Source organism: Georgenia halophila, assembly GCF_039541595.1.
Genome location: NZ_BAABGN010000002.1, coordinates 573051 through 630229 on the forward strand (window position 1 = coordinate 573051; position 57179 = coordinate 630229).

Annotated in this window: 51 protein-coding genes (2 of these 51 cut by a window edge); 15 read left to right on the forward strand and 36 right to left on the reverse strand. The window is 71.9% G+C overall.

Annotated features, from left to right (window positions below; genetic code table 11):
- From ABD907_RS04125 to ABD907_RS04140, 4 genes are all read left to right on the forward strand, one after another.
- A protein-coding gene (locus tag ABD907_RS04125; RefSeq protein WP_345215433.1) for a glycerol-3-phosphate dehydrogenase/oxidase crosses the window boundary here: on the forward strand, positions 1–1347 show its 3' portion. It extends 351 nt beyond the left edge of the window; only the last 1347 of its 1698 coding nucleotides appear in the window; its start codon lies off the left edge, out of view; the stop codon is at positions 1345–1347.
- A gap of 186 nt (positions 1348–1533) precedes the next feature.
- Positions 1534–2289 carry an MIP/aquaporin family protein gene (locus ABD907_RS04130; RefSeq protein WP_345215203.1) on the forward strand — a complete coding sequence of 252 codons (756 nt, stop codon included), beginning with the start codon at positions 1534–1536 and terminating at the stop codon, positions 2287–2289.
- A gap of 72 nt (positions 2290–2361) precedes the next feature.
- Positions 2362–3882 (forward strand): glycerol kinase GlpK, encoded by a 1521-nt coding sequence (gene glpK / locus ABD907_RS04135; RefSeq protein ID WP_345215204.1) that lies wholly within the window; start codon positions 2362–2364, stop codon positions 3880–3882.
- Positions 3883–4084: 202 nt separating this feature from the next.
- Entirely contained in the window at positions 4085–4939 is an 855-nt protein-coding gene (locus tag ABD907_RS04140) for an SMP-30/gluconolactonase/LRE family protein (protein ID WP_345215205.1), read from the forward strand.
- Between the two features lie 28 nt (positions 4940–4967).
- On the opposite strand, the gene ABD907_RS04145 is transcribed toward ABD907_RS04140, so the two are convergent.
- Together ABD907_RS04145 and ABD907_RS04150 are read right to left on the reverse strand one after the other, a co-directional pair.
- On the reverse strand, positions 4968–6380 hold the full coding sequence (locus ABD907_RS04145; protein WP_345215206.1) for an alpha-hydroxy acid oxidase: 1413 nt from the start codon (positions 6378–6380) through the stop codon (positions 4968–4970).
- A 26-nt stretch (positions 6381–6406) separates the two neighbouring features.
- Positions 6407–7135, reverse strand: a complete 729-nt coding sequence (locus ABD907_RS04150; RefSeq protein WP_345215207.1) for a FadR/GntR family transcriptional regulator — start codon at positions 7133–7135, stop codon at positions 6407–6409.
- A 144-nt stretch (positions 7136–7279) separates the two neighbouring features.
- Here ABD907_RS04150 and ABD907_RS04155 point away from each other — a divergent pair, with 144 nt between their 5' ends.
- Together ABD907_RS04155 and ABD907_RS04160 are read left to right on the forward strand one after the other, a co-directional pair.
- Positions 7280–7939, forward strand: coding sequence for an ATP-binding protein (locus ABD907_RS04155; protein ID WP_345215208.1), 660 nt, complete (start codon positions 7280–7282; stop codon positions 7937–7939).
- 79 nt (positions 7940–8018) lie between these two features.
- Positions 8019–8909: a DUF4349 domain-containing protein gene (locus ABD907_RS04160; RefSeq protein WP_345215209.1), complete on the forward strand. Its 891-nt coding sequence runs from the start codon at positions 8019–8021 to the stop codon at positions 8907–8909.
- On the opposite strand, the gene lysS is transcribed toward ABD907_RS04160, so the two are convergent.
- The 15 genes from lysS to dacB form a co-directional block, all read right to left on the reverse strand.
- A complete protein-coding gene (gene lysS, locus ABD907_RS04165; RefSeq protein WP_425555680.1) occupies positions 8896–10443 on the reverse strand; it encodes a lysine--tRNA ligase in 1548 nt (515 codons plus the stop codon). The two genes, ABD907_RS04160 and lysS, sit on opposite strands and share 14 nt — an antisense overlap.
- An 89-nt stretch (positions 10444–10532) precedes the next feature.
- Positions 10533–11963, reverse strand: coding sequence for an alpha-L-fucosidase (locus ABD907_RS04170; RefSeq protein ID WP_345215210.1), 1431 nt, complete (start codon positions 11961–11963; stop codon positions 10533–10535).
- Between the two features lie 35 nt (positions 11964–11998).
- The gene (gene panD / locus ABD907_RS04175; RefSeq protein WP_345215435.1) at positions 11999–12436 is read right to left on the reverse strand and encodes an aspartate 1-decarboxylase; all 438 of its coding nucleotides are present in this window, start codon (positions 12434–12436) and stop codon (positions 11999–12001) included.
- Positions 12437–12465: 29 nt separating this feature from the next.
- Positions 12466–14304 (reverse strand): pantoate--beta-alanine ligase, encoded by a 1839-nt coding sequence (gene panC, locus ABD907_RS21070; protein WP_425555681.1) that lies wholly within the window; start codon positions 14302–14304, stop codon positions 12466–12468.
- Positions 14301–15872 carry a PH domain-containing protein gene (locus ABD907_RS04190; RefSeq protein ID WP_345215211.1) on the reverse strand — a complete coding sequence of 524 codons (1572 nt, stop codon included), beginning with the start codon at positions 15870–15872 and terminating at the stop codon, positions 14301–14303. Before ABD907_RS04190 ends, panC begins: the two co-directional genes overlap by 4 nt.
- A 59-nt stretch (positions 15873–15931) precedes the next feature.
- Positions 15932–16435, reverse strand: coding sequence for a PH domain-containing protein (locus ABD907_RS04195; RefSeq protein ID WP_345215212.1), 504 nt, complete (start codon positions 16433–16435; stop codon positions 15932–15934).
- A 17-nt stretch (positions 16436–16452) separates the two neighbouring features.
- Positions 16453–16938 (reverse strand): DUF3180 domain-containing protein, encoded by a 486-nt coding sequence (locus ABD907_RS04200; protein ID WP_345215213.1) that lies wholly within the window; start codon positions 16936–16938, stop codon positions 16453–16455.
- Positions 16935–17867 carry a 2-amino-4-hydroxy-6-hydroxymethyldihydropteridine diphosphokinase gene (gene folK, locus ABD907_RS04205; protein WP_345215214.1) on the reverse strand — a complete coding sequence of 311 codons (933 nt, stop codon included), beginning with the start codon at positions 17865–17867 and terminating at the stop codon, positions 16935–16937. The genes ABD907_RS04200 and folK overlap by 4 nt, the downstream gene beginning before the upstream one ends.
- Before the next feature lie 8 nt (positions 17868–17875).
- Positions 17876–18733 (reverse strand): dihydropteroate synthase, encoded by an 858-nt coding sequence (gene folP / locus ABD907_RS04210; RefSeq protein ID WP_345215215.1) that lies wholly within the window; start codon positions 18731–18733, stop codon positions 17876–17878.
- Between the two features lie 31 nt (positions 18734–18764).
- On the reverse strand, positions 18765–19355 hold the full coding sequence (gene folE / locus ABD907_RS04215) for a GTP cyclohydrolase I FolE (protein WP_345215437.1): 591 nt from the start codon (positions 19353–19355) through the stop codon (positions 18765–18767).
- A gap of 89 nt (positions 19356–19444) precedes the next feature.
- The gene (gene ftsH / locus ABD907_RS04220) at positions 19445–21499 is read right to left on the reverse strand and encodes an ATP-dependent zinc metalloprotease FtsH (protein WP_345215216.1); all 2055 of its coding nucleotides are present in this window, start codon (positions 21497–21499) and stop codon (positions 19445–19447) included.
- Positions 21500–21685: 186 nt separating this feature from the next.
- Complete coding sequence (gene hpt / locus ABD907_RS04225; protein ID WP_345215217.1) at positions 21686–22240, reverse strand: hypoxanthine phosphoribosyltransferase; 555 nt, start codon at positions 22238–22240, stop codon at positions 21686–21688.
- Between the two features lie 50 nt (positions 22241–22290).
- Positions 22291–23340, reverse strand: coding sequence for a tRNA lysidine(34) synthetase TilS (gene tilS, locus ABD907_RS04230; protein WP_345215218.1), 1050 nt, complete (start codon positions 23338–23340; stop codon positions 22291–22293).
- Positions 23341–23358: 18 nt separating this feature from the next.
- Positions 23359–24417, reverse strand: coding sequence for a zinc-dependent metalloprotease (locus tag ABD907_RS04235; protein ID WP_345215219.1), 1059 nt, complete (start codon positions 24415–24417; stop codon positions 23359–23361).
- 17 nt (positions 24418–24434) lie between these two features.
- Positions 24435–25880: a D-alanyl-D-alanine carboxypeptidase/D-alanyl-D-alanine endopeptidase gene (gene dacB / locus ABD907_RS04240; RefSeq protein WP_345215220.1), complete on the reverse strand. Its 1446-nt coding sequence runs from the start codon at positions 25878–25880 to the stop codon at positions 24435–24437.
- A gap of 153 nt (positions 25881–26033) precedes the next feature.
- Between dacB and ABD907_RS04245 the strand changes: the two genes are divergently transcribed.
- Positions 26034–26522 carry an inorganic diphosphatase gene (locus tag ABD907_RS04245; protein ID WP_345215221.1) on the forward strand — a complete coding sequence of 163 codons (489 nt, stop codon included), beginning with the start codon at positions 26034–26036 and terminating at the stop codon, positions 26520–26522.
- Positions 26523–26772: 250 nt separating this feature from the next.
- Here the strand turns inward: ABD907_RS04245 and ABD907_RS04250 are convergent, their stop codons facing one another.
- A complete protein-coding gene (locus tag ABD907_RS04250) occupies positions 26773–28233 on the reverse strand; it encodes a C40 family peptidase (protein WP_345215222.1) in 1461 nt (486 codons plus the stop codon).
- A gap of 589 nt (positions 28234–28822) precedes the next feature.
- Between ABD907_RS04250 and ABD907_RS04255 the strand changes: the two genes are divergently transcribed.
- Genes ABD907_RS04255 through ABD907_RS04265 form a run of 3 tightly spaced genes read left to right on the forward strand, consistent with a single transcriptional unit; the run spans position 28823 to position 32547 of the window.
- Positions 28823–30163: a bifunctional o-acetylhomoserine/o-acetylserine sulfhydrylase gene (locus tag ABD907_RS04255; RefSeq protein ID WP_345215223.1), complete on the forward strand. Its 1341-nt coding sequence runs from the start codon at positions 28823–28825 to the stop codon at positions 30161–30163.
- Positions 30160–31392, forward strand: coding sequence for a homoserine O-acetyltransferase MetX (gene metX, locus ABD907_RS04260; RefSeq protein WP_345215224.1), 1233 nt, complete (start codon positions 30160–30162; stop codon positions 31390–31392). Before ABD907_RS04255 ends, metX begins: the two co-directional genes overlap by 4 nt.
- A 39-nt stretch (positions 31393–31431) precedes the next feature.
- Positions 31432–32547, forward strand: a complete 1116-nt coding sequence (locus ABD907_RS04265) for an alpha/beta hydrolase (RefSeq protein WP_345215225.1) — start codon at positions 31432–31434, stop codon at positions 32545–32547.
- Positions 32548–32553: 6 nt separating this feature from the next.
- On the opposite strand, the gene ABD907_RS04270 is transcribed toward ABD907_RS04265, so the two are convergent.
- The 7 genes from ABD907_RS04270 to ABD907_RS04300 form a co-directional block, all read right to left on the reverse strand.
- Positions 32554–35403, reverse strand: a complete 2850-nt coding sequence (locus tag ABD907_RS04270) for an FAD-binding and (Fe-S)-binding domain-containing protein (RefSeq protein WP_345215226.1) — start codon at positions 35401–35403, stop codon at positions 32554–32556.
- 77 nt (positions 35404–35480) lie between these two features.
- On the reverse strand, positions 35481–38201 hold the full coding sequence (gene ppdK / locus ABD907_RS04275) for a pyruvate, phosphate dikinase (RefSeq protein WP_345215227.1): 2721 nt from the start codon (positions 38199–38201) through the stop codon (positions 35481–35483).
- A gap of 155 nt (positions 38202–38356) precedes the next feature.
- Positions 38357–38803, reverse strand: coding sequence for a hypothetical protein (locus tag ABD907_RS04280; RefSeq protein ID WP_345215228.1), 447 nt, complete (start codon positions 38801–38803; stop codon positions 38357–38359).
- 73 nt (positions 38804–38876) lie between these two features.
- On the reverse strand, positions 38877–39488 hold the full coding sequence (locus ABD907_RS04285) for a response regulator (RefSeq protein WP_486334047.1): 612 nt from the start codon (positions 39486–39488) through the stop codon (positions 38877–38879).
- Positions 39485–40597, reverse strand: coding sequence for a sensor histidine kinase (locus tag ABD907_RS04290; RefSeq protein WP_345215230.1), 1113 nt, complete (start codon positions 40595–40597; stop codon positions 39485–39487). The genes ABD907_RS04285 and ABD907_RS04290 overlap by 4 nt, the downstream gene beginning before the upstream one ends.
- Before the next feature lie 7 nt (positions 40598–40604).
- Positions 40605–41366, reverse strand: coding sequence for an ABC transporter permease (locus ABD907_RS04295; protein WP_345215231.1), 762 nt, complete (start codon positions 41364–41366; stop codon positions 40605–40607).
- A complete protein-coding gene (locus tag ABD907_RS04300; protein ID WP_345215232.1) occupies positions 41363–42289 on the reverse strand; it encodes an ABC transporter ATP-binding protein in 927 nt (308 codons plus the stop codon). Before ABD907_RS04300 ends, ABD907_RS04295 begins: the two co-directional genes overlap by 4 nt.
- A 169-nt stretch (positions 42290–42458) precedes the next feature.
- Here ABD907_RS04300 and ABD907_RS04305 point away from each other — a divergent pair, with 169 nt between their 5' ends.
- Both ABD907_RS04305 and ABD907_RS04310 read left to right on the forward strand, forming a co-directional pair.
- On the forward strand, positions 42459–43529 hold the full coding sequence (locus tag ABD907_RS04305) for an arabinan endo-1,5-alpha-L-arabinosidase (RefSeq protein ID WP_345215233.1): 1071 nt from the start codon (positions 42459–42461) through the stop codon (positions 43527–43529).
- Positions 43526–43789, forward strand: a complete 264-nt coding sequence (locus ABD907_RS04310) for a hypothetical protein (protein WP_345215234.1) — start codon at positions 43526–43528, stop codon at positions 43787–43789. Before ABD907_RS04305 ends, ABD907_RS04310 begins: the two co-directional genes overlap by 4 nt.
- An 18-nt stretch (positions 43790–43807) precedes the next feature.
- On the opposite strand, the gene ABD907_RS04315 is transcribed toward ABD907_RS04310, so the two are convergent.
- From ABD907_RS04315 to ABD907_RS04330, 4 genes are read right to left on the reverse strand one after another with little or no spacing between them, the layout of a single operon-like run.
- Entirely contained in the window at positions 43808–45256 is a 1449-nt protein-coding gene (locus ABD907_RS04315) for an OmpA family protein (protein ID WP_345215235.1), read from the reverse strand.
- A gap of 34 nt (positions 45257–45290) precedes the next feature.
- A complete protein-coding gene (locus ABD907_RS04320) occupies positions 45291–46403 on the reverse strand; it encodes a bifunctional 2-methylcitrate synthase/citrate synthase (RefSeq protein ID WP_345215236.1) in 1113 nt (370 codons plus the stop codon).
- A 27-nt stretch (positions 46404–46430) separates the two neighbouring features.
- Complete coding sequence (gene prpB / locus ABD907_RS04325; protein WP_345215237.1) at positions 46431–47324, reverse strand: methylisocitrate lyase; 894 nt, start codon at positions 47322–47324, stop codon at positions 46431–46433.
- Positions 47324–48868, reverse strand: a complete 1545-nt coding sequence (locus ABD907_RS04330; RefSeq protein ID WP_345215238.1) for an MmgE/PrpD family protein — start codon at positions 48866–48868, stop codon at positions 47324–47326. Before ABD907_RS04330 ends, prpB begins: the two co-directional genes overlap by 1 nt.
- A 114-nt stretch (positions 48869–48982) precedes the next feature.
- On the opposite strand from ABD907_RS04330, the gene ABD907_RS04335 reads away from it, so the two are divergent.
- A complete protein-coding gene (locus ABD907_RS04335; RefSeq protein WP_345215239.1) occupies positions 48983–49759 on the forward strand; it encodes a glutamine amidotransferase in 777 nt (258 codons plus the stop codon).
- A 156-nt stretch (positions 49760–49915) separates the two neighbouring features.
- On the opposite strand, the gene ABD907_RS04340 is transcribed toward ABD907_RS04335, so the two are convergent.
- On the reverse strand, positions 49916–52495 hold the full coding sequence (locus ABD907_RS04340; protein ID WP_345215240.1) for an ATP-dependent Clp protease ATP-binding subunit: 2580 nt from the start codon (positions 52493–52495) through the stop codon (positions 49916–49918).
- 253 nt (positions 52496–52748) lie between these two features.
- Here ABD907_RS04340 and ABD907_RS04345 point away from each other — a divergent pair, with 253 nt between their 5' ends.
- Positions 52749–53198 carry a hypothetical protein gene (locus ABD907_RS04345; RefSeq protein WP_345215241.1) on the forward strand — a complete coding sequence of 150 codons (450 nt, stop codon included), beginning with the start codon at positions 52749–52751 and terminating at the stop codon, positions 53196–53198.
- Positions 53198–53416, forward strand: a complete 219-nt coding sequence (locus ABD907_RS04350) for a helix-turn-helix transcriptional regulator (protein WP_345215242.1) — start codon at positions 53198–53200, stop codon at positions 53414–53416. The genes ABD907_RS04345 and ABD907_RS04350 overlap by 1 nt, the downstream gene beginning before the upstream one ends.
- Here ABD907_RS04350 and ABD907_RS04355 read toward each other — a convergent pair.
- The 6 genes from ABD907_RS04355 to ABD907_RS04380 all read right to left on the reverse strand — a co-directional run.
- A complete protein-coding gene (locus tag ABD907_RS04355) occupies positions 53397–53918 on the reverse strand; it encodes an O-acetyl-ADP-ribose deacetylase (RefSeq protein WP_345215243.1) in 522 nt (173 codons plus the stop codon). The genes ABD907_RS04350 and ABD907_RS04355 overlap by 20 nt on opposite strands.
- Positions 53919–53989: 71 nt before the next feature.
- Positions 53990–54415, reverse strand: a complete 426-nt coding sequence (gene dtd / locus ABD907_RS04360; protein ID WP_345215244.1) for a D-aminoacyl-tRNA deacylase — start codon at positions 54413–54415, stop codon at positions 53990–53992.
- The gene (locus tag ABD907_RS04365; protein ID WP_345215245.1) at positions 54412–54744 is read right to left on the reverse strand and encodes a DUF2516 family protein; all 333 of its coding nucleotides are present in this window, start codon (positions 54742–54744) and stop codon (positions 54412–54414) included. Before ABD907_RS04365 ends, dtd begins: the two co-directional genes overlap by 4 nt.
- Positions 54745–54777: 33 nt before the next feature.
- Positions 54778–55881 carry an FUSC family protein gene (locus ABD907_RS04370; RefSeq protein ID WP_345215246.1) on the reverse strand — a complete coding sequence of 368 codons (1104 nt, stop codon included), beginning with the start codon at positions 55879–55881 and terminating at the stop codon, positions 54778–54780.
- Between the two features lie 13 nt (positions 55882–55894).
- Complete coding sequence (ygfZ, locus tag ABD907_RS04375) at positions 55895–57037, reverse strand: CAF17-like 4Fe-4S cluster assembly/insertion protein YgfZ (protein ID WP_345215247.1); 1143 nt, start codon at positions 57035–57037, stop codon at positions 55895–55897.
- 1 nt (position 57038) lies between these two features.
- Positions 57039–57179: the 3' portion of a heme-binding beta-barrel domain-containing protein gene (locus ABD907_RS04380; RefSeq protein ID WP_345215248.1), read on the reverse strand. 483 nt of this gene lie beyond the right edge of the window; 141 of the gene's 624 nt are visible here — the last part of the coding sequence; its start codon lies beyond the right edge, outside the window — the gene reads right to left on this strand; the stop codon is at positions 57039–57041.

Here is a 57179-nt window from a genome sequence, read left to right on the forward strand (position 1 = left end):
CTCGGCGCCCGGGGACTGTCCGTCCCGGTGCAGAAGCACTACAGCAAGGCGGCAGCGCTGCGGCTCTTCCCCCAGATGAGGCACGACAGCCTCGCCGGGGCCATCCGTTTCTACGACGCCCGCGTCGACGATGCGCGCCTGGTGCTCGCCCTGGTGCGCACCGCCGTCGGGCACGGCGCGCTCGCGGCGTCCCGGACGCAGGTCGTCGACCTCACCAAGGACCCCACCGGACGGGTCACCGGGGCCGTCGTGGCCGACCTCGAGACCGGCGAGGAACGCACGATCCGGGCCCGGCAGGTCATCAACGCCACCGGTGTGTGGACCGAGCAGACGGAGGCGCTGGGCGGAGCGCAGGACGGGCTCGAGGTCCTCGCCTCCAAGGGCGTGCACATCGTGGTCCCGAAGGACCGTGTCCGGGGCGAGACCGGCCTGTTCCTGCGCACCGAGAAGTCCGTGCTCTTCGTCATCCCCTGGCAGCGGTACTGGATCATCGGCACCACCGACACACCGTGGACCGAGTCCCGCCAGCACCCGGTCGCCACGGCGGAGGACGTCGACTACATCCTCGAGCAGGCCAACGCCGTCCTCGACCCCGCGCTGACCCGCGAGGACATCATCGGTGTCTACGCCGGCCTGCGCCCGCTCCTGCAGCCGGGCACCAAGGGCGACGACGGCGGGCAGAGCTCCACGAAGGTCTCCCGCGAGCACACGGTCGCCGAGGTCACCCCCGGCCTGACAGTGATCGCCGGCGGCAAGCTCACCACCTACCGCAAGATGGCCGAGGACGCCGTGGACTTCGCGCTCGGTCCGCGCGCGAGGTCCCTGCCGTCGGTGACCGCCACCACCCCGCTGGTCGGGGCCGCCGGGTTCGCCGCGACCAAGCGGCGCGCCGCCCGGATCGCCGGCTCGCACGGCTGGACCGCCGAGCGGGTGGAGCACCTGCTGCACCGCTACGGCTCCGAGATCTCCACGATCCTCGAGATGATCGACTCCGACCCCGAGCTGGGCCGGCCGCTGCCGAGCGCGGACGCCTACCTCGGCGCCGAGGTGGCGTTCGCCGTCACGCACGAGGGCGCCCTGCACCTGGAGGACATCCTGCTGCACCGGGTGCGACTCAGCTACGAGACCCGGGACCGCGGCGTCTCCGCCCTCGAGGAGATCGCCGCGATCGCGGCACCGCTGCTCGGCTGGGACTCCGCCCGGACCTCGGCGGAGGTCGAGACCTATCGGCGGCAGGCGGACGCGGAGGCGGCGGCCGAGCGGCAGGCCACCGACGCCGCGGCCGAGGACGCCCGCCTCACCGCCGGCGACGTCGTGCCCGTGCGCGACCTGCCGTGGGACACCTGAGCCAGCGGCAGCCGAGGACAAGCACACCGGGAGGAACTCCTGCACCCAAAAACCGCCTGAGTGCACGCCGACGAGGACGTCGTCCTCCCAACTCGCGTACGGACATGACATATCGGTGGCGCCGACCGGCGCCCGGCACAGATCACATCGACGTGACCGGAAAGTGAGTTCGCAGTGGAACTGTCAATGTTCAGCATCTTCCTGTCGGAGGTGATGGGCACCGGCATGCTGACCCTCCTGGGTTGCGGTGTCGTCGCCAACGTCATCCTCCCCAAGACCAAGGGCTTCGACGCCGGCTGGGTCCTGATCACCTTCGGCTGGGGCCTCGCGGTCTTCGCGGGCGTGTACACGGCGTTCAAGACCGGCGCCCACATCAACCCGGCCGTCACCCTCGGGCTCGCCGCGAGCGGCGGCGACCTCTTCGCGGGCAACGAGGACCTCGGCATCGCCGCGATCCCCACCACCTTCACCAACGTGCTCGTCTACCTCGCCGGCGAGATGGTGGGCGCGTTCCTCGGCGCCGTCGTCGTGTACCTGGCGTACAAGCGCCACTTCGACCAGGACGCTCCGGGCGCCATCAAGCTGGCGGTCTTCTCCACCGGCCCCGAGGTGCGCAGCTACGTCTGGAACTTCATCACCGAGGTCATCGGCACCTTCGTCCTCGTCTTCGTCATCCTGATGTTCGGCCCGACGCCGAGCGGGCTCGGTCCGCTGGCCGTCGCATTCCTCGTCGTCAGCATCGGCATGAGCCTCGGCGGGCCCACGGGGTACGCCATCAACCCGGCACGTGACCTCGGACCCCGCATCGCGCACGCCGTCCTGCCCATCAGGGGCAAGGGCCCCAGCGACTGGGCCTACTCCTGGGTGCCCGTGCTCGGTCCGATCGTCGGCGGCGTGCTCGCCGGCGTGGTGGGCAGCGCCTACGGCGGCGACTTCCTCTGACCCCGCACCCGACCTTCACACAGATCGACCGGGCAGCGAACTCCGGTGCCCGGACCATCGGAAAGGAACACCATGGCTGACGCCAACTATGTCCTCGCCATCGACCAGGGCACCACGAGCACCCGGGCTATCGTCTTCGACCACTCCGGGCAGATCGTCGAGTCCGGGCAGATCGAGCACGAGCAGATCCTCCCGAAGGCAGGATGGGTCGAGCACGACGCGGCCGAGATCTGGCGGAACACCCGCGAGGTCGTCGGCCTCGCGCTGACCCGTGCCAACCTGACCCACGAGGACATCGCCGCGGTCGGGATCACCAACCAGCGCGAGACCACCGTCGTGTGGGACAAGAACACCGGCGAACCGGTCTTCAACGCGATCGTCTGGCAGGACACCCGCACGCAGGCGATCGTCGAGGAGCTGGGCGGCTCGGAGGGTCCCGAGAAGTACAAGGCCAAGGTCGGCCTGCCGCTGGCGACGTACTTCTCCGGCCCGAAGATCAAGTGGATCCTGGACAACGTCGACGGCGTCCGCGAGCGCGCCGAGGCCGGCGACCTGCTGTTCGGCAACACCGACTCGTGGCTGGTGTGGAACATGACCGGCGGCACCAACGGCGGCCGGCACGTCACCGACGTCACGAATGCCTCGCGCACCATGCTGATGAACCTCGACTCGCTGACGTGGAACGAGGACATCGCCGCCGACATGGGCATCCCGGTCTCGATGCTGCCCGAGATCCGCTCCTCCTCCGAGGTCTACGGCGAGGGCCGCCGCGGCGGGATGGTCCCGGGCGTGCCGATCGCCGGCATCCTCGGTGACCAGCAGGCGGCCACCTTCGGTCAGGCCTGCTTCGAGGTCGGCATGGCCAAGAACACCTACGGCACCGGCAACTTCATGCTCATCAACACCGGCACGGAGGCCGTGCCCTCGGAGAACGGCCTGCTGACCACGGTGGCGTACAAGATCGGCGACGACGCTCCGATCTACGCCCTCGAGGGCTCCATCGCCGTGACCGGCTCCCTGGTGCAGTGGTTCCGCGACAACCTGGGCATCATCAAGTCGGCCCCGGAGATCGAGGACCTGGCCAAGACGGTCGAGGACAACGGCGGCGCGTACTTCGTGCCGGCGTTCTCCGGCCTGTTCGCGCCGTACTGGAAGGCCGACGCCCGCGGCGCCCTGGTCGGACTGACCCGGTACGTCAACAAGGGGCACCTGGCCCGGGCGGTGCTCGAGGCGACCGGTTTCCAGACCCGCGAGGTCGACGACGCGATGCGGGCCGACTCCGGCGTCGAGCTCAAGGAGCTCAAGGTCGACGGCGGCATGGTCCAGAACGAGACGCTCATGCAGTTCCAGGCCGACATCCTCGGTGTCCCGGTGGTCCGGCCGAAGGTCGCCGAGACGACGGCGCTCGGTGCGGCGTACGCGGCGGGAATCGCCGTCGGGTACTGGAACGGCGAGCAGGACGTCATCGACAACTGGGTCGAGGACAAGCGCTGGGAGCCCCAGATGGAGGAGGAGGAGCGCGAGCGCATCTACCGGCTCTGGAAGAAGGCCGTCACCAAGACGTTCGAGTGGGTCGACGACGACGTGCGGTGACCGCGCCGACGGGCTCGCGAAAATGCCCCGGACCGGGCGGCTGAGTCGATAGCATCAAGGCGTTCAGCAGACGCACATCGCACCGGGGTGTGCGGGACGGTTCCCCAGGCCGTCTTGGACGAGTGCGGACCGGGACGACGGGCCCTTCCACCGAACGCGGTGGGAGGGCCCGTCGGCGTCCGGGCTGTCACACTGGTGCCCCATGAGCACCAGTACTCCCCAGCAGATCACCGACCCGCTCTGCTACCACGGCGAGGGACCGGTGTGGTCCCCCGTCTGGGGCGGGCTGCGGTGGGTCGACATGCTCGCCGGCGACCTGCTGACGCTGCGTGACGACGAGGCCGTGGACCGGCTCCACGTCGGCAGCCGGGTGGCCGCGTTCGTGCGGCCGCGGACGGGCGGCGGCTACGTCGTCGGGCTGGAGCGCGGCCTGGGCCTAGCGGACGACCCGCACGCGGCTCCGACGGCGCTGGACCCGATGTGGACCGACGAGAACCTGCGGATGAACGAGGGCGGCTGTGACCCGGCCGGGAACCTCTACTGCGGCAACATGGCCTACGACCGCACACCCGAGATCGCGAACCTGTACCGGGTCACGGCCGACGGCGACGTCTCTGTCGCGCTCGAGGGCGTCACCACCTCGAACGGCATCGACTTCTCCCCCGACGGCAGCCGTGCCTACTACAACGACACGCACACCGGCGGCACCGACGTCTTCGACGTCGACGAGTCCGGCGAGCTGACGAACCGCCGCCGGTTCCACTCCGCCGACGACGGCCGTGCGGACGGGCTCTGCGTGGACTCTGCCGGCAACGTGTGGGTGGCTCTCAACCGCGTCGGCCGGGTGCGGCTCTACTCCCCCGGCGCCGAGGTCCTCACCGAGATCTCCCTGCCGGTGCGGCTGACGACCGCCTGCACGCTCGGCGGCGAGGATGGTCGAGACCTGTACGTGACGACCTCGCGGGAGAAGCTCGAGGACCCCGAGCCGGAGGCGGGCGCCGTCTTCCGGGTGCGGGTCGACACGCCCGGCAAGGCCGTCCTGCCCTACGCCGGCTGAGCGCGGTGCCCGCGGGCTGAGCCCGCCGTCACCGGTCGCCGCCTCCGGCGGATTCCTCGACGGCCTCGACCGGCGCGGCACCCCGGGTGGACGCCGACGTCGCGGCCCGGCTCTTCGGGCGGGATCTCGTCGCCCTCGTGGTGCCCTTCGCTTCGCCCTCGCGGGGCAGCTCGGGTCGAGGCGCCGTCTCCGCGGCCTCCTCGGCGGACTCCGGGACCGGGACGAGGCGGGCGAGCTGAGTGACATGACGCGGCTCGAGCTCACCGAGGCTCTGCACGCCCAACAGCTTCATCGTGCGAACGATCTCTCCGCGCAGGATCTCGATCATGCGGTCGACACCCGCACGGCCACCGGCCATGAGCCCGTACAGGTACGCGCGACCCACCAGGGCGAAGTCGGCGCCGAGCGCGACCGACGCCACGATGTCGGCGCCGTTCATGATGCCGGTGTCCACCATGATCGCCGTGTCGTCGCCGACCTCCCGGACCACCTTCGGCAGCAGGTGGAACGGGACCGGGGCGCGGTCGAGCTGACGCCCGCCGTGGTTGGACAGCAGGATCCCGTCCACCCCCAGGTCGACGAGCCGCACCGCGTCCGGCACGTTCTGCACGCCCTTGATGACAATCTTGCCCGGCCAGAGCTCGCGGATCACCGCGAGGTCGTCGTAGCTGATCGTCGGGTCCATCGCGGCGTCGAGCAGCTCGCCCACGGTGCCTCCGGTCGACGTCAGCGAGGCGAACTCCAGCTTCGGTGTGGTCAGGAAGTCGAACCACCACCACGGGCGCGGGATCGCGTTGGCGATGGTCTTCAGGCTGATCTGCGGCGGGATCGAGAAGCCGTTTCGCCGGTCGCGGAGCCGCGCGCCCGCCACGGGCGTGTCCACGGTGAAGAAGAGCGTGTCGAAGCCGGCGTCGGCGGCGCGCCGGGTGAGTTCGTACGAGATCTCACGATCGCGCATGACATAGAGCTGGAACCAGTTCCGCCCCGTGGGGTTGGCCGACCGCACGTCTTCGATCGAGGCGGTGCCGAGCGTCGAGAGGGTGAACGGGATGCCAGCCGTCCCGGCGGCGGTCGCCCCCGCGATCTCGCCCTCGGTCTGCATGAGCCGGGTGAAGCCCGTCGGCGCGATGCCGAACGGGAGCGCGCTCGACCCGTCGAGGATCTGCGTCGACGTGTCGACGACCTCGGCGGGGCGCAGCACGTCCGGATGGAACTCCACGTCCTCGAACGCCTGGCGCGCGCGTCGTAGCGAGAGCTCACCCTCGGCGGCACCGTCGGTGTAGTCGAAGGCCGCGGCCGGCGTGCGGCGCCTGGCGATCGTGCGCAGGTCATCGATCGTCAGGGCGGCGGACAATCGCCGCCTCCTGCTGTTCAGGTCGGGCTTCCTGAGCTTCATCAGCTCGAAGACCTCGGCGGGCCTGGGTAACTGGCGCGTGACCATACGACTCCTTCATCGGCGAGTGGTTATCAGTCGTGCACCGGGCGCGTGCGCGCGTAGTAGCCGGTGATGTGGTCCTCGATGCGACGGCGGGCCGACCTCGCGTCGGCGCGGCGAATCGCCTCGAGGATCCCCGCGTGCTCGGCGCGCAGCTGCGCCGCCATCGTCGTCCAGTCCTCGACCGCTGCGGCTCCCTGCTGCACGTACGACTCGATCGCCGTACGCAGACCCGCCATGACGGCGGCGACGACGGTGTTGCCGGAGGCCTCGGCGAGCGTCAGATGGAACTGCGCGTCGAGCGCGAGGAACTCCGGGGGCGTCAGATCCTGCTGCTTCATGGCTTCCAGGAGCTCCTCCGCCTGGCCGAGGTCGGGGGGCGCCGAAGCGAGCGCGCCGACCACGGACGTCTCGAGGAGGACGCGCGTGGCGACGATGTCCTCGAACGGGAGCCCGCGCGCCGCCAGCTGCAGCCGAAGCAGGGTGGACATGCCTCCGCGCGGCGTGGCGATGATCATCGCCCCCGACGTCGGACCCGATCCGGAAGCGGTGCGGACGAGCCCCATGGCCTCGAGCACGCGCAGCGCCTCGCGCACGCTGGACCGGCCCACCCCGAGGTGCGCGGCGAGCTCGCGTTCCCCCGGCAGGCGGTCGCCCGGACCGAGCGTGCCGTCGATGAGGTCCGACTCGATGCGCTCGAGCACGCTCCGCCATGCTCGGCGGGGGGTCGCGGAGGTCGCCGGCACGACGTCGTTCGCCATGGTGTCTCCGCTCCATCCGTGGTCTGACCACGCTACCGCCGCGTGGTCAGACCACGCAACACCGGTCCGGCCCGCCTGGACCGCTCCACCACGGCACACCTAACGTGCCCCCATGCAACACGCGACGCGGTCACCGGACCGGCGGTGACGGCGGATCACCCGGACGACGGTCAGGGCCAGCTCTTCGAGCTAGCGCCCGGGTCGCGGAAGGCCGTCGCGCGGGTCGTGCTGCTCACCGGGCCGTCCGGGTCGGGGAAGACCTCCATGACGCGGCGTCTCGGCCTGCCGGTGGTCTCGCTCGACGACTTCTACCTCGACGGTGACCACCCGGACCTGCCGCACCGCTACGGCATCGTGGACTGGGACGACCCGGCCTCCTGGGACGCCGACGCAGCGGTGGCGGCGCTCGTCGAGCTGGCCACCACCGGCGAGGCCCAGCTGCCGGTCTACGACATCCCCACCAACGCCCGCACCGGCACCACCCGGCTCACCCTCGACGGCTTCCCCGTCTTCGTGGCCGAGGGCATCTTCGCGGCCGAGATCGTGGGCGCCTGCCGCGAGGAAGACATCCTCGGTGACGCCCTGTGCCTGGTGCGCCCGCGAGCGCAGACGTTCTGGTACCGGCTCCTGCGTGACCTCGGCGAGTCCCGCAAGCCGCCGCTGACCCTGGTGCGGCGCGGTCTCGGGCACGCTCGCCGCGAACCGGCGCTCGTCGCGAGCATCGTGGCCAAGGGATGCCGCGCCGTCGACGTCGACGAGGCCGAACGGGCGGTCCGCGCCCTGCTCGCCGGACCGGGCCGCTGAGGTCACACTTTCGGCTCGATCCGGTCTCGATCGGGCCACGACGACCGAACGAGTGCCACCGCGGCCTAGCGTTCGAGCCATGGGTGCACGATTCGCACGGCTCCTGGTGGGCCTGTTCGCCGTCGCGCTGCTCCTCGTGGGTTGCACCGGCGGCGGCGCCGGCGACGACGGTGCCGGCGGCGGCGGGAACGTCGAGGACCCGGGCGCAGGCGGCTTCGCCGCCGAGGAGGCCGCGGCCCAGCAGGAGGAGCAGGGCGACCGCCAGGTGATCACGACGGCGAACGCGACGCTCGTCGTCGGGCAGCCGACCGCCGCGGCGGACGAGATCGTCGGCCTCGCGGAGGCGGCCGGCGGGCACGTCGAGCACCGCACCGAGCACAGGGGTGACGAGGAGCGGTCGACGTCGGCATCGGTGTCGGTGCGGGTCCCGGCGGCGGAGCTGACCGGGCTGCTCGAGGACCTCGAAGACATCGGCGAGGTCACGGACCTGAGCCAGGACGTCCAGGACGTCACGAGGGCCGTGCGCGACCTCGACGCGCGCATCGTCGCGCTGGAGACCTCGGTGGAGCGCCTGCTGGAGATCATGGCCGAGGCCGAGAACGCCTCGGCGCTCATCGAGGCGGAGACGCCCCTCAGCGAGCGGCAGGCCGAGCTGGAGTCGTTGCGGTCCGAGCGGGACTACCTCGCCGACCAGGTGGCGATGTCCACCCTGCGGGTCGAGCTGAGGGCCGACGACGCCCCGACCGTCGAGGCCGACGGCTTCCTCGGTGGGCTGAGCAGCGGGTGGAACGCACTCGTCGCCGCCTTCAGCGGGCTGCTGGTCCTCGTCGGCGTGCTGCTGCCCTGGCTGCTGGTGCTCGGCGTGCCGCTGGTCGCCGTCGTCTGGTTCGTCCGGCGGCGTCGCAGGAGCAGGGCCGCCGGGCCCACCGCGGCGCCGACCGCGCCCGACGCCGAGGTCAGCGCGACTTGACCAGCGGGAACGTGATGGTCTCTCGGATGCCGCGCCCGGTGAGCGCCATCAGCAGCCGGTCGATGCCCATCCCGATCCCGCCGGCGGGCGGCATCCCCTGCTCCATGGCCTCCAGGAAGTCCTCGTCGAGCGTCATGGCCTCCGGGTCGCCGGCCGCCGCCACGAGGGCCTGGGCCTCGAAGCGCTCGCGCTGCACGACGGGGTCGACGAGCTCGGAGTAGCCGGTGGCGAGCTCGACGCCGCGCACGTACAGGTCCCACTTCTCCACGACGCCCGGCACCGACCGGTGCGCCCGCACCAGCGGGGAGGTGTCCACCGGGAAGTCCCGTACGAACGTCGGCGCGTGCAGGGTGCCCGCGACGAGGTGCTCCCACACCTCCTCCACGATCTTCCCGGGCGTGTAGTGCGGGGCGAGCTCGACGCCGACCCGCTCGGCGTGCGCGCGCAGCGTCTCCACCGGTGTCTCGGGCGTGACCTCGGAGCCCAGTGCCTCGGAGAGCGAGGGGTAGAGGCTGATGGCCGTCCACTCGCCGCCGAGGTCGTACTCGGTGCCGTCGTCGAGCGGGACGGTGGTGGAGCCGAAGGCGTCCCGGGCCGCCTGCTGGACGAGGTGCTGGGTCAGCTCGGCCATGGTGTCGTAGGAGCCGTAGGCCTCGTACGCCTCGAGCATCGCGAACTCCGGGCTGTGCGAGGAGTCCGCGCCCTCGTTGCGGAAGTTGCGGTTGATCTCGAAGACCTTCTCCACGCCGCCGACGACGGCGCGCTTGAGGAACAGCTCGGGGGCGATCCGCAGGAACAGGTCGACGTCGTAGGCGTTCATGTGCGTCACGAACGGTCTGGCGGTCGCCCCGCCGGGCTGGACCTGCAGCATGGGCGTCTCGATCTCGAGGAAGTCCCGCTCGTCCAGCGTCCGGCGCAGCGACTTCACGACGGCGGCCCGGGTACGCACCATCTCACGCGCGGCCGGACGCATGATGAGGTCGAGGTGCCGGCGGCGCACCCGCCCCTCCTCGGAGAGGGCGACCTGCTCGCCGCCGGCGGTCTCGTAGGTCTTCGGCAGCGGGCGCAGCGCCTTGGCGGCGAGCCGGTACGAGTCGGCGAAGACGCTCAGCTCGCCGCGCCGCGAGGCGATGACCCGGCCGCGGACGAACAGGTGGTCGCCCAGGTCGACGTCGGTCTTGAACGCGGCGAGCTCGTCCTCGCCGACCTCGGCGCGGGAGAGCATGGCCTGCAGCTGGTTCCCCGCGCCGTCCTGCAGGGTGACGAAGCACAGCTTGCCGGTGTTGCGCAGGTACATCACGCGGCCGGCGACCCCGACCACCGTGTCGGTCTCCTCCCCGGCGGCCAGGTGGCCGAACTGCTCGCGCACCGCCGCGATCGTCGTCGTGATCGGGAGCGTCGTCGGGTACGGGTCGACGCCGGAGGCCAGCAGGCGGCTGCGCTTCTCGGCCCGCACCCGAACCTGTTCGGGGGCGCCGGTGTCCTCGGCGTCGTGGCTGGCGGTCTCGGTCGTCTCAGTGCTCTGCTCGGTCACCGATCAAGGGTAGCCACCGCCGCGCCGCCGGCTCTCGCCGTCCCACCGGACGTGACCAACACCGCCCGCGCAACGGGTCGGCGGAGGTGTCAGCCCTTGTCGGGCGAGGCCGCCAGCGGGACGACGGCGGCGAGGGTCGGCGCGAGCCGGGACCGGACGACCTCCACCCGCAGCCGCTCGGCCGCCACCGGGTGGAACCGCACGATGCGCTGGTAGCCGACCGTGCCGGTGGTGGCGACGTGGTGCCAGGCGTCGCCGTCGCCGATCAAGATCCGCACCTCCTCGATGCGCTGGCCGACGGTGATCTGCTCCTTGAGCACGACGCCGTCGAGCGTCTGCCGGCCGAACGTGAGCTCGACCCACGGGCGGGTGTCGCCGTCGGCGGGCCGCCAGTGACCGACGTCGTTGTCGAGGGTGGTGAGCACCGCTCGGGGAGCCGGCCGGGACGAGAAGGTGACGTGGTCGATCCGGGTGAGCGCCGAGGCACGCAGCCCGTCGACGAGCCGGCCCAGGCCGGCGAGCGCCTCGCGGTCGCCGTCGGCGATCCGGCCGGTGCGGGTGGGCGGGACGTTGAGCAGCAGGGTGGCGTTGCCGCCGACGCTGTGCTGGTAGATGTCGAAGAGCTCCTCGGCGGCGCGGGGCTGCTCGTCCGGGTGGTGGAACCAGCCGGGCCGGATCGAGGTGTTGACCTCGGCGGGGTACCAGACGAGGTCGCCGGCCCGCGCCGGCAGGGCCGCCAGGGCGGTGCGGCTGCCGAGGTCGCGGTCGTCGGAGCGGACGGTCCGGGAGAAGGCGCCGTCGTCGACCTGCTGGGACCGTTCGGCGATCCGTTCGACGTCCTGGAGGGCGTGGGGTACGACGGACCACTCGTCCGGCCGGGTCTGTCCCGCCTCGTTGCCGCACCAGCGCACGTCCGGGCCGCACACGCTGATGACGGCGTCGGGCTGCAGCGCGCGGATGGTGCGGTAGTACCGCTCCCAGTCGTAGACCTGACGCTTGCCGTTCGGGCCCTCGCCGTTCGCGCCGTCGAGCCAGACCGTGAAGATGTCGCCGTAACCGGTGAGGAGCTCGACGAGCTGGCCGACGTAGACGTCGTCGTAGGCGGTGCCGGATCCGTAGGTCGGCTCAGCCCGGTCCCATGGCGAGAGGTAGAGGCCGAACCGCAGCCCGTGCCGCGCGCACGCGTCCGCGACCTCGCCGACGACGTCGCCGCGGCCGTCCCGCCACGGGCTCGCTGCGACCGTGTGCTCGCTGTGGCGGCTCGGCCAGAGACAGAAGCCGTCGTGGTGCTTGGCCGTGAGGATGAGGCCCCGTATGCCTGCGGAGCGCAGCGTCGCGGCCCACTGGTCGGCGTCCAGGTCGACCGGGTCGAAGAGGTCCGCGTCCTCCTCGCCGGTCCCCCACTGCCGGCCCGTCATGGTGTTCATCCCGAAGTGGACGAAGCCGTACAGCTCCAGCTTCTGCCACTCGTACTGGCGGTGGCTGGGACGGACGTTGGCGAGGTGGTCGAGGTCGATCATGCGTCGATCATGGTGGGCGGGACAGTGGCGTGAGGTCAGCGGCCGGCGCGGTAGTCCGCCGTCGGGATGCCGCTGGTGCCGATGCCACCGATCGCCGCCGCGGGCATGTCGGGGATCTGGCCGGGCTCCTCGCCGACGTCGGCGATCCGGTTGTCGGCGTCGACGAAGACCACGTGCGGGGAGTACGTACGGGCGTCCTCGTCGGACAGCTGGCCGTAGGCGATGACGATGACGAGGTCACCGGCGTGCACGAGGTGGGCCGCCGCGCCGTTGACACATACGATGCCGCTCCCCCGCTCGCCCGGGATGACGTAGGTGGTCAGCCGGGCGCCGTTGGCGACGTCGACGACGTCGACCTGCTGCCCGGGCAGGAGGTCGGCGGCGTCGAGCAGGTCGGCGTCGATCGTGATGGAGCCGACGTAGTGCAGGTCCGCGGCGGTGACGGTCGCCCGGTGGATCTTGGAGATCATCATCGGGCGCAGCAGCGAACGAGGGGGCGTGCTCACGGCGAGTCCTTGGGTCTCTGGCGGGGCGGGTGGTCGGGACCGAGCTCGACGGTCATGTTGTCGATCAGCCGGGTGGTGCCGACGCCTGCGGCGACGGCCAGGAGGCCCGGGCCGCGGGCATTGTCCGGCAGGGGCAGGAACGTCTCAGGATCAACAAGGACAAGATAGTCCTTGTCTATTCCCCCCGCGTGGGTCAGCACCTCGTCCGTGACGCGAAGCACAGTGGCCGCGTCCGCCCCGCCGTCCGCGGCCTCGACCCCGGTGCGCAGGGCCCGCGAGATCGCGAGCGCCTGGATCCGCTGGGGCGCGGTGAGGTAGGCGTTGCGGCTGGACAACGCCAGCCCGTCGTCCTCCCGGCGGGTGGGGACCCCGACGATCTCGACGCCCAGGTCCAGATCGCGCACCAGGGTGCGCACGAGTGCGAGCTGCTGGGCGTCCTTCTGCCCGAAGACGGCGACGTCCGGGCGGACCAGGTTCAGGATCTTGGTGACCACCTGCAGGACGCCGGCGAAGTGGCCGGGGCGCGCCGCGCCCTCGAGGACGTCGGCCACCGGACCGGGGTCGATGCGTACCAGCGGCTCCGCGGGGTACATCTCGGCGTCGTCAGGCGCGAACACGACGTCCACCCCCTCACCGGTGAGCAGCGCGACGTCGGCGTCCAGGTCGCGCGGGTAGTTCTCGAGGTCCTCGCCCGGGCCGAACTGGAGCGGGTTGACGTAGATCGACACGACGACGTGGTCGGCGCGTGCCCGCACCTCGCGCACGTTGACCAGGTGGCCTTCGTGGAGGGCGCCCATGGTCATGAGGAGCCCGCGCCGGCCCGGCAGCGAGGACAGGGCAGCCCGCAGCTCGGTGCGGGTGCGAACCACGAGTGGCTCCAGCGGTGTCGGGTCCCGGTCGTCGGCGCCGGGGACGACGGCGGTGGGCGCGGGCTCCGTGGCGGCGTCGCCGAGGACGTCGAGGAGCCGTGCCGCGGCCAGCTCGGTCAGCCGGCCCGAGGCCAGGGCGCGGCGGGTCGTGACGCGGGCGAGGTGCCGGTAGGTCTCTGTGACGTCGGCCAGCTCCGGACCCAGCCCGGCCAGGGCGACGAGGTGGTTCTCGACCGTGCCGGCGTCGCCGCGGACGACGGGCCCGGTCAGGCTCTGCTCGCTGCCGCGCAGCGCCCCGTCGAGGGCTGCGGTGAGCAGCGGCGCCAGGTAGCCGCCCGGGTCCGGCAGACCGGCGGCGGCGAGCGTGCGCTGGGCCTGGCCGACGAGCGTGACCAGGTGGTTGGCACCGTGCGCCAGGGCGGCGTGGTAAGCGGGCCGGTCTACCTCGGCCAGCGCGACCGGCTCCCCGCCGAGCTCGACGACCAGCGCCTGCGCGATGGGGAGCACGGGCGAGGCGGCGGTGACGGCGAACGGGCAGCCGGTGATCCGGGACAGGTCGAGACTCGTGCCGGTGAACGTCATCGCCGGGTGGATCGCCAGCGGGATGGCGCCGCGCTCCGCGGCGGGCGCAAGGACCTCGGTGCCGTACCTGCCGGAGGTGTGCACGACCAGCTGCCCGGGCTGCCAACGCCCCAGGTCCGCCAGGCCGCGGACGAGCCCGGCGAGCGCGTCGTCCGGGACGGTCAGCAGCACGAGCTCGGACCGCTCGACGACGTCCTCGACGCTGAGGACCGGGACCTCGGGCAGCATCGCGTCGGCCCGGTCCCGACTCTCGGCCGAGACCGCCGTGACCCCGACGACGGCATGCCCGACAGACCGCAGTGCGCTGGCCAGGACGGTGCCGACGCGGCCGGCGCCGACCACGCCGACGCCGAGGCGTCCCGGCCTGGTGGCCGACTCGCTCACGGCGCCGCCGTCCCTCCGGGAGAGGGCTGCTGCGGCCCGTCCGCGGCCGGCGGGTGGACGGCACCGGCCGCCTCCACCCGGCGCATCCACTCCTCCGGCCCCTCGGCCGCTCGCGCGGTCCGCGCCCGCGCGGCCTGCTCGACGAGCACGTGCCGCGCGAGCATCTCGTCCAGGTGGAACACGACGGGCGTGACCGGGCCGGAGACCGAGTGCGCGTGCAGGTTGGCGATCCGGCACCGCCGCTCGAGCGGCCCCTGCTCCAGCGCCAGCGACTGCGTGCGCTCGTGGGGCACCACCACGAGGTTGCGGGTCCACCGTCCGCTACGGATGAGCAGCGCCGTGCCGGTGATGAACAGCGCGTTGCGTCGCCACGTCAGCGGGTCGAGCCACCGGGCGCGGCGCGGGCTGGTGCGGAACCCGCCGGCCTCCCCGCTGCCGTCGAGGGCGGCGTCCAGGACGGCCCGGGGGTCGGCCACCCCGAGGTCGGGCAGGACGAGCCATAGGGCGGTCAGCGCGTCCCCGCGCGGCCCCACCGGGAGCAGCACGGTCTCGACGTTGCCGCCCGATCCCTCGGCGGCGCCGTACCCCGCGACGTTGATGCGCACCCGCCACCAGCCGGCCGGCCGCCACAGCAGCGGCTGGGTCAGCTGGACGGCCTGGACCCGGCCGGGGGGGAGCGTCTGCGAGCGGGACTCGAGGAGCCCGTGCCGGAGCCGGATCCCGTCGGGCGAGATGGCGACGCGGAAGTGGAACTCGCCGGCGAACCGACCCCACAGGGCGGCCACCCAGCCGAGAAGCGCGGGGAGCGTACCGAAGATCGGCGCCGCGCTCCCGGCGAAGTAGGCGGCAACGCCGAGACCGACGATGAAGAGGATGAAGAAGATGAGCACGGGCGAGAGGACGAGGGAACCGACCAGCCGACCCGCGGGGACGTGCAGCATCTGCCGCTCCGGTGCGGCCACGAAGAGCGGTGACGAGGCCGAGGCGTCGTCGGGTGCACCCGCCTCGGCGTGCGCCTGACCCCCGGACGGCTGACCGCCGGGCGCCTGACCGGCCGGCGGGCCGGCGACGCCCGCGGCGCGGGCCATGACCTCGTTCCGCAGTGCCTGCGCCTCGGCCTCCTTCAGATAGCCGATGATCACGTTGGACTCGTTGCCGCCTGCGGTCTCGACCTTGACCTGACCGAGCCCGAAGATCCGCCCCAGCAGGGGCTGGACCACGTCGACCGCCTGGACCCGGACCAGTCGTGCGTGGCGCTGCCGGCGGAACAGGATGCCGCTGTGCAGGTCGACCGACTCGCTCGTCACGGCGAACTTCATGCGACGCCAGGCCAGCCACGAGTAGATGCCGGCGACGACCGCCACGACGAGGACGATCCCCAGGATGATGAGCAGCGCCGTCGTCCGATACCGCTCGAACCGCTCCCAGACCTCCGGGATGTTCTGCAGCTCGTCGCCCAGCTGCCACACCGTGGCGACGACGACCGCGACGACGACCTTCCACGCGTTCAGGATCGGCGTGATCTTGTGGACCGAGCGCCAGACGGGCTGGGCTGGGTCCGGCGGCACGGGACCTCGTGGCACGGGCTCACCGCCCGGTGGGACCGGTCCGGGCACGGCGGGCGTGCTCACAGACCCGCCAGCCTCGCCTCACCGCGTGCGGTCAGGCGGTCGCGCAATCGTGACGCCTCCTCGGGTCGAAGGCCCGGGATCGTGGCATCGGTCTGCGACGCAGCGGTGTGCAGCCTCACCTGGGCGACTCCGCACGCACGGTCCAGCGGTCCGGCGTTGACGTCGACGAACTGCATGCGCCCGTACGGCACGACCGTCAACGACCGGAAGAGGATTCCCCGGCGGACCAGGAGATCGTCCGCCGCCTCCGCGTACCCCAGCGCACGGACCTGACGGGGGATGAGCCACAGGAGCCAGACCAGCAGGACGAGGACGAGAGCCGGACAGACCCACACCCAACCACCGAAGACCACACCGAGGACGACGGTGCCGATCAGCGGCAGCGCGAGCCAGATGAAGACCGAGATCAGCCGTACCTTGATCAACGACGGGGAGACCGGGGTGAAGGAGACCCCGGGTGGGTCGAAGACGCCGCCGCTGGCGGGAGGTAGGGCATTCACGGCACCACCCTTTCAGATCAGGCAGAAGACGCGCTGTGGTTGACACCGCCGGGGGAATCGTCGTCGTCCTCCGGGGGGACGCGGCACCACGTCTCGACCCGGATCGCCACCGCTACGAGGGCCACACATGTGAGCAGCGCCACACCGGACGCCAGGGCCCGCTGCTCGGGCAGCGGCGCGGAGAGGTTGTCGAGCGCGACGAGCACCTGCGCGGCGAAGTACCCCACCAGGGCGGAGCCCACCAGGGCCGCCGCCTTGGCGAGCACCACCACGCGGGAAGCACCGATCGGCGTCATCGAGGTCGGCTCCTGGCGGACGAGCCTGCGGACGCTGCGGCCCATCGAGAGCAGCACGATGGCGAGCAGGGCGGGCCCTGCCGCGCTGAGGTAGGACACGGGGACGCCGAGGCCGCCGCGGACCTCGATGTTCTCGAGCACGAAGAACGCGATCAGCCCGGAAAACACGGTGATGAGCACGAGCGTTTGCCAGGACGTGCGGTTCACGTGGCGCCTCCCCCACCGCGGCTGTCGTCCGGTGACTCGCCGTCGAGCCGCTCGTCGAGCCACTCGAGCTCGTCGCGGTCGCCGGCCCGCTCGGCCAGCTCGGTCACCCGGCCTCCGTGAGGGCCGGGAAGGACCGCCCCGGGGGCGAGCCGTGCCCAGGGCGCGAGGACGAACGCACGCTCGTGAGCGCGCGGGTGCGGAAGGGTCAGCTCCGGGTCGTCGCTGACCGTGGCGCCGACCGTGATGACGTCGACGTCGAGGGTGCGCGGGCCCCACCGTTCGTCGCGGGTGCGCCCGTGGGCGTCCTCGACGGTCTGGGCGAGCGCCAGCAGTCGTGCCGGCGTCAAGGTGGTGGTGCCGGTGACCACGGCGTTGAGGTAGTCGGGCTGCGGCTCCTGGCCGGGAGCGAGCACAGGTGCGGTGCGGGCAACCGGCGACACCCCGCTGAGGTGCACGCCGGCGGCGTGCCGCAGGTCGGTGACGGCCGCCCGGAGGGTCTCCAGCGGGTCACCGAGGTTGGCGCCGATCGCCAGCACGAGCTCGGCCGGCTCCGCGGCCGGTGCGTCGGTGCGGGGCGCGGCGCGGTAAATGCTGATCTCGACGTCGTCGAACTCCACCGGGATCGGGGCCTGCGGCTTGTGCACGGTGACGTCGACGGCCCGGACGCCCGGCCGGGCCAGCACGGCGGCGGCGATCCGGTCGGCCAAGGTCTCGACGAGGTCCACCGGATCACCGTCGAGCACGCCGACGACGTCCTCGGCCACCTCGGAGTAGCTCACGGTGGCGGCCAGGTCGTCGCTGCGAGCGGCCGCCCCGGTGTCCAGGTGCAGCACGACGTCGGCGAGGAACACCTGGCCCGTCTCCCGCTCGGTCGCCAGGACCCCGTGGCGTCCGACGGCCCGCAGCCCCGTCAGCCGTATGCGGTCCATCGGGCCGGTCACCGCTCGGCCGTCCAGGCTGCCGCCACGCGTGCGGCGTCCACGTTGGCCGTGACCTCGTGGACCCGGACCGCCCAGACACCGGCGGCGGCCGCGAGCGCGGTCACGGCGGCCGAGGCCGCGTCCCGGGCCAGAGGCTGGTCCGCGAGGTGGGCGGGTACGACGTCGGCGAGGAACCGTTTGCGAGAGGCTCCGACGAGCAACGGGCGCCCCAGGCGCGCGAGCTCGTCCAGGTGGGCGAGAAGCGTCCAGTTGTGCCGGGCCTCCTTGGCGAACCCGAGGCCGGGATCGAGCACGACCTGCTGCTCGGGGATACCGGCGGCGACGGCCGCCTCGAGGCGCTCGGCCAGCTCGGCACGGACCTCGGCGACGACGTCGTCGTAGACGGCCAGGGAGTTCATGGTGTCCGGCGTGCCGCGCCGGTGCTGGAGGACGTAGACGGCGCCGGTCGCGGCCACGGTGGCCAGCATCTCCGGGTCGGCGGTGCCGCCGGAGACGTCGTTGACGATGTGGGCGCCGGCCGCCACGGCGGCCTCCGCCGTCGTGGCGTGCACGGTGTCGACGCTGACGACGGCCTCGGCATCCACCAGCGCCTCGACGACGGGCAGCACCCGCCGGGTCTCCTCCGTCGGCGGGACGGGGACGGCGCCGGGCCGGCTCGACTCGCCTCCGACGTCGACGATGTCCGCGCCCTGCGTGACCAGGTGCCTCGCGTGCGCCACGGCGACGTCGCGGTCGAACCACTGCCCGCCGTCGGAGAAGGAGTCCGGGGTGACGTTGACGACGCCCATGACCAGGGTCCGGCTCGCGGCGCGGAGCGCTTCCGGGAGGGGGGCCACCACCGCGTGCTCGCTCACCGGTCCAGGCTATCCGTGACTCTCGGCCGGCTCAGCCGCGGGCCATGAGCAGGCTCATCGCCTCGGCGCGGGTGGCGGCGCGGCGCATCGAGCCGCGCACCCCGGAGGTGATGGTCCGCGAGCCGGGCTTGCGCACGCCACGCATGGACATGCACAGGTGCTCGGCCTCGACGATGACGATGACACCGCGGGGCTGCAGGCGTTCGACCAGGGCGTCGGCGATCTGCGAGGTCAGCCGTTCCTGCACCTGCGGACGCCGCGCGTAACCCTCGACGAGGCGGGCGAGCTTGCTCAGCCCGGTGACGCGGCCGTTCTCGGCCGGGATGTACCCGACGTGGGCGATGCCGTGGAAGGGCAGCAGGTGGTGCTCGCACATCGAGTACAGCGGGATGTCGCGGGCCAGGACCATCTCCTCGTGGCCGATGTCGAAGACGGAGTCGAGGTGGTCGGCGGGGTCCTCCGCCATGCCGGCGAAGATCTCCGCGTAGGCGCGCGCGACCCGGGCCGGCGTGCCGGCCAGGCCCTCGCGGTCCGGGTCCTCCCCGACGGCGACGAGCAGGTCCCGCACCGCCGTGCGCACGCCCTCGGCGTCGTACGGTCCGGCGATGTGGTCGTCGCGCAGCGGCGCCGAGTCGGTGGCGCCGGTCTCGGCCGGCGACTCGGGGATGCCTCTCAGCTCGACAGGCCTGGCCACGTCCCGGTCGTCCGACATCACACGCCCTCGGTCGGTTCGCCGACCCTGCCGCCCTGGGGAATCTCGCCGATCCCATCCAACGGGGTCTCCCCCGCCGCGGCGATCTGGTCCTCCGGAGTCATCTGCTCGTGGCGGGCGCGCTCGGTGGCGGTGAGCACGGGGGGACGGTCGCTGACGGTGCGCTCCATGGACGACAGCCACACGGGGCGCGGGTCCCGCTTGCGCACCGGTGAGAAGACGCGGCCCAGCTCGGCCTCGTTGAGTGTCTCGCGCTCGAGCAGCTCCAGGACGAGGTGGTCGAGAACGTCCCGGTACGTGTGGAGAATCTCCCACGCCTCGTCGTGCGCGGCCTCGATGAGTGCGCGGACCTCCTCGTCGACGATGCGGGCGAGGTCGTCGGAGTAGTCCCGCTCGTGACCGATGTCGCGGCCGACGAACGGCTCGCCCTGGGACTGTCCGAGCTTGATGGCGCCGATCCGGGCGCTCATGCCGTACTCGACCACCATCTTGCGGGCGATCGAGGTGGCCTTCTCGATGTCGTTGGACGCCCCGGTGGTCGGGTCGTGGAACACGATCTCCTCGGCGACGCGGCCACCCATGGCGTACGCGAGCTGGTCGAGCAGCTCATTCCGCGACGTCGAGTGCCTGTCCTCGCTGGGCATGACCATCGTGTAGCCGAGGGCCCGGCCGCGCGGAAGGATGGTCACCTTGGTGACCGGGTCGGTGTAGCGCAGGGCCGCCGCCGCCAGGGCGTGTCCGCCCTCGTGGTACGCGGTGACCTTGAGCTCCTTCTCATTCATCACGCGGGTGCGCTTCTGCGGTCCCGCGAGGACGCGGTCGATGGCCTCGTCGAGCGCGCGGTCGTCGATCAGCTGGGCGTTGGAGCGGGCGGTCAGCAGGGCCGCCTCGTTGAGGACGTTCGCCAGGTCGGCACCGGTGAACCCGGGGGTGCGCTTCGCGACCATGCCGAGGTCGACGCCGGGCGCCATCGGCTTGCCCTTGGCGTGCACCTCGAGGATGGCGTTACGGCCGTGCATGTCCGGCGCCTCGACGGCGACCTGGCGGTCGAAGCGACCGGGCCGCAGCAGCGCCGGGTCGAGCACGTCGGGACGGTTGGTGGCGGCGATGAGAATGACGTTGGTGTTGACGTCGAAGCCGTCCATCTCGACGAGCAGCTGGTTGAGGGTCTGCTCGCGCTCGTCGTGCCCGCCCCCCATGCCTGTGCCGCGGTGGCGGCCGACGGCGTCGATCTCGTCGACGAAGATGATGGACGGCGCGTTGGCCTTGGCCTGCTCGAAGAGGTCACGCACGCGGGAGGCGCCGACACCGACGAACATCTCGACGAACTCGGAGCCCGAGATGGAGAAGAACGGTGCCCCGGCCTCGCCCGCCACGGCCCGCGCGATCAGCGTCTTACCGGTTCCGGGCGGCCCGTAGAGCAGCACGCCCTTGGGGATCTTCGCCCCGACGGCCTGGAACTTCTCCGGCTCGGCGAGGAACTCCTTGATCTCCTGGAGCTCCTCGACGGCCTCTTCCTCGCCGGCGACGTCGCCGAAGCTGACCTGCGGGGTCTCCTTGCTGACCATCTTGGCCTTGGACTTGCCGAACTTCATCATCCCGCCGGCGCCGCCGCCCTGCATGCGGGAGAGCAGCCACCAGAACACCAGGAAGATGATGATCATCGGCACCATGAACGTCAGCAGCGACGTCCACACCGACGTGGTGGGCACCACGGAGTTGTAGCCCTGCTCGGGGTCGGCCTGGCGGACGGCGTCCGCCACCTCCTCGCCCTGCGGGGTGACGTAGTAGAACTCGACATCGGTGCCCTTGTCGACCGTGCCGCCCTCGCCGTCGGGCGCCTCGAACGGCTCGGACAGAGTCATGCGGACCCGCTGGGAACCCTCGGTGATCTCGACCTGCTCGACGGTCTCGCCCTCGAGCAGCTCGAGGCCCTGCGAGGTGTCGATCTGCTGCGTGCCGCCCTGACCCAGGAGGGACCACCCCACGGACACGAGCAGCAGGACGAGGAGGATCCACACCAGTGGGCCACGGAGCAGTTTCTTGACGTTCATCGACATGTGGGCTTGCGCCCGGTCCCTCCTGGTCGCGGGTTTGCCCCGACGGTATACGAGATGGCGGGCCCGCGGCTGCGCCCGGAGGGCTTGTTCGCGCAGGGCGGTAAGGGGAACGGGCGCGCCCCCCGTTCGTTCCGCCCGCGGCACCGTCGCCCGCACGCTGTGCTGCGCATCGTCAGCGCACTAGCCGCCGTAGACGTGCGGGGCCAGCGTCCCCACGAACGGGAGGTGCCGGTACTTCTCCGCGTAGTCGAGGCCGTACCCGACGACGAACTCGGGCGGGATCTCGAATCCGACGTACCTGACGTCGACGGCCACCTTCGAGGCCTCCGGCTTGCGCAGGAGCGTGGCGATCTCGACCGACGCCGGCCCACGGGAGCGGAGGTTGCCGAGCAGCCAGGACAGGGTCAGGCCCGAGTCGATGATGTCCTCGACGATGAGGACGTCCCGGCCGGTGAGGTCCGTGTCGAGGTCCTTGATGATCCGCACCACCCCGGACGACTTGGTCCCGGACCCGTAGGAGGAGACGGCCATCCAGTCCATCTGGACAGGGCTGTGCAGCTTTCGGGAGAGGTCTGCCATGACCATGACCGCGCCGCGGAGCACCCCGACGAGGAGAACCTCTCTGCCCGCGTAGTCGGCGTCGATCTCGGCGGCCATCTCGGTCAGCCTGGTCTCGATCTGCTCCTGGCTGAGCAGGACCTTCTCCAGGTCCGTACCCATGTCGCGGTCGTCCACGTGCTCTCCTCGTGAGGGACTCAAGGCGTGGCCGGCAGCTCGCGAGAGCGTCAGGGCCGACCGAAGGCAAGCGTGCCACATCGGCGGGCCGCCGAGACCGGTCCCGGGAGGGTGAGCGGGCCCTGGCCGTGGTAGGCGGTCACGAGGGCGTCAACCGTGTCGATGTGGACGGCGGCGAGCGCGCCCGGGGTGGCTCCGGCCCGCAGTGCGGCCGCGTGCAGGGCGCGGGTTCGCAGCGCGGGGTGGGCGGCCTCGAGGACCGCGACGTCGAGCACGACGGCGTCGTCGTCCTGGTCCTCCGGCGGCTCTCCCGTCACCAGGGCCTGCTCGAGCAGGGCGGCGGCCTGCGCGTCGAGGAGGTCGGCGTCCCGGGTCAGCTGGGCCGAGGTCCGGCCGAGGGCCTCGACCACGCCGGGACCGAGGGCGTCGACCAGGGCGGGCAGCGCCCGTTCCCGGACGGCCGCGCGGCGCAGGGGCGAGCCGTCGGCCGCCCGCCAGGGCCCGTCGGCGGCGTTCGTCGGGTCACGCTCGAAGTCCAGGCCGGCGGCATGGCACACCTGCTCGGTCTGCGACCGGCGCAGGGCGAGGAACGGGCGCCGCCACGGGCCGCGCCGGGCGGGCATCCCGGCGAGCGACCGGGCGCCGGAGCCGCGCGCGAGCCCGAGCAGGACAGTCTCGGCCTGGTCGTCGAGCGTGTGGCCGAGCAGCACCGCGGCGGCGCCGTGGTGCTCGCAGGCGCCGCGCAGGGCCGCGTAGCGGGCCGCGCGCGCGGCGGCCTCGGGACCGCCGGCACCGGTTCCGGCCGGTCCGCCGGCGACGTCGACCGCGCGCACGTCGACGGGTTCGAGCCCGAGGTGGCGGCACAGGCGCGCCGTGCGTGCGGCGGCGACGTCGGAGCCCGGCCGGAGGCGGTGGTCGACGACGACGGCGCCCGCGCTCCAGCCCTGCCGAGGGGCGACGAACGCCGTCGCGGCGGCGAGGGCGAGCGAGTCCGCGCCGCCGGAGCAGGCGACCAGGACCCGGACTCCGGCCGGCAGGTCGGCCAGGGCGCCGCGCACGGCCAGGCGTGCGGCGGCGACGTCGGGGTCAGGTCCAGGCACGTCCGGGTTCCCGCGACGTCAGCCGTGGACGCGCCGCACCCAGGCGGGCGGGTCCGCTACCTCGGCGGCCGAGGGCAGCGTCTCCGGCGCCGTCCACACCGCGTTCAGGCCGTCGTGACCGACCCGCTCGACGACGGCACGCACGAACTTCGCGCCGTTGCGGTACTGGGCCACCTTCGCGTCCATCCCGAGGACGCGGCGCAGCATGACGTCGGCGGTCGAGGTGCCGTCGCGGCGCTTCTCGAACGCGGCCCGGATGTGGCGTACGGACGGCAGCTGGGCCGGCCCGACGGCGTCCATGACGACGTCCGCGTGTCCCTCGAGCAGGCTCATGACCGCGACGATCTCGCCGAGGCGTGCTCGCTCATCGTCGTCCAGGAAGGCGTCGACGAGCGGACCTCCGAGGTCGTCGGGCTTGTCCTGCGGCGTGCCGCCGGCGGCGGAGGTGACGGCCTCGACGAGCCCGCGGAAGGCGCGCGCGAGCCGGGCGCTGCCGTCGGGAGCGTCGGAGACGCCGCCGACCAGACCCCGCATCCGCCCGGCGAGGTGCCCGGCGAGCCACGGTGCGGCCGCGAACTGGACGGCGTGCGTCTGCTCGTGCAGGCAGACCCAGAGGCGGAAGTCCATCGCGTCGAGGTTGAGCTCGCGCTCGATCTTCAGGACGTTGGGCGCGACGAGCAGGAGGCGCCCGTTCTCGACGCCACCGGTGAACGGGTCGAACTGGCCCAGCACCTTCGTCGAGAGCAGGGCGAGCACCACACCCATCTCCTCGCCGGCCATCCGGCCGGAACCGGGCAGGGTGGTCGATGGCAGCAGCCCGTCGGTGAGGTGGGCGAACATCTCCACGTTCGCCTCCGACCAACGCGCCCGGTCCACGACGTACACCGGTACGTCGGCGATCTGCGCGGCCGCAGCGCTCAGGCCGGTGATCTCACCGACGTGCCCGGGTGCCTCCTTGGCGGCCCGGCGCAGCACCTGCACGAGGGCGCGAAGTTCTGCGGGGGTGCCACTCGGTCCGGGGCGGGCCAGGCTGCCCGCCCGGCGAACCGCGGCCTGCCAGTCGACGGCGCTGCTCATGGTCCCCACGCTATCGCTCAGCTGCAGCCGCACACGGCGAGGGACGCCACGAGGCTGTCGATCGCCAGACGCGCCTGGAGGCCCGTCCCGCGGACCAGGTCGGAGGCGATGACGGAGAAGTGCAGCGGCCGGCCGTCGTGCGTGACCACCGTGCCGGTGAGGGAGACGGATTCCACCAAGGTGCCCGTCTTGGCGCGCACGTGGCCGGCCGCCTCGTCGGTGAACCGGTCGGAGAGGGTGCCGTCGAGGCCGCCGACCGGCAGCGCCGGGAGCAGGCCATGCAGGTCGGCGTTCTCGGGCTCGTCGGCCAGGTGCAGCACGTCGACGAGCACGGACGGCGGGACGGTGGTCTCCGGGCTGAGGCCCGAGGAGTCCGCCATGGTGACGCCGGAGATCTCGACGCCCGCCTCGGCGAGCTGTTCCCGCACGGCGGCGGTGCCGCCGGCGAAGGTCGCCTCGCGTCCGCGCTGGACGGCGACCAGGCGACCGAGCACCTCGGAGAGGGAGTTGTCGGACTGCTTGAGCATGTGGCGCACGACGGCGCTGACCGGGGCGGACTCGACGGAGGCGAGCTCCTCGGCCTCCTCCGGGGCGGCGCCGCGGTCGATGCCGGTGACCTCGACGCCCTGAGACTCCAGGGCGTCGGCGAACGCCACGGCGGCGTCGACCGCGGGGTCGGAGGAGAACGCGGAGCCGGCGCGGCCGGAGTCGATCGCCAGGGGCTGGACGGCCATGACGAACTGCCGGTCGATGGGGCCCCAGTCCGGGTGGTAGACGGGTTCGGCGAAGAGCGTGTCGTCCAGGTCGAGGTCGACCTGCGTGACGTCCCGCTCGACCAGCGACTGCGCGGTGGACGCGGCGAGATCGCCCAGGCCCGCGTGCCCGTCGACCTCGGTGGGGTCGCCCTCCCCGGCCGCGAGCAGGACGTCGCCACCGCCGACGAGGGTGACGGTGTTCTCGTCGGCCAGGACCGCGGACGTCGTCAGCGTGCGGTCCGCGCCGAGCGCAGCGAGCGCGGCAGCACCGGTGAGGACCTTCAGGGAGGATGCCGGCGACCGGGGGGTGTCGCCGTCGTGGTCGAGGAGGACCTCGCCGGTGACAGCGTCCGAGACGACCAGGCCGAAGGTACCGGTGCGGCGAGAGTCGGCCTCGAACGCGGCCGCGAGCTCCTCGAGGGCCGTGGCGCTCGGCACGGGAGCCGAGTCCCCCGGGCCCTCGACGGCGGGCGCGACGACGGAGCCGCCAGGGAGCTCGACGTCGGGGAAGGGTCGGGCCTCGGGCGGCGGGGGGTCGGTGGTGAGCACGCCCGGGACCGCGTCGGCGGCGTCGGCGGTGCCGTAGGCCAGGAGCACGACGGTGAGGACCGCCACGATCCTGCGACGGCGCACCCGCCGGCTGATCGGGCGGCCGGAACGTCCTGGTGCCGGGCGCGGCACGGGGCGCGCTGTACCGGTCTGCGCCACGGTCTTCCTTTCCGGGGGGCCTGTGCGGGTCCGGGGGCTTGTGCGGGACCACGCCACCCGGTACGTCACACTAGTGGGAGGAGCGTCCGGGAAGGTCTGCCCCGGCCGCGTGGAGCGCAGGCCCGCCGTGCGGTGGGCTCAGGAAGGGAAGCCGTGGAGTTCGACGTCACGATCGAGATCCCGAAGGGGAACCGCAACAAGTACGAGGTGGATCACAAGACGGGCCGGATCCGCCTGGACCGGATGCTCTTCACCTCGACGCGCTACCCCGACGACTACGGCTTCATCGAGGACACCCTCGGCGAGGACGAGGACCCGCTCGACGCCCTCGTGCTCCTCGAGGAGCCGACGTTCCCGGGCTGCCTGATCCGCTGCCGCGCCCTGGGGATGTTCCGGATGCGCGACGAGGCGGGCGGCGACGACAAGGTGCTCTGCGTGCCGTCGGCGGACCAGCGGGCGTCGTGGCGCACGGACATCGAGGACGTCTCCGAGTTCCACCGCCTGGAGATCCAGCACTTCTTCGAGGTCTACAAGGACCTCGAACCCGGCAAGTCGGTCGAGGGCGCCCACTGGGTGGGCCGCGAGGAGGCCGAGGGCGAGATCCGCCGCTCCTACGAGCGCGCCAAATCAGAGGGTCACTGACCCAGGCTGCTGACCGGTCACCCCGACCCTGCTGCCGGCCCGCCCCATCCGCGCCGGCGAGCAGAACCTCACTGCCGCCGACACTGCCGCCGACCCACTACCCACAAGCGATCTCGCGGAGAGGCCGCGACTCACAGAGCCACTGAGCCGGAGGAGGCCGCTGAGTCGGAGGAGCCGCTGGGTCAAGAAGAAGACCCCGCCGGCCTTGGCGGGGTCTTCTTCTGCGGCTTCTGCGGCGCGGACGGGCAGGTCAGACGCGACCGCCGTACGGAAGGATGCTGCCGTACCACATCGGCACCTCTTCGACACTACTGCCCGGCCTCGGGGCGTGCAGCCGCATGCCGTTCCCGGTGTAGATCGCGACGTGGTAGATGCCCGAGGCGGCACCGTTGTTGCTCCAGAACACCAGGTCGCCGGGACGGAGCTGACTGAGCGGGACGCGGGACGTGGCGTGGTACTGTGCCCCCGAGGTCCGGGGCAGGTAGACGCCGGCCCGCTCGTAGGCCCGCATGGTCAGGCCGGAGCAGTCGTAGCCGTTCGGTCCCTCGGCCGCCCAGATGTAGGGCTTGCCGAGCTGGGTGCGCGCCCAGGAAACCGCTGTCTGCGCCGCCGAGGCGTTCTGGGCCGGTGGCGGCTCTGGCTTCGGTTCCGGCTCGGGCTCGGGCGCCGGCTCGGGCGCAGGCTCCGGCTCGGGCGCAGGCTCCGGCTCGGGCGCAGGCTCCGGCTCGCGTGACGGCTCCGGCTCGGGCTGAGGCTCGCGTGACGGCTCCGTCTCCGGCTGAGGCTCGCGTGACGGCTCCGGCTCGGGCTGACCGCCGGACTCCGATTCACTGTTCGGTCCCGGGGTCCGTGGCGGCGAGTCCGAGGACTCGCGAGACGGCTGTCGGTCGGGCTCGCTCGGCGCATCAGCTTCTGCTGCGGCGAACGCCGCGGCGCGGGCCGCGTTCTGCTCGCGCTCGCGTCGCTCAGCCTCCAGCGCCTCCTGCCGCTCCTGCTCGAGGGCCACGGTCGTCTGACGCTGCTCGGCGAGCTGCGCGATGAGCTGGGTCCTGCGCTCGGCGGAGAGCGCCACCTGCGTCTGGGCCGCCGCGGCGGCTGCCTCTGCCTCTTCGGCTGCCGACGCGAGCGCGTCGGTGGCCTCCTCCTGCTCGGCCACCGCCTCGTCCGCGCGGTCCTGGAGCGTGGAGTGGACCTGCTGCAGTGCGGTGTAGTGCTGGACCTGCTCACCGGTACGGGAACCGAGCCGGTTCAGCGTCTCCTGGTGAGCCATGGCGTCAGTGAAGCTCTCGGAGGAGAGGTACGGGCCGATGTCCGAGAGGCTCGCGGACCCGTCCCGGTACAGCGCCGCGCCGATCTGGCCGAGCTCGGCACGTGCCGCCTCGACCTCCTCGGCGGCCGCGTCGGCCTGAGCCTGTGCTTCCTCCGCGCGTGCGACGGCTTCCTCGAGCTTGACCTCCGCCCGGAGGTAGGTCTCGTTGGCGATCTGGGCGCGCGTGCTGGCTTCTTCAGCCTGAGCAGCCACCGAAGCGAGCTCGATCTCCAGGGCGGCGATCTGGCTCGACGTCGAGCGCTCCGCCTGGCGGGAGGCCTCGACCTCGTCCTCGCTCGGCGCGGCCACGGCGCTGGACGGCAGCAGGGTGCCGCCCAGCAGGATCGCGGCGCACGCAGCGATCGCGCGGACCCCGCTCGATGCTCGGTGCTCAACCACCACGAACCCTCCTACATGTCTGGTCGCCGCAAAAGAGCGGCGTGTCGCCTTGACGCCTGCGTTCCGACGCCCCCCAGACCGTAGCGGAAAGTCGCCACAGTGGGAACACAAGCCCCGTTACTATCACCAGCCACACCAGTAACGGTTCTCGGAAGCGCTGAGGTTCGAGGAGCCCCCGCCCCGCGAAGGACCGGCCCGGGCGGCGTAACGGCGGGACCCTGGCAGGCATCTCCTGCCGGAGTCCCGCCGACGTCGGGCCCGGGCGCCGCCAGCGCGGCCGGCTTCTCGCGGCCCGTGTCTCGGAATTCAAGACGTTCCCGCCCGCATGTCGCCGTGACCGTGGACCTCCGGGTAGATTCCCTGTCATGCCCCTTCGCCGAATGTGCCGCTGACGCGCACGTTCGGCATGCCCGCGGCGCCGTCGCCGGGATGACAGCAGCCCCGCCCATGGGTGCCATGGGGGCAACGCCACGTGCACGTCACCGCCAGCCCACGCGGGCTAACGAGTCATCGGCACGTGCCTCACGATCGCCGCGTTCGTCGGTCCGCTCAGCCCCCAAGACTCATCCCTGAAGATTCTGGAGCCCTTGCCATGAGCGATTCGACCACCCCGACCAACGAACCCACGTGGGCCTTCGAGACCCGACAGATCCACGCCGGCCAGACGCCCGACCCCGCCACCGGCGCCCGGGCGCTACCGATCTACCAGACGACGTCGTTCGTCTTCGACGACGCGAAGCAGGCCGCGGACCGCTTCTCGCTCGCAGAGCTCGGCCCCATCTACACCCGCATCACCAACCCGACCCAAGAGGCCGTCGAGAACCGGATCGCAGACCTCGAGGGCGGCATCGGTGGGCTGCTGCTCGCCTCCGGCCAGGCAGCAGAGACGCTGACCATCCTCAACATCGCCGAGGCGGGCGATCACGTCGTCGCGAGCCCGCACCTCTACGGCGGCACGTACAACCTCCTGCAGCACACGCTGAGCAAGTACGGCATCACGACGACGTTCGTCACCGACCCGGACGACCCCGAGGCTTGGCGCGCCGCCGTGCAGCCGAACACCAAGCTGTTCTTCGGGGAGACGATCGCGAACCCGAAGGGCTCGGTGCTGGACATCGAGGCCGTGGCCGCCGTCGCCCACGAGGCCGGTGTCCCGTTCGTCGTCGACAACACCGTGGCGACGCCGTACCTGATCCGTCCGCTCGAGCACGGCGCCGACATCGTCGTGCACTCGGCCACCAAGTACCTCGGCGGGCACGGCAGCGCGATCGCCGGCGCGATCGTCGACGGCGGCACCTTCGACTGGACGGCCGACCCGGAGAAGTTCGCCAACTACAACACCCCGGACCCCAGCTACCACGGCCTGGTCTACAAGGACCTCGGCGCCCCCGCCTTCATCCTCAAGGCACGCGTCCAGCTGCTGCGCGACCTCGGCCCCGCGGTCTCGCCGTTCAACGCCTTCCTCATCGCCCAGGGCCTCGAGACGCTGTCCCTGCGGATCGAGCGGCACGTCGAGAACGCCCAGCGCGTCGCGGAGTTCCTCGAGGGCCAGGAGCAGGTCAGCCGCGTTGTCTACGCCGGTCTGCCGTCCTCGCCGTGGTACGAGCGGGCGCAGCGTTACGCCCCCAAGGGCCCGGGTGCCGTCCTGTCGTTCGAGCTCGCCGACGGTTACGCGGCCGGTCTCGCGTTCGTCGACGCCTTGCGCCTGCACTCGAACGTCGCCAACATCGGTGACGTGCGCTCCCTGGTCATCCACCCGGCGTCGACGACGCACTCGCAGCTGGACGCGTCGGGCCTGGAGGCGGCCGGTGTCAGCGAAGGCCTCGTCCGGCTCTCGGTCGGCATCGAGAACATCGAGGACATCCTCGCCGACCTGCGGGTCGGGCTCGAGGCGGCGGCCGCCTTCACGCCCGCGGCGGAAACCACGGCATGAGCGAGACGCGGCCGTCGGTCGGGACGGGTACGGACGGGTCCGGCGCTCAGGGCTCGGATCTCGATCCGCGCCGTGCCCGCCGGCACATCGACCCGTCCACCCTCCCGGCGACGGGCGCGTGGCGCGAGGGTGACGACCCGGGTCCTCGGCAGTTCGTCGACATCGGGTCGCTGGCGCTCGAGGCCGGCGGCCGGCTGCCGAACGTGCGGATGGCCTACGAGACGTGGGGCGAGCTGAACGCTGCCGGCGACAACGCCGTCCTCGTGCTGCACGCCCTCACGGGCGACTCCCACGTCGCCGGGCACGGGCCGGACGACCCGGTCCCCGGCTGGTGGCACCAGATCGTCGGGCCCGGTCGGGCGATCGACACGGACAAGTACTTCGTCGTCGCGCCGAACGTGCTCGGTGGTTGCCAGGGGTCGACCGGTCCGGCGAGCGCGGCACCGGACGGCTCGCCGTGGGGATCACGCTTCCCGACGGTCACGGCGCGCGACCAGGTGGCAGCGGAGATCGAGCTCACGGACAGGCTGGGCGTCGAGCGGTGGGCGCTCGTCGTCGGCGCGTCCATGGGCGGGCACCGGGTGCTGGAGTGGGCGGTGACCGCGCCGGAGCGTGTCGAGGCGATCGTGCCGGTCGGCACGTGCGCGCAGTCGTCCGCGGAGCAGGTGGCGTGGGCGCACACCCAGCTGGCGGCCATCGAGCTCGACCCCGCCTGGCGTGGCGGCGACTACTACGGCGCCGGCCCCGGCGAGGGCCCGCACCGCGGGCTCGGCATCGCGCGGCAGATCGCTCACACCACCTACCGCTCGCCGGTGGAGCTGGACGGCCGGTTCGGCCGGATCCCCCAGGGCGGGGAGGAGCCGCTGAGCGGCGGGCGGTTCGCCGTCCAGTCCTATCTGGACCACCATGCCGCCAAGCTCGCCGAACGGTTCGACGCCGGCAGCTACGTCGCGCTCACCCGGTCGATGATCACGCACGACGTCGGACGCGACCGTGGCGGGGCGGAAGCCGCCCTGGCGCAGGTGCGGGCGGAGACGCTCGTGATCGCCGTCGACTCGGACCGGCTCTTCTTCCCGGTGGAGTCCGAGCGGATCGCGGCCGCCGTTCCAGGCGCGGGACCGGTCTCGCACGTGCGCTCGCCGTACGGGCACGACGGGTTCCTCATCGAGCACGATCAGGTCGCGGCTCTGCTGGGCCGGTTCCTGCGGGCGGTCTCGCCCCAGCACTGAGCGCGGCACGTGTCGGCCGGTCACGGCATGATGGAGGTCATGCCCCGCCGGAGACCCAGCGACGACGCGCCACCCGTCGAGGAGACCGCCGCCGCCGAGGGCGTCGCCGAGCTGCCACCCCCGCCATCGGCCGGGCGCTGGTCACGGGACGTCCTCGGCCGGGGCTTCGAGGCCCGTACGCTGCCGCTGCTGGACGACGACGAGGGCGAGGTCGTGGCGACGCTCGTGCGCCATCTGCCCGCGGACGACGCCGACGCCCCCTCCGGCACCCCGTCGTCGCCCACGTTCGCGGTGCTGTACCTGCACGGCTGGAACGACTACTTCCACCAGCGCGACGTCGCCCGCCGCTGGGCCCGGCTGGGGGGCGCCTTCTACGCGCTCGACCTGCGCAAGTACGGCCGGTCGCTGCGCGAGCACCAGACCCGCGGGTTCATCGAGTCGCTGTCGACGTACGACGAGGACATCCACGAGGCGCTGAAGGTGATGCGCCGCGAGCAGGGCGTGGGGACCGATCTTGTACTGATGGGCCACTCGACCGGCGGGCTCACGGCGGCGCTGTGGGCACACCGCCACCCCGGCGCTCTGCGGGCGCTCGTGCTCAACGCCCCCTGGCTGGAGCTGCAGGGGTCCGCGCTGCTGCGTGGCATGGCGCAGCCCATCATCGGCCGGCTCGCCCGGTCCCAGCCCAAGGCCGTCATCCCGACCTCGGACCCCGGCTTCTACCAGCGCACCCTCATGGGCTGGACCGAGGAGGACGGCCCCGTGCCTGAAGGCGAGGAGGACGACCCGTTCGTCGCGGGCTGGGCGCCGAACCCGGCCTGGCGGGTCGTCGGTACGCCGGTGCGTGCCGGCTGGCTCTCCGCTGTGCTGATGGGCCACGCCCAGGTGGCGGACGGTCTGGAGATCTCCTGCCCCATCCTCGTCATGACGTCCGGAAGGACCATCATCGGCACCCGGTGGTCACCGGAGCTGAGGGACGTCGACGTCGTGCTCGACGTCGAGCAGATCCGCCGGCGGGCGCTGCAGCTGGGTCCGCTCGTCACGCTCGCTCGGTTCGAGGGCGCGGTCCACGACGTCATGCTGTCCTCACGAGGGGTGCGTCAGCGGGCGCACGCGGAGCTCTCCCGCTGGGCTCGGGCGTACGTCCTGCGCTGAGCGGCCTCAGGCCTGCCCGGCCAGGAGCTGGGCCAGGTGCACGCCCCGGCGGCCGACGAGGTGGTCGGCCTGGGTGCGGCACGACATCCCGTCGGCGAGGTAGACGGCGTCCGGACCCGCCTGTCGCAGCGCCGGCAGCAGCGCGGTCTCGGCGACGGCGACCGAGGTGTCGTAGTGGCCGCGCTCCATCCCGAAGTTGCCCGCGAGTCCGCAGCACCCGGCCAGCCGGGTGAGCGTCGCGCCGGCCTTGGTGAGGATGGCGGCGTCCGGCTCCCAGCCCATGACGGCGTGGTGGTGACAGTGCGGCTGGGCCACCACCTCGACGCCCTCCAGCGATCGCGGCACCCAGTCCGGCCCGGGCCCGAGCGGCTCGGGAGCGGTGAGGAGCTCGGCGAGCGTGTGGACCGCCTCCGCGACCGGCCGGGAGCGGGGGTCGTCCGGGAGCAGCTCGACCAGGTCGGAGCGCAGCGCGGCGGTGCAGGACGGCTCGATCCCGATGATCGGGATGCCCTCCGCGACGTAAGGGCCGAGCACATCGAGGAGGTTCGCCAGCTGCTTCTTCGCGCCGTCCAGCTGGCCGGTGGTGATCCAGGTGAGGCCGCAGCAGGCTCGTTCGGCGGGCACGACGACCTCGTAGCCCGCGTCCTCGAGCACGGTCACGGCGGCGCGGGCCCCGGCGCCGTCGAGCGTCTCCGTGAAGGAGTCCGACCACAGCACGACCCGACGCCGCTCGCCCATCGTGGTCCGCGTGCCACGGCGGCGCCACCATGCCGTGAAGCGCTCCTCGGCGAAGGACAGCATGTGGCGCCTGGTGTCCATCCCACCGGCGCGCAGCACGAGCTTGGCCAACGGGCGCACCCGCATCACCTGATTGGTCAGCTTCGCGAGCCCGGGGACCGCCGTGACGAGGCCGGACCAGCGCGGGAGCTGCCCGAGGAGGTAGTGGGTGACCGGCCGGAGCTTGCCCCGGTAGGCGCGGTGCAGCACCTCGGACTTGTACGTGGCGACGTCGGTGCCGGTCGGGCAGTCGGAGGCGCACGCCTTGCAGGACAGGCACAGGTCGAGCGACTCCGCCACGGCGGGACTGTCCCAGGACTCGATCAGCGAACCGTTGGTCAGGTCCTGCAGCACGCGGGCGCGGCCGCGGGTGACGTCCTTCTCGTCCTTCGTCGCCAGGTAGCTCGGGCACATGAACCCGCCGGCTGCCGAGGTGTCGGCGCGGCACTTCCCGACGCCGGTGCAGCGGTGCACCGCCGTGGTGAAGTCTCCGCCGTCCTCGAGGAACGCGAACCCGGAGCGGGCGAGCGTCGGCCGGGCGTGGGGACGCCGCAGGTCGGCGTCGACGGGTCGCGGGTCGACGAGGACCCCGGGGTTGAGGTGCCCGTCGGGGTCGAAGAGGTGCTTGACGCGGCCGAAGAGGTCGAGCACCTCGGGGGTGTACATGCGGTCCAGCAGGGCCGAGCGCGCACGGCCGTCGCCGTGCTCGCCGGAGAACGACCCCCCGTAGCCGGCGACGAGGTCCGCGGCGGACTCGAGGAAGTCGCGTGACGGCCCGACGCCACGGGCGGTCTCCAGCGGCAGGTCGAGCCGCACGTGCACGCAGCCGTCGCCGAAGTGGCCGTAGAGCAGGCCGTCGATGCCACGGTCCGACATCAGCGCGGTGAAGTCGCGCAGGTAGTCCCCGAGCCGCTCGGGTGGGACGGCGGCATCCTCCCAGCCGGGCCAGGCCGGCGCGCCGGCCGGGGTGCGCCCGCCCAGCCCGGCACCGTCGGCCCGGATCCGCCACAGGGCGGCGGCCTGCGCCCCGGCCGGCACGACGGCGGCCGCCTCGGTCCCCCCGGCGGCCGCCAGTGCCCGCGCGCGGGCGAGGACGTCGTCATCGGTCTCACCCGGACGGGCGCCGACCTCGACGAGGAGCCAGCCCGCGCCGTCGGGGAGCTCGGGGACTGCGGCGGGGCCGCGGTGGCGGCGGACGACGTCGACGAGCCTCGCGTCGATGCCCTCGACGGCGAGGGGCTCGTGCTCGAGGAGTGCGGGCACGGCATCGGCGGCGGTGGGCATGTCCGGGTAGCCGAGCGCGACGACCACCGGGGCTGTCGGCAGCGGCACCAGGCGGACCGTGGCGCCGAGGATGGTGACGAGCGTGCCCTCGGTGCCGACGAGCATCTTGGCCAGGTCGGCGTCGTGCTCGGGCAGCAGGTGCTCGAGGGAGTAGCCGGAGACCTGCCGCTTGAACCGGCCCAGCGCGGTGCGGATGGTGGCGAGCTCGGCGCGGACGAGGTCGTCCAGGCCCGGGACGGCGTCCAGCGTGCCGGCGCCGGCGGCGAAGCGGCGCCCGGTGCCATCGACGACGTCGAGCGTGTGGGTGTTGTCGGCGGTGCGACCGTAGGCGACGGCGTGCGGACCACAGGCGTTGTTGCCGATCATCCCGCCGAGGGTGGCGCGGTTCTGCGTGGACGGGTCGGGCCCGAACTGCAGCCCGTGCGGCCTCGCGACGGCCTGCAGGTCGGACATCACGACGCCCGGCTGGACGGTGGCGGTGCGCGCCTCGGCGTCGAGGTCGAGCACCCGGTTCATGTGGCGGGAGAAGTCCAGGACCATCCCGGTCCCGACGGCGTTCCCGGCGACCGACGTGCCGCCGCCGCGGGCGGTGATCGGGACGCCGGACCGGCGGGCGACGTCCAGCGCCGCGAGGGCGTCATCCGCATCCCGCGGCGAGACGACGACCTGCGGCACGACGCGGTAGTTGGAGGCGTCGGCGGAGTACTCGGCGCGCCGACGGTCGGAGTCGTCGACCTCGCCGTCGACGGCGGCGCGGAGCTCCTCGACGACGTCACGAGTGGTCAGGCTGCTCACGTTTCGAGTCTGGCACGGACCTGGCCGGCCGGTCGTTCATGTCTCACCTTGGTCGAGGTCGCCGCCCTTGGAGCTCGTCAGGCGGTCGTGTCCTCTCGCGCGACGACGGCGGCCCGCCCGGCCTCGAGCCGGGCCACCGGCACGCGGAACGGCGAGCAGGAGACATAGTCCAGGCCGGCGCGGTGGAAGAAGTGGATCGACTCGGGGTCGCCGCCGTGCTCACCGCAGACCCCGATGTGCAGCCGGGGCTTGGTGTGTCGGCCCGCGGTGACGCCCGCGACCACCAGCGCCCCGACGCCGTCGCCGTCGATGGTCTCGAACGGGGAGATGGTCAGCACCCCGTTCTCGAGGTAGTCGGCGAAGAAGGCGCCCTCGACGTCGTCGCGGGAGAAGCCCCAGGTGGTCTGGGTGAGGTCGTTGGTACCGAAGGAGAAGAAGTCGGCCTCCTCGGCGATGCGGTGCGCGGTGAGCGCCGCCCGGGGAAGCTCGATCATGCAACCGATCGGCGGCTCGAGGAGCTCGCCCGAGGACCGGCAGACCTCGTCGAGGACCTCCTCGGCCTCGTCGCGGACGATCTGCATCTCCCGGACCGATCCGACGAGCGGCACCATGATCTCCGGTCGCGGGTCTCCCCCGGCGCGCCGCCGCTCCACCATGGCCTCGGCGACGGCGCGGATCTGCAGCGCGAACAGGCCCGGCACCTTGAGACCGAGCCGTACACCGCGCATGCCGAGCATCGGGTTCTGCTCATGCATCCGGCGCACCTCGGTGAGCAGCGCGGCGTCGCGCGCGGCGTCCTCCCCCGTCTCGCCACGCTCGTTCGCGAGCGCGACCGTCACGGCGAGCTCGGTCAGGTCCGGGAGGAACTCGTGCAGCGGCGGGTCGATGAGCCGGATCGTGGTCGGCAGGCCGTCCATCGCCTCGAGCAGCTCGATGAAGTCGGCTCGCTGCAGCGGCAGCAGGGCCGCGAGCGCCTCCGCGCGCTCCTTGTCCGTCGAGGCCAGCACCAGCCGCTCGATGTGGCCGCGCCGGTCGCCGAGGAACTGGTGCTCCGTGCGGCACAGCCCGATACCTTCGGCGCCCCGCTCTCGTGCCTGACGGGCGGCAGTGGCTGTGTCGCAGTTGGCTCGCACGCTCATCCGGCGCACCTCGTCGGCGTGGGTGAGGATCCGGTCGACGGCGAGCACCAGCTCACGCATGTCGTCGTCGCCGGCGCACGCCTCCAGTCCCGCGTGCACCCCTTCGGCGACGTACCGCATCACCGGGGAATCGACGACCGGCACGCGGCCCAGGAACACCTCGCCGGTGGTGCCGTCGAGGGCGATGACGTCACCTGGTTGCAGCTTGGTGCCGTTGATGCGGACCTCCTGCGCGCCGATATCGACGGAGACCTCCTCCGCACCGACGACGGCGGTCTTGCCCATGCCGCGGGCGACGACGGCGGCGTGGGAGGTCTTGCCACCGCGCGCGGTGAGGATGCCGGTGGCGGCGATCATCCCCTGCAGGTCGTCCGGATTGGTCTCGCGGCGCACGAGGATGACGTCGACGCCCGCGGCGGTGCGTTGCAGGGCCTGGGCGTTGTCGAGCACGATCTCGCCGACCGCCGCGCCCGGTGACGCCGCCATCCCTTTGGTGAGGAGATCTCTGTCGGCGTCGGCGTCGAACTGCGGGAAGAGCAGCTGGGACAGCTGTGCTCCGGTGACCCGCGCAATGGCCTCGTCCATCGTGATGAGGTTCTCGTCCACGAGCTGGGTCGCCACCCGGAAGGCCGCGCCGGCCGTGCGCTTGCCCACCCTGGTCTGCAGCAGCCACAGCTTGCCGCGCTCGATGGTGAACTCGATGTCGCAGAGGTCGCGGTAGTGGGTCTCCAGCCGCCGCATCGCTTGGACCAGCTCTCGGTACGACGTCGGGTCGAGCTGCTCGAGCTCGGCGAGGGCGAGCGTGTTGCGGATGCCGGCGACGACGTCCTCGCCCTGAGCGTTCGGCAGGTAGTCGCCGTAGGCACCCGAGTGGCCGGTGGACGGGTCGCGGGTGAAGGCGACACCGGTTCCCGACGTCTCGCCGAGGTTGCCGAACACCATCGCGACGACGTTGACGGCGGTGCCCAGGTCGTTGGGGATGCGCTCCCGGCGCCGGTAGAGGCGTGCCCGGTCGGTGTTCCAGGACCCGAAGACCGCCTCGATCGCCAGGTCGAGCTGCTCGCGCGGGTGCTGCGGAAACTCCCGGCCGGACTGCTCGCGCACGAGGCCCTTGAACGCCTCCACCAGGTCCTGGAGGTGCGCCACGGTCAGGTCGACGTCGGTCGCCGCGCCCGCCTGGCGCTTCTTCTCCTCGAGCGCGGCGGCGAAGTGCGCGCCGTCGACGTCGAGGACCGTGCTGCCGAACATCTGGACGAGGCGGCGGTATGAGTCCCACGCGAACCGCTCGTCACCGGAGAACTCGGCCAGTCCGCGCACCGACGCGTCGTTGAGACCGACGTTGAGGACGGTGTCCATCATCCCGGGCATGGAGAACCTGGCACCGGATCGTACGGAGACGAGGAGCGGCTCGTGAAAGTCACCGAGTCGCCGCCCGATACGGTCCTCGATCTCGCGCAGGGCCATCGTCACCTCGACCCGCAGCTCGGGCGGGACTCGGCCCTTCTCCATGTAGGCGCGGCACGCCTCGGTGCTGATGGTGAATCCGGGTGGGACCGGCAGGCCGATCTTCGTCATCTCGGCCAGGTTCGCGCCCTTGCCGCCGAGCAGGTCTCGTTGGTCCTTGCCGCCCTCGCTGAAGCGGTAGACGTACTTGGCCATCGCAGCCTCCTCGCTGCCACGGTCGGGCGGTCGCCTGCCCGACGCCCTCGCTTCTCAGCATAGTGACGTGGACCACAGCCCGGCATTCGGACGGGCAGGGCGCTCTCCGGAGCCCGTGGCACCAGCGGTCATCAACCGGCTGACCTGGCGCGGGGTCAATCCTCGGACGGGTTACGTCGCGTCAGGACGAGCTGAACAGCCATGGTGATCGCCATCGCCCCACAGAGCACCAGCAGCAACCACCACACCGACGTCAGCACGTCGCCGTGGTCTGCGCCGAACACGTTGAGTGCACTCGAGGTGAGAACCATCAGAGACACGAACAAGTTCAGCTTGAGGAGCCGTCGTCTCGATGCCTGCTGACGGCCCGCGTCGAAGTCCCGGACCTCGCGTTCCATCAGGAACGGAAGCACAACGAGGATGAGGGCCGGTACCAGCACGACCGCGCAGACCACGATGCCCGCCAAGACGTGACCGGACAGCACCGTCCACCCCGCAACAGCCACAACTGCGACCAAGAGGATGGCCGCTGCGAGGTGGAACTTGCGCTTGCGGGCTATGACCCATCTGGCCCCGCTTATCGGGTCCCCGACCTCGGTCATGACTTGAAGCCTTCCACGTTGACGGTGCTTGGGCGACCCGTACGTCGCTTGAGCCCGGAACACAGCGGACAGCTCAGAGCCAGCCGTTGCGCTGTGCCGTGCGTGCCGCCTCGACCCGGTTTGACGTCCCGGTCTTCCCGATCGCGGACGAGAGGTAATTCCGGACCGTGCCGGGCGAGAGGTGAACCCGCTCGGCGACCGTGGCCGCCGGCGCGCCGTCAAGGCATTCGCGAAGCACCTCCCGTTCGCGGTCGTTGAGCGGGTTGGGCCCGCCGAGCAGGGACTCCGTCGCCAGCGCTGGGTCGACCACCCGCAGGCCGGCGTGGACCTTACGGACGGCCTCGGCGAGGTCGCGCGCCGGGGTGTCCTTGACGACGAAGCCGCTCGCGCCGGCATCGAGGGCTCGTCGCAGATATCCCGGCCGGCCGAAGGTCGTGACCATGAGCGAGCGGGTGCCCGGGAGCTCCTTCTTCAGCCGTGCCGCGACCTCGATCCCGTCGACACCGGGCATCTCGATGTCGAGCAGGCACACCTCGGCGCCGCTGCTGCGGGCAGCCTCCACGACCAGGTCACCGGTGCCGACCTCGGCCACGACATCAATGTCGACCTCCAGCCGCAGCAGGGCCGCGAGCGCACCGCGGACCAGCGCCTGATCGTCGGCGAGCAGGACCCGGATCTGCGTCACCACCGCACCTCCAGCTGCGTACCTCGACCGTCGACGGCGGGGCCGAGCGACAGAGTGCCGCCGGCGGCGGCGACCCGCTCTCGAACGCCGCGCAGGCCGCTCGACTCCAGGGCCCCGTCGAGGCCGACCCCGTCGTCGATCACCTCGAGGGAGGCCGGGCCGAGGCGTACCCGGCAGTGGCTGCCCCGGCTGTGCCGCACGACGTTCGTCACGGCCTCGCGCAGCACCCACGCGAGGACGAGCCGGTGCTGCGGATCGACCGCGTCCGGACTCTCCGGGACGTCGGCCTCGATACCGGCACCGGACAGCGCGTCCCGGGCGGCGTCGAGCTCGTCACCGAGGCGGGCGACCCGCAGGCCGGCGACCGTCGCGCGGATCTCGGCGAGAGCCTCCCGGGTGACCGAGCGGATCTGGACCAGCTCAGCCTTGGCCGCCTCGGGGTCGGCGTCCACCAACCGCTCCGCCAGCTCGGACCGCACGGTGATCACCGTGAGGCTGTGACCCAGGACGTCGTGGACGTCGCGGGCCACGCGTTCGCGCTCGGCGACGACGTCCAGCTCGCGGCTGAGGCGCTCATGACGGCCCTGCTGATCGTCGATCCAGCGGACGAGTCCGGTGAAGAGCCCGACACCGACATTGATCACGAGGAAGAACCACAGATCGCCCATCCGATCAGTCAGGAGCAGGACGGCGGCCGTCAGAACGACCCACCCCGCCGCCATGCTGTAGGCGACCCGGCGTGCGTGACTGAACATCGTGAACGCGAGCAGGAAGGTCACCATGCCGAGCGCCTGCACCCCGACCACGAAGACCGTGAGCGCCGTCAGCAGCGACAAGCAGGCGAGCACCTTGCGCCCGAACCGTCCGGTCTCCGCCCACGAGCGGTGCCGGCTCAGGGAGACGAACCCGTAGATGTAGATGGCCGCGAAGGTCACGATCGCGGCGACGGCGACGGCTCGCCACGCCGGGTGCTGATCCGACTCCACCGCCGCGGCGACGGGGAAGGCGAGGAAGGCGAGCCAGACGGCGCCCATCACCCAGGTGAAGCGCTCCCAGGGCGACCGGTCGTCCCGCGTCCGATCGGCGTCGGGACTCGTCTGCCGGCTCATCGGCCCCTCACTGGCGCCCGCGTCCGCGCCGCACGAGCCACGTGCACAGCAGCGCGAAGACGATGCCCCAGACGACGAGGTTGACCGCCGGCATCCACAGCGGCTGAACCGCCGCGGCCTCTCCGGTGGTGCTGACGACCTCGCCGCCGGTCAGCGGGTAGCGGGCCAGGGCGACGTATCCGTAGAGCGGGGTGAACGTGGCGATGGTGAGCATCGTGCCAGACAGCGGGAAGAAGATGTTGCCGAGGAAGGCGAGGACCACGAGCGAGCCGCTGGCGGCCCCGACGGCGGCCTCGGTCCGGAACAGCAGTCCGGCGAGGAGCCCGTAGAGGGAGAACACAGCGGCGCCGGCCACCACGACGACGGCGCTGAGGAACCATGCCGCCCCGCTGCCCTCTGCGCCCGTGAAGAACCCGAGAATGTAGATCAGCGTGATCGGTACCGCAGAGATGACGAGCGCGACGACTCCCTTGATCACCACGTACTGGCCGTCCGACATCGGGGTCAGCCCCAACTGACGACCCCAGCCCTGCATCCTCTCGACGGCGGCCATGCCACCGACGCCGGTCGTGGCTGTCACGGCACCGTAGGCCGCCATCGCGATCATCACGTACAGGGCGGCGTTGCCGTTGCCGACGGGCTCGGACCCGTAGCTCATCGAGGCCCCGAAGATCACGTAGAAGAAAGCCGGCAGCACGGCGATGAAGAACATCGAGACGAGGTCGCGCGCGACCCGGCGCAGCTCGAGGCCGGTGTAGGTCAGGTTCATCGCGATGCTCCTTCGGTGATGGCCACGAAGGCCTGGTCGAGGGATCCGGTGGCGATCTCCAGGTCGGTGCCACCGAGCTCGGTCAGCAGTGCCCGGGCGACCGCGTCGGAATCTCCCGAGCGGACGACGACGCGGGCACCCTCGACCGAGACCTCCTGGACGCCCGGGACCAGACGCAGGCGTTCGACCCCCTGTGCCGTACGTCCTTCGGGGAGCCTCGCGGACACGGTGCGGCCGGTGGCACGGGCGCGGATCTCGCTGGTGCTGCCGTCGGCGACGACACGTCCGTCCGCGACCATGACGATCCGCTGGGCGAAGGCGTCGGCCTCCTCCAGGTAGTGCGTGGCGAAGATGACGGTGCGGCCGTTGCGGGCGTCCTCGCGCATGGTGTCCCAGAACTCGCGACGGGCGGAGACGTCCATCCCTGCGGTGGGCTCGTCGAGGATGAGCAGGTCCGGGTCGGGAAGGAGCGAGAGCGCGAACCGCAGCCGCTGCTGCTCCCCGCCCGAGCACTTGGACACCTTGCGGCTGGCGAGCGGTTCCAGGCCCGCGCGTCGTAGGACGTCGTCGACAGCGGCGGGGTGCGAGAACGTCGAGGCGATCATCTGGACCGTCTCGCGGACCGTGAGGTCGCGAAGCAGGCCGCCCGACTGCAGCACCGCCGAGACCTGGCCCGCGCCGACGGCCTGACGCGGCCCGGCACCGAGTACCGAGATGCTGCCGGACGTGGGCTCGGTCAGGCCCAGGACCATGTCCAGCGACGTGGTCTTGCCGGCGCCGTTCGGGCCGAGAAACGCCAGGACCTCCCCGCGGTCGACCTGGAGGTCGATACCGTCGACGGCGCGGAGCGGTCCCTCGGCCGTCCGGAACTCCTTGACGACTCCGCTGAGCTCTAGCGCCGGTTCGGTTCGTGTGGTGGTCATGGCACCAACGGTGGCGCCGACTCCCGGTCCTACGCGATGGGCGGTCGTCAGGCGTTGGGCATGACAGGTGTCATGTGGGTTCGGGCCGGTGATCTTTACATCGATGAGGACGTCCACAAGACTGGGCCGCTCGGACCGATCGACGCTCGACGACGAGCAGGGATGTGCCATGAGACGGACAGCTCGACGGCTCCGGCGAGGCCTCGTCGGAGCGATGCTCAGCCTGGCGCTGCTCGGCGCGGCGCCCGCCGCCGCGGACCATGGCCAGGGCAACGGACCGCCGCCGAGCGGGAAGCTCGACATGATCGGGGATGTCGGCGACTTCGTGCCCGGTGTGGTGGACGACCCGGTGCACGACCCGACGCTGTTCAAGGACGGGCAGACGTACTACGTCTTCTCCACCGGTGTCCTCGACCCGGAGGACCCCGGTGGCATCTACGCACGACGCTCGACCGGGACGCTCGAAGGTCCATGGGAGTCCCTCGGGGCGATCGACCTGCCCGAGTGGACGCTCGACTACGACGTGCAGCACCTGTGGGCGCCGCACGTGGTCCGGGTCGGCGACACGTACCACCTCTACTACTCGGCGTCGTCGTTCGGTACGAACCGCTCCGCCATCGGGCACGCGACCACCCGCGCCCCGGGCGACCTGGACAGCTGGGTCGACCACGGACCCATCCTCACCTCCGCGCCCGGTGACGACTACAACGCGATCGACCCCATGGTCTTCAAGGCCCGCGGGCAGTGGTACATCACCTTCGGGTCGTTCTGGTCCGGCATCAAGCTCCAGCGGCTCGACGGCATGGACACCCCGACCGGGCCGATCACCTCGCTGGCCAGCAACCCGGTCGACCCGCCCAACGCCATCGAGAACCCGCAGATCTTCCAGCACGGTCGCTACTGGTACCTCACCGCGTCGTGGGACTTTTGCTGCCAGGGCGTGGACAGCACCTACCGGACGGTCGTCGGGCGCTCGACCAGCCCCACCGGTCCGTTCGTCGACCGGGACGGGGTGCCGATGACCGAGGGCGGGGGCACCGTGCTGCTCGAGAGCCGCGGCAACCAGATCGGCACCGGTGCGCTCGACGTGCTCAAGGACCGTGGCCGCCTGTACGGCGTGCACCACTACTACGACGCGGATACCGGCGGCACCATCCGGATGCAGATCCGCGAGATCGAGTGGGAGGACGGCTGGCCGTCCTTCTCCTACGGACCGGGCGACGGGGACCCGCCGGGGTGAGCGGCCGGGACGCGAGGCGCGCGGCGCTCCTGGACGTCGTCGCCGCCGCACGGGAGGCGGACCGCGGCACCGTCGACGACCGCTGCCACCTACCGCTGACCATCCGGACGGCGTACGAGGCCGGTGTCACCCTCGATGAGATCGCGGTCGAAGCCCGTCTCTCGTGGCACGCCGTAGCCCGCTGGTCGGGAGCCGGCATCCGTGCCAGAGCGGCCGGTCAGCAGGCGGACGCGGACTGGGTCCTCCGGTTCGACCGCTGACGAAGGAGCCGCGCGCCCTCACTCGACGGTGATCTCGACGCGGCGGTTGCGAGCCCGGGCCGCCTCGATCTCCTCCTCCGAGCCCCGCTCCGGGATGGCCAGCTGGGTCTCGCCGTGCCACTCCGTCTCGATCGTCCATCCCTCCCCCAGGCGGCTCTCCAGCGCCTCGGCGACCGTCTCGGCACGGTCCCGGGAGAGGTTCAAGTTGTACTCGTCACCGCCCTGGGTGTCGGTGTGGCCGGCCACCGTGATCGTGCGGCCGTCCTGTCCTTCCAGCGTCTCGACCGCCTCGTCGAGCGTGGCGTCGGCCTCGGCGGTGAGCTCGGACTCGTCCGGATCGAACAGCACCTCGGTGTCCAGTGTGACCGTCAGGCTCTCGCCCCGGGAGACCTCCGCGCCCGCGGACTCGGTGCGGGTCCGGTACGGGTAGACCTCGGGACCCTCACCCTCCTGGGCCTCGCCCGTGACCGGGATCCCGCTGACCGGCAGGCCGGTCGTGGGCAGCAGCACGATCTCCTCGGTGCCCGGGTCACCCGCCAGCACCTCCAGCTCGACCTGCTCGCCCTCCTCCGGCAGGGCGCCGCGCTGGCAGTCGGGCTCCTCGGCGGCGTGACCCGTCGGCGCCTGCGATCCCCACGCGGCCAGGCCCTGGAAGCAGCCGTCGGTGAACCAGTCCCGCCCGAACTGGTAGCGGTCCAGGTTCCTGGTGTGGGGCCCGGTCGGGTTGCCGATCGCCAGGCGCACCCGCACCGCCCCGTTCTCGCGCTCGGCCGACCGAACGAGCAGCGTCTCCGCCCACCCCAGCGGCACGGACTGGTCGGTCGGCAGGTCCGTGATCGGGACGTCCTCGAGCGTGCCGAAGCCGGCGACGTGCACATCGACCTCGCTGGTGCCCTCCGGCGGGGCGGTCACCACGGTCCACACCGGCGTGTCGGTCTCGCCCTCGCTCTGGAGGTTGAGGGTGCTGCACAAGCACCAGCCTTCGTCGTCGCGCACCGGCAGGTAGGTGGTGTCGTCGCCGGCCGTCAGCGATACGGCAGAGAACTCCGATCCTCGGACCCCGCCCTGGAAGTGGCCGGGCTCCGTCCACAGCGACGAGCGGTCCGGGAACTCCTCGAGGGTCAGGCGTCCGGTGACGACCGCATGCTCCTCGTCGAGCCGGTGCACGCCCAGGACGGCGAGCTCACCGGCATCCGGATTCTCCGCCTCCACCGACCCCACAGGCTCCGGCCACTCCCGCTCCATGCCCTCCTGCAGCGGCAGGTACGTCCCCGGCTCGGCGGCGGCTCCGGGGTCGTCAGCCGTCTCGGCCGCAGTCTCCTGGTCCGTGGTCGAGCTCCCGCCGGTCTCCGCCGGCGTCGGCTCCCCCTCCGGCCGGCCGTCCGCGTCTCCGGAGCAGTTCCCGAGCAGCAGCGCCAGGCACACCGCGGCGCTCAGCACGCGTGCCGAGTGTGTGCGAGCAGACATCCGACCCCCTTACCTCCTACGGTGCCTCGTGCGTCTACGACAGGTGCCGCTCGTCCGGACCGTTGTACTCGCTGAGCGGCCGGATCAGGGCGTTGTCGCCCGCCTGCTCCATCACGTGCGCGGTCCAGCCGACCACCCGCGAGGCCACGAAGAGCGGCGTGAACGTGGCCGTGTCGAAACCCATGAGGTGGTAGGCGGGCCCGGAGGGGTAGTCGAGGTTCGGCAGGATGTTCTTGCGCGAGGCCATCGCCTCCTCGAGCGCGGAGTAGAGATCGAGCAGGTCGCGGCGGTCGTAGTGCTCGACGAGCGAGTCCAGGGCGGACTTCATGGTCGGCACACGTGAGTCGCCCTTCTTGTACACGCGGTGCCCGAAGCCCATGATCTTCCGCTTGTTCGCCAGGGCCTCGTCCAGCCAGTCCTCGGCCCGGTCGGCCGAGCCGATCTCCTCGAGGTCGTTCATCACGGCCTCGTTGGCACCGCCGTGCAGCGGCCCCTTGAGGGCGCCGACGGCTCCCACGACGGCGGAGTACAGGTCCGCCATCGTCGAGGTGATGACCCGCGCCGTGAAGGTGGAGGCGTTGAAGGAGTGCTCCGCGTACAGGATCAGCGAGACCCGGAAGGCGTCGACGACGACGGGCGCGGGCACCTCGCCGAAGGTCATGTGCAGGAAGTTCTCGGCGTAGCCCAGCTCGGGCCGCGGCGGCACGAGGTCCTCACCGCGGCGGCGGCGCTGGTCGTAGGCGACCAGGGCGGGGATCTGGGCGAGCAGGCGCACGGACTTGGCCAGGCTCGCCTCCTCGCTGGCGTCGTCGGCCACGGGATCCTGCGCGCCGACGAGGCTGACGGCGGTACGCACGACGTCCATGGGGTGCGTCGTCTTCGGTGTCTTGTCGATGAGGTCCCGCACGTCGTCGGAGAGTGCACGGTTGCCGCGCTCGGTCTCCTGCAGCCCGGCGAGCTCGTCGGGCGTGGGCAGCTCGGAGTGCCACAGCAACCAGGCGACCTCCTCGAAGCTGCACCTCTCGGCCAGCTCCTGTACGGGGTAGCCGCGATAGAGCAGCGAGTTGGTCTCCGGGTTGACCTTGCTGATCGCCGTCGTGTCGGCGACGACGCCGTCCAGCCCCTTGCGGATCTCGGTGTCACTCATGCTCGCTCCTTCGCAGCCCGTTGATGGTCACGGCTCGTAGGTGAAGATCTCGGTGTCGAAAGCGTTGTAGCCGGCGTAGTCGACCAGCTCGTAGAGGCGTGCGCGGTGTTGCATGCCCGCCACCTCGGACTCCAGCGATCCGGCCTCGCCCAGGGTGTCGAGCGCCCGTTCGGCCGCACCCATGGCCACGCGCAGCAGCGAGACCGGGTAGATCACGATCCGGATCCCGGCGGAGGCGAGCTGGTCGGTGGTGAACAGGGCGGACTTGCCGAACTCGGTCATGTTGGCCAGGACGGGGACGTCGACCGCGGAGGCCAGCGTCTCGAACTCGGCGAGGTCGGCCATGGCCTCGGGGAAGAGCGCGTCCGCCCCGGCGTCGACCAGTGCCTTGGCCCGGTCGACGGCGGAGGCCAGCCCTTCGACGGCGCGGATGTCGGTCCGCGCCATGATCAGCATGTTGGGGTCGCGCCGGGCGTCCGCGGCGGCCCGGACACGTCGCAGCGCGGTGCCTTGGTCGACGACCTGCTTGCCGTCGAGGTGTCCGCACCGCTTGGGATTGACCTGGTCCTCGATGTGGAGCCCGGCGACCCCGGCGTCCTCGAGACTCTGGACCGTCCGGGCGATGTTCATGGGCTCGCCGAAGCCGGTGTCGGCGTCGACCAGCGCGGGAAGGTCCGTCATCCGGGCGATCTGCTGGCTCCTGCCGGCGACCTCCGTGGCCGTCGTCAGGCCGATGTCCGGCAGACCCAGGTCGGCGGCGAGTACGGCCCCGGAGATGTAGACGCCCTCGAAGCCCTTGTCCTGGATCAACCGGCCGGAGAGCGGGTTGAAGGCACCGGGGAAACGGAGGAGCGCATCCCCCTGCAGGCGCTCGCGCAGCCGGAGACGCTTCTCGGCGGCCGTGGTGGCGGCATAGAGCATCAGAAGATCCCCTCGGGCGCGACCGCGGCGGACAGCAGCGCCGGCGGGGCGGCGACGGTGAGCTCCGCGAGCTCGTCCGGACGCAGTTCGGACAGGCGTTGGGCGACGTCGAGGAACCGCGTGATCTCGGCTTCGTCGAGCACGCCCGCAGCCAGGGTGCGGAACTTCGCGACGTACTGCTCACGGCCGAAGGGCCGGGCGCCGAGCGGGTGCGCGTCGGCGACGGCGATCTCCTCGACGATGCGGCTGCCGTCCCGCAGGGTGACCTCGACCCGCCCCCCGAACGCCAGCTCGTCCGGGTCGGTCGAGTGGTACCGGCGTGTCCAGTCCGGGTCCTCCGCCGTCGTGATCTTCCGCCACAGCGCGACGGTGTCCGGGCGGCCGGCGCGCTCGGGGGCGTACGAGTCCTCGTGGTGCCAGCGCCCGTCCTGCAGCGCGACGGCGAAGATGTACGGGACGGAGTGGTCGAGGGTCTCCCGGGAGGCGGCCGGGTCGTACTTCTGCGGGTCGTTCGCGCCGGAGCCGATGACGTAGTGCGTGTGGTGCGAGGTGTGGATGACGACGCTGACGATGTCGTTGACGGCCTCGGGGGCGGCGAGCTCGGGACGTTCCCGGTGCAGACGCCGCGCCAGGTCGATCAGCGCCTGCGACTGGTATTCCGCCGAGTGCTCCTTGGTGTAGGTGTCGAGGATGCCGCGCTTGGCCTCGCCGGGGCCGGGCAGCGGCACCCGGTAGTGGGCGTCCGGACCGTCGAGGAGCCAGGCGATGACGCCGTCCTCGCCCTCGTAGACCGGGGTGGGTGAGGTCTGGCCGCGCATCGCGCGGTCCACGGCCTCGACGGCCACCTTCCCGGCGAAGGCCGGGGCGTAGGCCTTCCAGGTCGAGATCTCGCCCTTGCGGGACTGGCGGGTCGCCGTCGTCGTGTGCAGGGCCTGGCCGACGGCCTGGAAGATCGTCTCGGGAGGGAGGCCCAGGAGCGTGCCGATGCCGGCCGCGGCCGACGGCCCGAGATGGGCCACGTGGTCGATCTTGTGCTCGTGGAGGCTGATCGCGCGGACGAGATCCACCTGGATCTCGTAGCCGGTGGCGATCCCGCGCACCAGCGCACGACCGTCGACGTTGTCCATGTGGGGCCGGGCGGCCACGTGCTGGGCGACGGCGAGGATCGGTGGGATGTTGTCGCCAGGGTGGGAGTACTCGGCGGCGAGGAAGGTGTCGTGGTAGTCCAGCTCCCGAACCGCGACGCCGTTGGCCCAGGCGGCCCATTCGGGGCTGACCCGTTCGCCGGCGCCGACGCCGAAGACCGCCGCGCCCGGACCGTACGGGTGCGCGAGCGCCTGCGCGCGGGCCGCGACGATGGGGGCGCGGAGCAGGGACGCGGTGGCGACCGCGGCATTGTCGATGACCCGGTTGATCACCATGTCGGTCACCTCGTCCGGCACCTCGACCGGGTCGGCGGCGACCTCGGCGATCTTCCAGGCGAGCTGGTCCCTCCTGGGCAGGTTCTCGCTGGACGGGTGGACCCGGACGTCGTGAGTGATCACCCGTCGAGCCTATCGACGTCTGGCCCGGTGTCGTCGCCGCAGCGCTGCGACCAGCATCTGAGACCCGCCGATGGCGCCCGAGCCCTGCCATGGGCGATGGGATTCACTGACGTCATGTCCAAGCCCTTCGTGCTGCTCGCGTCCCGCAGCGAGGACGCCGCCGCGGACGACGAGTACGCCTCGATCCTCCGTCTCGGCGGTCTGCGCCCGGACGAGCTGGTGCGGGTGCGCATGGAGGCGGGGTGGTTCACGCCGCTGGCCCTGGACGACTATGCCGGCGTGATTCTCGGCGGCAGCCCGTTCACCACGTCCGTGCCGGCCGAGCACAAGAACGCCGTCCAGCGCCGCGTCGAGGCCGAGCTGGACGACGTCCTCGGCGAGATCCAGGGCCGCGACGTCCCGTTCCTGGGGCTGTGCTACGGCATCGGGGCCCTGGGCCGCCGCGCCGGCGGCGTCGTCGACGCCACCTACGGCGAGGAGACCTCCCCCGCCGAGATCCGGGTGACGGCCGAGGGCCGCCGCGACCCGCTGCTGCGGGACGTGCCGACGGCCTTCCAGGCCTACGTGGGCCACAAGGAGGCGTGCACGGCCCTGCCCGAGGGTGCCGTGCTGCTGGCGACGTCCGACCGGTGCCCGGTCCAGATGTTCCGCCTGGGCACGAACCAGTACGTCACGCAGTTCCACCCCGAGATGGACCGCGAGGCGATCGTCACGCGCATCAAGGCGTACCGGTACGCCGGCTATTTCGACGCCGACGAGATCGACGACGTCATCGCGCGGGTCTGCGCCGCGGACGTCGGCGCCTCCCACGGCGTGCTACGCGCGTTCGTCGAGCGCTACCGCCACGCACAGACGACGTCGGAACGCACCCTGGCGACGACCGCCGCCTAGGCCCCCGGGCTGGCGGTCGTCCAGAAGGCGATCCCTGCCGAAGTCGGACCAAAGTCCGGAGGCGACGTCGGACGGTCGCCCGCCGGAGGCAGTCCAGGCAGACAGAACGACGGCGGAGGCGATTGCTCGCCTCCGCCGTCGTTCGTCCGGTGCTGGTCAGCCGCCGGGCTGGAGCTGCCCGCCGCCACCGGCGCCGCCGCTCGGGGGTGCCGTCGGCAGCTCACGCTGCTCGACGGTCGTCCCCTGACCGACCGCGACCGGCTCGGGCTTCTCGATGTCGCCCGCGGGCTCACCGTGGAAGGTGAACTCGCCGAGCAGGCCCTCGCCCTCGGCGTCGACCACGACCTTCTGCCCGGGCTTGACGTCGCCGAAGAGGATCTTCTCCGACAGGACGTCCTCGATCTCGCGCTGGATCGCACGGCGGAGCGGCCGGGCACCGAGCACCGGGTCGTACCCGCGCTCGGCCAGGAGCTCCTTGGCAGCCGCCGTGAGCTCGATCGTCATGTCCTGGTCACGCATGCGCTCGTCGAGCCGGCTGATCATCATGTCGACGATCTGGATGATCTCCGCCTCGGAGAGCTGCGGGAAGACGATGACGTCGTCGACACGGTTGAGGAACTCGGGCCGGAACTGGATCTTCAGCTCCTCGTTGACCTTCGCCTTCATCCGGTCGTAGCTGTTCGACAGCTCGCCCTGCGCCTGGAACCCGGTGAGCAGGCCCTTGGCGATGTCCCGCGTACCGAGGTTCGTGGTCATGATGATCACGGTGTTCTTGAAGTCGACCACGCGACCCTGGGAGTCGGTGAGCCGGCCGTCCTCGAGGATCTGCAGGAGCGAGTTGAAGATGTCCGCGTGGGCCTTCTCCACCTCGTCGAACAGCACCACGGAGAACGGACGACGCCGCACCTTCTCGGTGAGCTGGCCGCCCTCCTCGTAGCCGACGTACCCCGGAGGGGAACCGAACAGCCGCGAGACGGTGTGCTTCTCGGAGAACTCGGACATGTCGAGCTGGATGAGCGCGTCCTCGTCCCCGAAGAGGAACTCGGCGAGCGCCTTGGCCAGCTCGGTCTTGCCGACGCCGGTCGGGCCGGCGAAGATGAACGACCCACCCGGGCGCTTCGGGTCCTTCAGACCCGCACGGGTGCGGCGGATCGCCTGCGACAGGGCCTTGACGGCCTGCTCCTGACCGACGATGCGCTTGTGGAGCTCGTCCTCCATGTGCAGGAGCTTGGAGGACTCCTCCTCGGTGAGCTTGAAGACCGGGATACCGGTCGACATCGCCAGCACCTCCGCGATCAGCTCCTCGTCGACCTCGGACACGGTGTCCAGGTCGCCGCTCTTCCAAGCCTTCTCCCGGTCGACGCGGCGCTCGCCGAGGGTCTTCTCGTCGTCGCGCAGGCGCGCGGCACGCTCGAAGTCCTGATCGTCGATCGCCGACTCCTTCTCACGTCGGACCTCGGCGATCTGCTCGTCGAGCTCGCGCAGCTCGGGCGGAGCCGTCATGCGGCGGATGCGCAGGCGCGCCCCCGCCTCGTCGATGAGGTCGATCGCCTTGTCCGGCAGGTACCGGTCGTTGATGTAGCGGTCCGCGAGGTTCGCGGCCGCCACGAGCGCCTCGTCGGTGATGGAGACGCGGTGGTGCGCCTCGTACCGGTCACGCAGCCCCTTGAGGATCTCGATGGAGTGCGCCAGCGAGGGCTCGGCGACCTGGATGGGCTGGAAACGACGCTCGAGCGCCGCATCCTTCTCGATGTGCTTGCGGTACTCCTCGAGCGTGGTGGCCCCGATGGTCTGCAGCTCGCCACGGGCCAGCATCGGCTTGAGAATGCTCGCAGCGTCTATGGCGCCCTCGGCGGCCCCCGCTCCGACGAGCGTGTGAATCTCGTCGATGAACAGGATGATGTCGCCGCGGGTGCGGATCTCCTTCAGGACCTTCTTGAGGCGTTCCTCGAAGTCACCGCGGTAGCGGGACCCGGCGACGAGGGAGCCGAGGTCCAAGGTGTAGAGCTGCTTGTCCTTCAGGGTCTCGGGCACGTCACCGCGCACGATGTCCTGAGCGAGACCCTCGACGACGGCGGTCTTGCCGACGCCCGGCTCACCGATGAGGACGGGGTTGTTCTTGGTGCGCCGGGAAAGCACCTGCATGACTCGCTCGACCTCGAGCTTGCGCCCTATCACCGGATCGAGCTTGCCGTCGCGGCCGGCCTGGGTCAGGTTGCGGCCGAACTGGTCGAGGACGGCCGAGCCGGACGACTGCCCCTCCTGCGGGCCCCCGGAGGCCGAGACGGGTTCCTTGCCCTGGTAGCCGGACAGGAGCTGCATGACCTGCTGGCGCACGCGGTTCAGGTCCGCGCCCAGCTTGGTGAGCACCTGGGCGGCGACGCCCTCACCCTCGCGGATGAGGCCGAGCAGGATGTGCTCGGTGCCGATGTAGTTGTGGCCGAGCTGCAGCGCCTCGCGCAGGGACAGCTCGAGGACCTTCTTGGCGCGGGGTGTGAATGGGATGTGGCCGGACGGGGACTGCTGTCCCTCGCCGATGATCTCGGTCACCTGTACACGCACTGCCTCGAGCGAGATGTCGAGGGCCTCGAGCGCCTTCGCGGCGACGCCCTCCCCCTCGTGGATCAGGCCGAGGAGGATGTGCTCGGTGCCGATGTAGTTGTGGTTGAGCATCCGCGCCTCTTCCTGGGCGAGGACGACCACACGACGGGCACGGTCGGTAAATCGTTCGAACATCTGCACTCCTCACTGGCGGCCGCCTCGGCCGGTGCCCCGGCAGCACCGGGTCTGGGCGGCGTTCGACAAGGCTAACCGCGGCGACCCGCGGGAACGTCCCGTGTTCGCCACCGGCGTGACGGCGGAAGCCGCCCGAGCCGCCCCTCGCGACCGGCCGAGGCCATGCCGGCCGACGGCGGCCCAGGAGAGATCTCGGAGCCCGGCAACGTCAAGGAGGTTTGACATCTACAGTCAAGTCCACTTGACTGCACCTATGTCAAACACACTTAACACCAACGACGACGCCTCCCGCCGGCGCGCACCGCTAGGTTCCTACGTGCTGGCCGTCGCCTGCGCGTTGCTGCTGGCGGCCGCCTTCGGCACGCTCGCCGCGCTGCTGCGCGACCAGGACGCCCTGCTCACCGGCGTGGTCTTCGGCATCTGCGCACTCGCCCCCTTCCTGGCCCTGTTCTGGCTCGTGCTCGTCTCGCGGCACACGGTCACGTCCGTGCCGCACGCGGAGGAGAGCGTCGAGCGCCAGTGGCTGGACCGGGCGACGAGCGGCGGGTTCACCGACGTGCTGGCCGCGTGCGGGATCGCGCTGACCGGGGTCGCGATCACGGGCCTGGAGGTCAGCGGTCTTGCGGTGCTGACCGCTGTCGTGGCGCTCGCCATGGTCGACGTCGCCGTGCGCTACGCCGTGCTCTCGCGCCGGGAGTCCTGATGGACAACGACCTCGCCGCGCTCCGCGCCGAACGCGGGTGGTCCCAGGCGCACGTCGCGACGCTCCTCGGCGTCTCGCGCCAGACCGTCATCTCGATCGAGCGCGGGCGGTTCGACCCGAGCCTGCCCCTCGCCTTCCGGCTGGCCCACGTCTTCGACTGCCGGATCGAGGACCTCTTCCGGCCCGACCCGGACGACGTCAGCCCAGCGCGCGGGTGAATGCCGTGAGTCCTTCCTCGCCGGCCAGCACGAACCTCACCTTCTCGACGCCGGAGCCACCTTCCGGCGGCCGCCACGCTCGCACCGCCTCCACACCGATGCTGGCGACGTCGTCCATCGCCCAGCCGAAGACGCCGGCACTGACGGCGGGGAAGGCCACGGTGGCGGCACCGACCTCGGCCGCCACGTCGAGCGAGGAGGCGAAGCAGGACGCCAGCACGGCCGGGTCCGTCTCCCCGCGGCGGGCGTTCGGCCCGACCGTGTGGATCACCCAGTCGGCCGGCAGGTCGTGACCCGCCGTCGGCACCGCCCGACCGGCCGGCAACCCGTCCGGCAGCTCGGTGCGGCGCAGCTCCATGCACTCCTCCAGCAGCCCTGGCCCGGCGGCCCGGTGGATGGCGCCGTCGACCCCGCCGCCGCCCATCAGGGAGGAGTTGGCAGCGTTGACGATCGCGTCGACGTGCTCCCGGGTGATGTCTCCGATGACGGCCTCGAGCTCCATGCCCCGATCTTGCCGCTCCGAACGGCTCCCCCGCACGCAGCCTGTGGATCCCGCGCGGCGCGCGGCAGGGCTCAGGCCTCGACGACGAGGGTGACCGGGCCGTCGTTGACCAGCTCGACGGCCATGTCGGCCCCGAACACGCCGGTGGTGACCTCGACGCCCTTGGCCCGCAGCGCCGTGACGACCCCCTCGACGAGCGGCTCGGCGACGTGCCCCGGAGCGGCCCGGTTCCAGGTGGGACGGCGCCCCTTCCGGGTGTCCGCGTAGAGGGTGAACTGTGAGACGACGAGCACGGGAGCGCCGTCGTCGAGCACCGAGTGCTCCGCGCGCAGGATGCGCAGCTCGGCGATCTTCCGGGCGAGGCGCTCGACCTGCTCGGGTCCGTCGTCGTGCGTGACGCCGACCAGTGCGACCAGCCCGGGACGGTCGATCGAGGCGACCGTCTCATCGTCGACGGTCACCGCTGCCCGGGTGACCCGCTGCAGGACCGCCCTCACCAGCTGCCCCCGCCGCGCGGCGGGCGGCGTCGGCTGTACGGCGCGACGGCGGGGCGCACGTCGGCGAGGTAGATGCCCGCCGGCACCACGGCCACGAACTGCAGGAAGCCGCTGCCGAGGAGGCCGATGCCGAGCGGCGGGGGGATGGTGATGAAGCCGACGACGGCGGCGCCGCCCACCAGCAGGCCCCAGAACTTCTTGGTGCGTTTGTCGGCGGTGAGGAAGGCCGCGGCGGGGCGGCGCAACAGATCCACCAGCGCCCACACCTCGATCCCGAACAGGACGAGGGACAGCACGAGCAGGAGGAGGACCTGGATGTCGCCGAACACGCCTCGAGCGTAGCCGCCCGGCCGCCGACGAGCTCAGCCGTCGGCCAGCTGACCCGTCGCTTCGCGGCTCGACATGCCGGTCATCTGCAGCGAGTCCACCACCAGCGAGCGCATCAGGGAGACCAGCGTCTGCTGGCGCCACCCCTCCTCGGCGTGCTCGACCGGCACGAGCTGGGCGGAGACCCGCACCAACGTCGCCCGGGCATGGTGCGCCGGGTTGCCGCCGGCCAGCGCGCCGGAGAGGGAACGCAGGCCGTCCGCGATCGTGTCGATCTCGTCCGCGATCTCCGGCGAGCTGCCCTCCTCCTCGATCGCTCCGACGCAGCGGCGGGCGATCACCCGCGCATTGCGGACCGCGCGGTCGGCGAGCGTCGACACGCGCGCGAGCTCCGCGATGGTTCCGCGCGAACGGCGCATCGCCGGGTTGACGGCGACGATCTCCTGCGCGCTGCGCACCGTGGTGACGAGCGAGTCCAGCGAACCCTGGGACCCGCGCAGCTGAGCCAGGGCGTTCTCCGCCATCTGCGGGTCACCGGTGCGCAAGCCCTCGGCAAGCGTCCCGAGCGAGGTCGCCAGCTCGCCGACGACGCCGCTGCTCAGCCGCCGCGGCCGGCGGGTGACGTCGCCGGGCAGCAGCGCGGCGACAAGGAGGGCGATGGCGGCACCGACCAGCGCGTCGGACCAGCGCCCGACCGCGCCGTCCGTGATCATCGTCGCCGGCATGGCGACGATGACGACGGACTGCACGCCCGCCTGCATGGTGAACAGCTGACCCCCGTCGAGGAAGCGGGCGAGCGTCGCCGATACGAGCAGGACGACCGTGACCTGCACCGGCCCGGCCCCGAGCAGCGAGACGAGCACCTCGCCGAGGCCGACGCCGATGGTGACGCCCGCGCCCAGCTCGGCCACCCGGCGCAGCTGCCGGTCGGGGCTGAACCCGAGGCAGACCCAGGCCGCGATGGGCGCGAACAGGGGCACCTCGTGGCCCAGCACGTCCCGGGAGACGTAGTACGCCAGACCGGCGGCGATCGCGGCGGTGAGGATGGGGAGGAAGGCGTCCTGGACGCGCCGTCCTCCCTGACGGGCGCGCAGCGGCAGGACGACGCGCCAGCGGCGCACGTCGAGCCGTCCGCTCATGTCGCCCGGCGCCTCATATCGTCCGGCGCCGCAGGCCGGCCCCGGGTCGTTCAGCGGGGCGCGCGTCCGTGATGCCCTCGGGCCGGACGACGATCTCCTGGGCCGCGGCGATACCGCCGGCGGTCAGCTGGGCGTCCGGCGGCACGTTCCGCTTGATCAGCGCGAGCGCGACCGGGCCGAGCTCCTCGTGCCGGACCACGCTGGTCAGGCGGCCGACCGACCGGTCGCCGTGACGCACCTCGTCGCCGACGTCCGGGACGACATGCTCCGACCCGTCGAGGTGCAGCATGACGAGGCGCCGCGGGGGCTTGCCGAGGGTGACCACCCGCGCGACCGTCTCCTGGCCTCGGTAGCAGCCCTTCTCGAGGTGGACACCGGTGCGCAGCCAGTCGAGCTCGTGCGGGATGGCGCGCTCGTCGACCTCGCGCCCGGCACGCGGGCGCCAAGCCTCGACGCGGATCGCCTCCCACGCCCAGGTACCGGCCAGCCGGCCGCCGGCGGCCTCGAACGCGCGCACCACGTCGGCCAGGGCGTCACGTCGCACGAGGCTGAGAGCGCGGTGGATCTCGATGCCGGGGTGCTCGGCGTCCGGCGGTCCGTAGGCCGTCGATCCGGGTGCGGTGCGGGGCCACGGGTCCTGCCAGGTGAGCAGGTGTGCGTGGTGCTCGGCAATCCGGGCCCAGCCGCCGCCGGCCGTGCCGAGCACCGCGACGTCGTCACACACGGTGACCTCGACGCGCAGCATGAACCGCATGCTGTCGAGGAACTCGGCGAGGGGGGTGGCGTCTTCGGCCTCGGTGACGAGCCAGGCGGTCTCGCCGTCGTCCTGTACGGCCGGTGCGTGCTCGATGTGGCCGTGGACGTCCAGCAGCAGCAGCTCGGTGGAGACGCCGGCCTCGAGTCCGAGGAGAAGCTGGGAGCTGAGGGTGTTGAGCCAGCTGATCCGATCCGGCCCGGTGACGGTGACGACGCCGAGGTGGGACAGGTCGACGACGCCCTCGCCCCGGGCGAGGGCGCGCTGCTCGTGCACGGGATCGCCGTGGTGCAGCGGGACACCGGTGTCCGGGCCGGAGCCCTCGACGGCGCCGCGGCGGTCCAGCAACGGGCTGCGGTACGTCGTTGCCGACGTGATGGGCGTGCCGTTGGTGTCGGTCATGTCAGTCCTCCCGGGTCAGTCGGCCCGAGCCGTAGGTCTGCAGCTCGTGCCCGAACGCGGCGAGGTCCATCGCCCACATCAGGTCGCTCTCGACGAGTCCGTACACCCGGGTGGCGCTGGACACCTCGGCCGCCGTGGACGT

Excerpts from the sequence above, each read along its gene's own strand:
- ABD907_RS04130 (WP_345215203.1), top strand. The coding sequence starts at position 1,534 with ATGTTCAGCATCTTCCTGTCGGAGGTGATGGGCACCGGCATGCTGACC.
- glpK (WP_345215204.1), top strand. The coding sequence starts at position 2,362 with ATGGCTGACGCCAACTATGTCCTCGCCATCGACCAGGGCACCACGAGC.
- ABD907_RS04140 (WP_345215205.1), top strand. The coding sequence starts at position 4,085 with ATGAGCACCAGTACTCCCCAGCAGATCACCGACCCGCTCTGCTACCAC.
- ABD907_RS04145 (WP_345215206.1), bottom strand. The coding sequence starts at position 6,380 with ATGGTCACGCGCCAGTTACCCAGGCCCGCCGAGGTCTTCGAGCTGATG.
- ABD907_RS04150 (WP_345215207.1), bottom strand. The coding sequence starts at position 7,135 with ATGGCGAACGACGTCGTGCCGGCGACCTCCGCGACCCCCCGCCGAGCA.
- ABD907_RS04160 (WP_345215209.1), top strand. The coding sequence starts at position 8,019 with ATGGGTGCACGATTCGCACGGCTCCTGGTGGGCCTGTTCGCCGTCGCG.
- ABD907_RS04170 (WP_345215210.1), bottom strand. The coding sequence starts at position 11,963 with ATGATCGACCTCGACCACCTCGCCAACGTCCGTCCCAGCCACCGCCAG.
- panD (WP_345215435.1), bottom strand. The coding sequence starts at position 12,436 with ATGATGATCTCCAAGATCCACCGGGCGACCGTCACCGCCGCGGACCTG.
- folK (WP_345215214.1), bottom strand. The coding sequence starts at position 17,867 with ATGGACCGCATACGGCTGACGGGGCTGCGGGCCGTCGGACGCCACGGG.
- ftsH (WP_345215216.1), bottom strand. The coding sequence starts at position 21,499 with ATGAACGTCAAGAAACTGCTCCGTGGCCCACTGGTGTGGATCCTCCTC.
- ABD907_RS04235 (WP_345215219.1), bottom strand. The coding sequence starts at position 24,417 with ATGAGCAGCGCCGTCGACTGGCAGGCCGCGGTTCGCCGGGCGGGCAGC.
- ABD907_RS04255 (WP_345215223.1), top strand. The coding sequence starts at position 28,823 with ATGAGCGATTCGACCACCCCGACCAACGAACCCACGTGGGCCTTCGAG.
- metX (WP_345215224.1), top strand. The coding sequence starts at position 30,160 with ATGAGCGAGACGCGGCCGTCGGTCGGGACGGGTACGGACGGGTCCGGC.
- ABD907_RS04265 (WP_345215225.1), top strand. The coding sequence starts at position 31,432 with ATGCCCCGCCGGAGACCCAGCGACGACGCGCCACCCGTCGAGGAGACC.
- ppdK (WP_345215227.1), bottom strand. The coding sequence starts at position 38,201 with ATGGCCAAGTACGTCTACCGCTTCAGCGAGGGCGGCAAGGACCAACGA.
- ABD907_RS04280 (WP_345215228.1), bottom strand. The coding sequence starts at position 38,803 with ATGACCGAGGTCGGGGACCCGATAAGCGGGGCCAGATGGGTCATAGCC.
- ABD907_RS04290 (WP_345215230.1), bottom strand. The coding sequence starts at position 40,597 with ATGAGCCGGCAGACGAGTCCCGACGCCGATCGGACGCGGGACGACCGG.
- ABD907_RS04295 (WP_345215231.1), bottom strand. The coding sequence starts at position 41,366 with ATGAACCTGACCTACACCGGCCTCGAGCTGCGCCGGGTCGCGCGCGAC.
- ABD907_RS04300 (WP_345215232.1), bottom strand. The coding sequence starts at position 42,289 with ATGACCACCACACGAACCGAACCGGCGCTAGAGCTCAGCGGAGTCGTC.
- ABD907_RS04305 (WP_345215233.1), top strand. The coding sequence starts at position 42,459 with ATGAGACGGACAGCTCGACGGCTCCGGCGAGGCCTCGTCGGAGCGATG.
- ABD907_RS04315 (WP_345215235.1), bottom strand. The coding sequence starts at position 45,256 with ATGTCTGCTCGCACACACTCGGCACGCGTGCTGAGCGCCGCGGTGTGC.
- ABD907_RS04320 (WP_345215236.1), bottom strand. The coding sequence starts at position 46,403 with ATGAGTGACACCGAGATCCGCAAGGGGCTGGACGGCGTCGTCGCCGAC.
- prpB (WP_345215237.1), bottom strand. The coding sequence starts at position 47,324 with ATGCTCTATGCCGCCACCACGGCCGCCGAGAAGCGTCTCCGGCTGCGC.
- ABD907_RS04335 (WP_345215239.1), top strand. The coding sequence starts at position 48,983 with ATGTCCAAGCCCTTCGTGCTGCTCGCGTCCCGCAGCGAGGACGCCGCC.
- ABD907_RS04340 (WP_345215240.1), bottom strand. The coding sequence starts at position 52,495 with ATGTTCGAACGATTTACCGACCGTGCCCGTCGTGTGGTCGTCCTCGCC.
- ABD907_RS04345 (WP_345215241.1), top strand. The coding sequence starts at position 52,749 with ATGTCAAACACACTTAACACCAACGACGACGCCTCCCGCCGGCGCGCA.
- ABD907_RS04350 (WP_345215242.1), top strand. The coding sequence starts at position 53,198 with ATGGACAACGACCTCGCCGCGCTCCGCGCCGAACGCGGGTGGTCCCAG.
- ABD907_RS04355 (WP_345215243.1), bottom strand. The coding sequence starts at position 53,918 with ATGGAGCTCGAGGCCGTCATCGGAGACATCACCCGGGAGCACGTCGAC.
- ABD907_RS04370 (WP_345215246.1), bottom strand. The coding sequence starts at position 55,881 with ATGAGCGGACGGCTCGACGTGCGCCGCTGGCGCGTCGTCCTGCCGCTG.
- ygfZ (WP_345215247.1), bottom strand. The coding sequence starts at position 57,037 with ATGACCGACACCAACGGCACGCCCATCACGTCGGCAACGACGTACCGC.